37 protein-coding genes (2 of these 37 cut by a window edge) are annotated in these 57,671 nt (G+C 63.5%); 14 read left to right on the top strand and 23 right to left on the bottom strand.

The features are described 5' to 3' along the window. Together FFS30_RS18105 and rluF are read right to left on the bottom strand one after the other, a co-directional pair. Window positions 1-610, bottom strand: the 5' portion of a protein-coding gene (locus FFS30_RS18105) for a DUF2225 domain-containing protein (protein ID WP_171014714.1). 143 nt of this gene lie to the left of the window's left edge; the window shows 610 of its 753 coding nt (coding positions 1-610); it begins with the start codon at window positions 608-610; its stop codon lies beyond the left edge, outside the window. 73 nt (window positions 611-683) lie between these two features. Then, entirely contained in the window at window positions 684-1,442 is a 759-nt protein-coding gene (rluF, locus tag FFS30_RS18100) for a 23S rRNA pseudouridine(2604) synthase RluF (RefSeq protein ID WP_137914602.1), read from the bottom strand. Between the two features lie 114 nt (window positions 1,443-1,556). Between rluF and FFS30_RS18095 the strand changes: the two genes are divergently transcribed. After that, window positions 1,557-2,324: a nuclear transport factor 2 family protein gene (locus tag FFS30_RS18095; RefSeq protein WP_137914601.1), complete on the top strand. Its 768-nt coding sequence runs from the start codon at window positions 1,557-1,559 to the stop codon at window positions 2,322-2,324. Between the two features lie 10 nt (window positions 2,325-2,334). Here the strand turns inward: FFS30_RS18095 and FFS30_RS18090 are convergent, their stop codons facing one another. Then, complete coding sequence (locus FFS30_RS18090; RefSeq protein WP_171014713.1) at window positions 2,335-3,705, bottom strand: alpha-L-fucosidase; 1,371 nt, start codon at window positions 3,703-3,705, stop codon at window positions 2,335-2,337. Further along, a complete protein-coding gene (locus FFS30_RS18085; RefSeq protein ID WP_137914600.1) occupies window positions 3,702-5,183 on the bottom strand; it encodes an alpha-L-fucosidase in 1,482 nt (493 codons plus the stop codon). The genes FFS30_RS18090 and FFS30_RS18085 overlap by 4 nt, the downstream gene beginning before the upstream one ends. Window positions 5,184-5,427: 244 nt before the next feature. Here FFS30_RS18085 and FFS30_RS18080 point away from each other — a divergent pair, with 244 nt between their 5' ends. The 10 genes from FFS30_RS18080 (at window position 5,428) to FFS30_RS18035 (ending at window position 25,143) form a co-directional block, all read left to right on the top strand. Then, entirely contained in the window at window positions 5,428-6,165 is a 738-nt protein-coding gene (locus tag FFS30_RS18080) for a copper homeostasis protein CutC (RefSeq protein ID WP_137914599.1), read from the top strand. Window positions 6,166-6,660: 495 nt separating this feature from the next. Then, window positions 6,661-9,390 (top strand): TonB-dependent receptor, encoded by a 2,730-nt coding sequence (locus FFS30_RS18075; protein WP_171014712.1) that lies wholly within the window; start codon window positions 6,661-6,663, stop codon window positions 9,388-9,390. A 95-nt stretch (window positions 9,391-9,485) separates the two neighbouring features. Next, window positions 9,486-11,915 carry a GH92 family glycosyl hydrolase gene (locus FFS30_RS18070; protein ID WP_137914597.1) on the top strand — a complete coding sequence of 810 codons (2,430 nt, stop codon included), beginning with the start codon at window positions 9,486-9,488 and terminating at the stop codon, window positions 11,913-11,915. Window positions 11,916-12,084: 169 nt separating this feature from the next. Next, a complete protein-coding gene (locus FFS30_RS18065) occupies window positions 12,085-13,128 on the top strand; it encodes a LacI family DNA-binding transcriptional regulator (RefSeq protein WP_137914596.1) in 1,044 nt (347 codons plus the stop codon). A gap of 3 nt (window positions 13,129-13,131) precedes the next feature. Beyond that, window positions 13,132-14,160 carry a carbohydrate kinase gene (locus FFS30_RS18060; RefSeq protein WP_137914595.1) on the top strand — a complete coding sequence of 343 codons (1,029 nt, stop codon included), beginning with the start codon at window positions 13,132-13,134 and terminating at the stop codon, window positions 14,158-14,160. Then, the gene (locus FFS30_RS18055; protein WP_137914594.1) at window positions 14,157-15,395 is read left to right on the top strand and encodes an AGE family epimerase/isomerase; all 1,239 of its coding nucleotides are present in this window, start codon (window positions 14,157-14,159) and stop codon (window positions 15,393-15,395) included. Before FFS30_RS18060 ends, FFS30_RS18055 begins: the two co-directional genes overlap by 4 nt. Before the next feature lie 180 nt (window positions 15,396-15,575). After that, window positions 15,576-18,461, top strand: a complete 2,886-nt coding sequence (locus tag FFS30_RS18050; RefSeq protein ID WP_137914593.1) for a TonB-dependent receptor — start codon at window positions 15,576-15,578, stop codon at window positions 18,459-18,461. Window positions 18,462-18,598: 137 nt separating this feature from the next. Further along, window positions 18,599-20,902, top strand: coding sequence for a family 20 glycosylhydrolase (locus FFS30_RS18045; protein WP_137914592.1), 2,304 nt, complete (start codon window positions 18,599-18,601; stop codon window positions 20,900-20,902). 140 nt (window positions 20,903-21,042) lie between these two features. Further along, entirely contained in the window at window positions 21,043-23,697 is a 2,655-nt protein-coding gene (locus tag FFS30_RS18040; RefSeq protein ID WP_137914591.1) for a glycoside hydrolase family 2 protein, read from the top strand. A 69-nt stretch (window positions 23,698-23,766) separates the two neighbouring features. After that, window positions 23,767-25,143 (top strand): glycoside hydrolase family 47 protein, encoded by a 1,377-nt coding sequence (locus tag FFS30_RS18035; protein ID WP_137914590.1) that lies wholly within the window; start codon window positions 23,767-23,769, stop codon window positions 25,141-25,143. A 30-nt stretch (window positions 25,144-25,173) separates the two neighbouring features. On the opposite strand, the gene FFS30_RS18030 is transcribed toward FFS30_RS18035, so the two are convergent. Then, window positions 25,174-27,108: a glycosyltransferase family 39 protein gene (locus tag FFS30_RS18030; protein ID WP_137914589.1), complete on the bottom strand. Its 1,935-nt coding sequence runs from the start codon at window positions 27,106-27,108 to the stop codon at window positions 25,174-25,176. A 465-nt stretch (window positions 27,109-27,573) separates the two neighbouring features. Beyond that, window positions 27,574-28,326, bottom strand: a complete 753-nt coding sequence (locus FFS30_RS18025; protein ID WP_137914588.1) for an IclR family transcriptional regulator — start codon at window positions 28,324-28,326, stop codon at window positions 27,574-27,576. A 177-nt stretch (window positions 28,327-28,503) separates the two neighbouring features. Between FFS30_RS18025 and fucP the strand changes: the two genes are divergently transcribed. Both fucP and FFS30_RS18015 read left to right on the top strand, forming a co-directional pair. Beyond that, window positions 28,504-29,793: an L-fucose:H+ symporter permease gene (fucP, locus tag FFS30_RS18020; protein ID WP_137914587.1), complete on the top strand. Its 1,290-nt coding sequence runs from the start codon at window positions 28,504-28,506 to the stop codon at window positions 29,791-29,793. Between the two features lie 4 nt (window positions 29,794-29,797). Further along, window positions 29,798-30,163: an L-rhamnose mutarotase gene (locus tag FFS30_RS18015; RefSeq protein ID WP_249352543.1), complete on the top strand. Its 366-nt coding sequence runs from the start codon at window positions 29,798-29,800 to the stop codon at window positions 30,161-30,163. A 60-nt stretch (window positions 30,164-30,223) separates the two neighbouring features. Here the strand turns inward: FFS30_RS18015 and FFS30_RS18010 are convergent, their stop codons facing one another. The 16 genes from FFS30_RS18010 to FFS30_RS17935 form a co-directional block, all read right to left on the bottom strand. Beyond that, window positions 30,224-32,458: an alpha-L-fucosidase gene (locus FFS30_RS18010; protein WP_137914585.1), complete on the bottom strand. Its 2,235-nt coding sequence runs from the start codon at window positions 32,456-32,458 to the stop codon at window positions 30,224-30,226. A 280-nt stretch (window positions 32,459-32,738) separates the two neighbouring features. Further along, window positions 32,739-33,887 (bottom strand): alpha-hydroxy acid oxidase, encoded by a 1,149-nt coding sequence (locus tag FFS30_RS18005; RefSeq protein ID WP_137914584.1) that lies wholly within the window; start codon window positions 33,885-33,887, stop codon window positions 32,739-32,741. Window positions 33,888-34,192: 305 nt separating this feature from the next. Then, window positions 34,193-37,015 carry a TonB-dependent receptor gene (locus FFS30_RS18000; protein ID WP_137914583.1) on the bottom strand — a complete coding sequence of 941 codons (2,823 nt, stop codon included), beginning with the start codon at window positions 37,013-37,015 and terminating at the stop codon, window positions 34,193-34,195. A gap of 493 nt (window positions 37,016-37,508) precedes the next feature. Then, complete coding sequence (locus FFS30_RS17995) at window positions 37,509-39,905, bottom strand: PDZ domain-containing protein (protein WP_137914582.1); 2,397 nt, start codon at window positions 39,903-39,905, stop codon at window positions 37,509-37,511. Between the two features lie 34 nt (window positions 39,906-39,939). Then, window positions 39,940-41,379: an alpha-L-fucosidase gene (locus tag FFS30_RS17990; protein WP_137914581.1), complete on the bottom strand. Its 1,440-nt coding sequence runs from the start codon at window positions 41,377-41,379 to the stop codon at window positions 39,940-39,942. 119 nt (window positions 41,380-41,498) lie between these two features. Then, window positions 41,499-44,417, bottom strand: coding sequence for a TonB-dependent receptor (locus FFS30_RS17985; RefSeq protein WP_137914580.1), 2,919 nt, complete (start codon window positions 44,415-44,417; stop codon window positions 41,499-41,501). Window positions 44,418-44,807: 390 nt separating this feature from the next. Beyond that, entirely contained in the window at window positions 44,808-46,157 is a 1,350-nt protein-coding gene (locus FFS30_RS17980) for an L-fuconate dehydratase (protein ID WP_137914579.1), read from the bottom strand. Continuing rightward, window positions 46,154-47,002 (bottom strand): fumarylacetoacetate hydrolase family protein, encoded by an 849-nt coding sequence (locus FFS30_RS17975; RefSeq protein ID WP_137914578.1) that lies wholly within the window; start codon window positions 47,000-47,002, stop codon window positions 46,154-46,156. The genes FFS30_RS17980 and FFS30_RS17975 overlap by 4 nt, the downstream gene beginning before the upstream one ends. 10 nt (window positions 47,003-47,012) lie before the next feature. Continuing rightward, window positions 47,013-47,759 carry an SDR family oxidoreductase gene (locus FFS30_RS17970; RefSeq protein WP_137914577.1) on the bottom strand — a complete coding sequence of 249 codons (747 nt, stop codon included), beginning with the start codon at window positions 47,757-47,759 and terminating at the stop codon, window positions 47,013-47,015. Continuing rightward, window positions 47,756-48,628, bottom strand: coding sequence for an amidohydrolase family protein (locus FFS30_RS17965; protein ID WP_137914576.1), 873 nt, complete (start codon window positions 48,626-48,628; stop codon window positions 47,756-47,758). Before FFS30_RS17965 ends, FFS30_RS17970 begins: the two co-directional genes overlap by 4 nt. Beyond that, complete coding sequence (locus tag FFS30_RS17960; RefSeq protein WP_137914575.1) at window positions 48,625-49,632, bottom strand: aldo/keto reductase; 1,008 nt, start codon at window positions 49,630-49,632, stop codon at window positions 48,625-48,627. Before FFS30_RS17960 ends, FFS30_RS17965 begins: the two co-directional genes overlap by 4 nt. A 381-nt stretch (window positions 49,633-50,013) precedes the next feature. Then, window positions 50,014-51,162, bottom strand: coding sequence for a hypothetical protein (locus FFS30_RS17955; RefSeq protein ID WP_137914574.1), 1,149 nt, complete (start codon window positions 51,160-51,162; stop codon window positions 50,014-50,016). Further along, entirely contained in the window at window positions 51,150-51,725 is a 576-nt protein-coding gene (locus FFS30_RS17950; RefSeq protein ID WP_171014711.1) for a hypothetical protein, read from the bottom strand. The genes FFS30_RS17955 and FFS30_RS17950 overlap by 13 nt, the downstream gene beginning before the upstream one ends. A gap of 376 nt (window positions 51,726-52,101) precedes the next feature. Then, a complete protein-coding gene (locus tag FFS30_RS17945; RefSeq protein WP_137914572.1) occupies window positions 52,102-53,250 on the bottom strand; it encodes a DUF1521 domain-containing protein in 1,149 nt (382 codons plus the stop codon). 282 nt (window positions 53,251-53,532) lie between these two features. Further along, window positions 53,533-53,970, bottom strand: coding sequence for a hypothetical protein (locus FFS30_RS17940; protein WP_137914571.1), 438 nt, complete (start codon window positions 53,968-53,970; stop codon window positions 53,533-53,535). A gap of 32 nt (window positions 53,971-54,002) precedes the next feature. Continuing rightward, window positions 54,003-55,412, bottom strand: coding sequence for a hypothetical protein (locus FFS30_RS17935; protein WP_137914570.1), 1,410 nt, complete (start codon window positions 55,410-55,412; stop codon window positions 54,003-54,005). 237 nt (window positions 55,413-55,649) lie between these two features. Between FFS30_RS17935 and FFS30_RS17930 the strand changes: the two genes are divergently transcribed. Next, window positions 55,650-56,084 carry a hypothetical protein gene (locus tag FFS30_RS17930; RefSeq protein WP_137914569.1) on the top strand — a complete coding sequence of 145 codons (435 nt, stop codon included), beginning with the start codon at window positions 55,650-55,652 and terminating at the stop codon, window positions 56,082-56,084. Window positions 56,085-56,169: 85 nt separating this feature from the next. Here the strand turns inward: FFS30_RS17930 and FFS30_RS17925 are convergent, their stop codons facing one another. Next, on the bottom strand, window positions 56,170-57,671 hold the 3' portion of the coding sequence (locus FFS30_RS17925; RefSeq protein WP_137914568.1) for a phage tail tip lysozyme. The gene runs 55 nt beyond the window's last position; only the last 1,502 of its 1,557 coding nucleotides appear in the window; its start codon lies beyond the right edge, outside the window; its stop codon occupies window positions 56,170-56,172.

The following is a 57,671-nucleotide window of genomic DNA, read 5'->3' as shown; positions in this document are numbered from 1 at the left end:
TCAGCGCCTCGTCGGACGCCTTATCGTTGCCGAATTTGCGTTCGTAGGCGGCGGACACGAAAAGATATTCGAATCGCTGTTGCTCTCCCGGTTCCGCCGTCAACACCCGACGGATTTCCTCGAGCGCTTTGTGCCGCAGGCGCGTCGCGCCGGCCTGATCGCCATGCTCTTCGTGCAGATAGGCCAGCGCACGCAGGAGAGTGATCTGGAAAGTCTTGTCCTTGGTCCGCAGCGCATATAAGTCTTCCATGCGCTGCAGTTTGTCCATCAGCTCGGGTTCAGCGCCGGGCTTGTGATTCTTCGCCAGGTACGCCGCGATCTTGGCGCGATCCGCGTCCGTCATATCTTTGAAATCGCCGATAAAGGCGACGAATCCCGAAGAAGCGCAGAACCAGATGCCGTGCGTATCGGTCAGCGGCCAAAAGACTTGATCGTATTTGGACGGCCAATTGTAGATGTACGAGCCGTAGCTCGCCGGAACCGAAACCTGACAGACGCCGCCCGGTTTGATCGGATCGGGGACCTGCTGCGGCCCCCACGTCGTCGCCCCCACTGGAGCAGAAAGGATCAGGGCCAATCCGAACAGCTTGCTGCCGATACGCCTATTCACGATGCCGATCTCCGTTCATGCGGCCGCGAGCCGGGCCGCCACCATGGACCGCAGCGGATGGCCCGCGTTCCCTTTACCAGTCCGTGCGCTGCGGCAACAGCCCGCGCAGCTCCTGTTCGGTCAGATTGCGCCACTGGCCGAGCTTGAGCGCGCCGAGTTTGACGTTGACGATGCGCACGCGGCGCAGTTGAGTGACGCGGTAGCCGAACGCTTCGGACATCAGGCGGATCTGCCGGTTGAGGCCCTGGGTCAGCACGATGCGAAAGCCGAACTTGGCGATGCGCGAGGTCTTGCACGGTTTGGTCATCTGCCCGTGCACACGCACGCCGCGCGCCATGCCGGCGAGGAACTCCGGCGTCACCGCCTTGTTCACACCGACCAGGTATTCCTTTTCGTGGTTGTTCTCCGAACGCAGGATTTCGTTGACGATGTCGCCGTTGCTGGTGAGCAGGATCAGCCCCTCGGAATCCTTGTCGAGGCGGCCGATCGGGAAGACGCGCTCCTGATGATCGACGAAGTCGACGATATTACCCTTGACCTCGCGCTCGGTCGTGCAGGTGATACCGACCGGTTTGTTCAGCGCAATGTAGACGTGCTTGCGCCCGCGCGCGTCGGTACGGCGCTGCAGCAGCGGCTGGCCGTCGATCAGCACTTCGTCGCCTTCGCCGACCTGGCTGCCGATGCCGCCCGGGCGGCCGTTGAGGGTGACGCGCCGTTCCGCGATCAGGCGATCCGCCTCACGCCGCGAGCAATAGCCGCTCTCGGCGATGTATTTGTTCAGGCGCTTCGCCTCCGCTGCGGGCGGCGGGGATTGCCGTTCCTCCAAGTTCATACCTCGAATACGTGGTGATACAGATGCGAAGTATAGGCTGCCGCCGCAGCCGGCCGTGCAACCGGCCGCCTGGTGGCCGTGTCCGCTTCGTATCTTCCACTGGAGTTCGTTGCGATGAAATCGATGCTCGTCCTGTTCCTGCTTGCCTGCGCCGCGACGAGCTCGCATGCCGCCGACATATCCAAAGCCGATGCCGAGGCGGCGGTCCGCGCCGGCGACGCGGCGTTCTGGCGTGCGTACAACAGTTGCGACACCGCCTCGATCGGCGACTTCTTCAGCGAGGACGTCGAGTTCTACCATGACAACGGCGGCCTGACGAAAACGCGAGCGAGCCTGGTCGACTCGATCAAAAACAACCTGTGCAGCAAGCCGGACTGGCATCTGCGCCGCGAAGCGGTAGCGGGGTCGGTGAAGTTCTACCCGATGGCGGGCAACCGCGCCCTGCTGATCGGCGACCATCTTTTCTTCATCACCGAGAAGGGCAAGCACGAATACCCTTCCGGCCAGGCCAAGTTCGACCATCTGTGGGAATACACAGACGGCCGCTGGCGCATGACCCGGGTCTACAGCTACGCGCATGGCGCGCCGCCGTACACGCCGCCGGCCGCAATCGCGCTGGCGCCTGCGGATCTGGCGAAATTCGTCGGTCGCTATGCGACGAAAGAGCACGGCGACATCGATATCCGCGTCGAGGACACGCATCTGAAAATGACCGCAAGCTCGCTGGTCCTCGCGATCTATCCGCTCGCGCCGACCCAGTTCTTCGCCAAGGAGCGCGACCTGCGCTTCGAGTTCTCCGAGCTGAAAGGCGCTACGTTCGACCGCGTCGTCGTGCGCGAAACCGGCAACGTGGCCGACGAAGCGCGGCGCAAGGCGGACTAGTGCCGCATCGTCAACCCGCGTAAGCCGAGATACTCAGCGGCAACGGCGGCGCGATTGCATCGGCAACGGTCACGCGCAGCCGGCGCAACGGCTGCGGCGCGATGCGATCGAGCTTGCACGCGCCGATCGTCGAGCCTTGCGCGAGTTCCTGCCACGCGCCGTCGGCAGTGCCGTGCACCACGTAGCGCGCGATGCGCTGGCCCTGTTCGATCTGCTCGGCGAGACGCACGATGCCGACGCGCTCGACCGCGCCGAGATCGATCTCGGCCAGCGCGGAACGCTCACCGGTGCGCTTCCATGACACCGCCTTGCCTGCGGCGAGATCGTGCGCGAACAGCGCCTCGCGTGCGCGTCGCCATTCGCGCAGGCGCGCCACGTCGTTCGCGTGGAACACGCCATCGCGCGTCGGCGGCACGTTGAGCAGCAGCTTGGCGTTGTGTCCGACCGAGGCGAACCAGATTGCGTTGAGCGCCTCGACGCTTTTGACTTTGTCGTCCTCGGCCGCGTGATGGAACCAGCCCGGCCGGATCGACACGTCGGCTTCGGCCGGCCGCCAGACATTGCCGGCCGGATCGCCATGCAGCAACGCGTTCGCGACCGCGGGACTGTCCGCGCCCGGATAAGGCACCTGGGACGGATCGACCTGGCCCCAGTTCGGATAACCCGCCATGCCCTTTTCGTTGCCGCACCAGCGCACGTCGGGCCCGGCGTCGGAAAAGATCACTGCGTTCGGCTGCAGCTTGCGCACGAGGGCGAAGGTGCGCGGCCAGTCGTAGATCTGATGCCTGCCGCCCGGGCCTTCGCCGTTGGCGCCGTCGAACCACATTTCCTGGATGTCGCCGTAACGCGTCAGCAGTTCGCTCAGTTGCGCGAAGTAGAACTCGTTGTAGCGGTCGCTGCCGTAGACCGACGCGTTGCGGTCCCACGGCGAGCAGTACAGGCCGACGCTCAGATTCTCCGCGCGGCAGGCATCGGCGAACTCGCGCACCACGTCGCCCTTGCCGCCGCGCCACGGGCTGCTTTCGACCGAATGCTTGGTCGTCGCGGTCGGAAACAGGCAGAAGCCGTCGTGATGCTTCGCGGTGAGGATCATTGCGCGTGCACCGGCCTCGCGCGCACTGCGCGCCCACTGGCGCGCGTCGAGGTTCGCCGGAGCGAATATCTGCGGATCCTCGTTGCCGAGGCCCCATTCGCGATCGGTGTAGGTGTTGACGCCGAAGTGGACGAAGATCGCGAATTCGTCGCGCTGCCAGAGCAATTGCTGCGGCGTCGGCCGCGGCGGCGAAGCACTCGCAACGGCGTGCGCGTACGTCCACGGCAACATGCCGCCCGCGATGCCCGCGCCGGCAGCGGCAAGGAAATCGCGGCGCGAAACGTTCACGGTGCGGATTCCTTGCCGGCAGCGACCGGCAGCAGTTGCACGGCGTCGAATTTGAGGCCGAGGTCTTCGGCCGGGAATGCAGGCGTCGCCAGGCGGATGCTCAACGGCACCGTCCCCGACGCGGGCAACGCGAAAGGACCGATGCCCGCGGCAAGCGACGGCGCATCCTGCTCGCGCACCTGATCGCCGACCGCGATGCGATAACGCGCGTTCGCCGGCGCAGTCACGCCGTCGAAACGCAGCATGGCCGCGTGCGCCTTCGGCGAGGACACGGCGGCAGACAGCACGATCGTGGTCGGATACTGAGTCTCGTAGCCGTTGCGGAAACCGAAGCTCGTGCCGGCGCTCCATTGATCGCGTGCGATACGCACGGAACCGCCCGCCGCAGCGGCGACGATCTTGACCGGCGGCGCCGATCGGCCGACTTCGAGCGCGGCCGGATGCTCGCGCAGCGATGCGCCGATGCCGCGCAGCACCTCCGCCTCGAACGGTACGATGGAACCGTCGCCCTTCGGGCCGATATTGAGCAGATAATTGCCGCCGCGCGCACGCGCCTCGCTCAGGCCATGCACGAGTTCGCGCACTTTTTCGGCGGCGCCCTCGCGCTTCTGCCAACTGCGATAGCCCCAGGTTTCGTGATAGATCGACGCGGGTACCTCGAACGGCGGCTGCAGGCCCGGCGGTGGAGCCTCGTTGTCGCCGAGCGTGACGAAGTCGCCGACGTTGTTCCAGATGCGGCCGTTGATCGCCGCCTGCGGCTGCAGTTCGCGCACGATCGCGGCGAACTTGCGGCTCTGCGCGGGCGTCGGCGAGGACATGTCGAACCAGACTTCGGTGATCGGCCCGTAGTTGGTCATCAGTTCGCGCAGTTGCTCTTCGATCAGCGGCTCCATCAAAGGCGGAATCGGATTGTTGTTGTTCGGATCGAAGGCATGGCCCGCGTGCCAGTCGACGAGGGAAAAATACACGCCGAAGCCGAGGCCGATCTTGCGGCACGCGGCGGACAGTAGTTTCAGCGGATCCTTGCCGAACGGCGTGCGCTTGACGACGTTGAAGTCGGTCGACTTCGTGTCGAACATGGCGAAGCCGTCGTGATGCTTGCTGGTCACGACGATGTAGCGCGCGCCGGCGTCCTTGGCGAGGCCGCAGATCGCATCGGCATCGAAGTTCTGCGCGCTGAAGCGCTCGGCGACCTTCGCGTAGTCCGCGTGTGCAATCTTCGCCCAGCTCTGGATCTGCTCGGAGTAGCCCTTGGTCACCGGCTTGCCCTGCCAGACGCCGCCGAGTTCCGAATACAGACCCCAATGCACGAACATGCCGAAGCCGAGCTTGCGCCAAGCCTCCAGCTTCGGCGACAACGGCGCGGCGGTGCCGTCGGCAGCGGCCGGCGCGGCTTGTTCCACCGCCGCCGATGCAACAGATCCCGCCGCCAGCAATGCGATGGCGGCGGCCCACATCGTCACGACATACTTGCTCATTTTCTCTGCCCTCTCCCGATTGCACTCTCTGCGCGACTATATGATCATTTTGTTTCATATACAAAAGCAAGATTCATATACTCAAGCAACAAGGGTATCTTTCAATTCGCAGTGAGCGCCTTTCACTGCGCCGTGCGCGGCGCCGCGGCAACGAGTCCGATCGCTCGCGCAGAATGATAGAGTTTGCCGCGCGCCGCCACCGGGCCGCCGAATCTTCCGCCATTTCCACCAAGGTACTTTCCACTTGTCGACCACCCTGCTCGAAATCGCCGCCGCCTCGATCGGTTCCGCCCTTACCGCCCAGGAAGGTGGCGCCGGCCGCATCGAACTCTGCGCCAATCTGCGCGAAGGCGGCACGACGCCGTCGTACGGCACGCTCGTCGAAGCGCGCAAGCGGCTGCACATACCGATCCACGTGCTGGTCCGTCCGCGCGGCGGCGATTTTCTCTACGACGACGCCGAAACCGCGGTCATGCTGCGCGACATCGCCGCCTGCGTGCAGGCCGGCGCCGACGGCGTCGTGATCGGCGCGCTCGATGCCGACGGCGATATCGACAGCGGCGTGTGCCGCCAACTGATCGCGGCAGCCGGTGCGCTCGACGTCACCTTCCATCGTGCGTTCGATGCGGCGCGCGATCGCGAAGCCGCGCTCGAAGCGATCGTCGCCTTGGGCTGCAAGCGCGTACTCACGTCGGGCGGCGCGGCAAACGCGGCGCTCGGCGCCGATGCACTCGCGCAGATAGTGCGTCAGGCGAACGGCCGCATCGCGATCATGGCCGGCGGCGGCGTCAACGCGGCCAACGTGGGCGAGCTCGTCGCGCGCAGCGGCGTCGACGAATGCCACGCCTCGGCCGGCGGCGAGCACCGCTCGCTCATGCGACTGCGCCGCACCGACCTGCCGGGACTCGAACCCGATTTCGTGCAGACCGATGTCGCGCGCGTGCGCGCGCTCGTTGCGGCGCTAAGTTCTGCGAACGCGTAGACCGGATGGTGCAGCGCGGCGTTACATCCGGAAACGAATCGTAGTAAATACGCGCCGGGATAGTTAGATCGATCTAAACCAACGGGGAGTTGGGCTAGCTCGCTGCCGGTACTGCACCGTCGTCTCGACACTCCGTCGAATGACGACGTTTTCCGTAGTCTACAGACCGAGATATGCACGCCGTGGGTTCACGTCGAAATTGGATCGATCTAATTTTGCCGCAAGAATCTCGTGCCGAATGCCGCGTCCGACCGCGCGGATTCGGCTTGTCAATGCGCTGCTCTCTCAAATCAGAGGTGCAAAAAAATGGACCAAGGTAGCTTGTCAATCAAACAGAAGTCGATAGTGAAAGCGATCGGCGTCGGGCTCGGAATGGCGTGCATGGCGCCCATGTATGCGTTCGCCGCGGATGCCGCCTCTCCATCCACGATGCAGACAAGCGAGCCCAAACCGCAGGAAACGGCCAAGGCCAACGCACCCGCAACCGATTCCGCAATGCAAAAGTCCGTCGACAAATCGGCCGAGGAAAAAGCAACCCTCGGCACCATCGAGGTCACCGGCATCGTCGGCAGTCTGGATCGCGCCCTCAACCTCAAGCGCACGAATACGACGATCGTCGATGCGATATCCGCCGAAGACGTGGGCAAATTCCCGGACACCAATCTCGCCGAATCCCTGCAGCGCATCACCGGCGTGCAGATGACGCGCGATTCCAACGGCGAAGGCCAGTACGTCAGCGTGCGCGGCCTGCCCACGGACTTCACCCTGGCCACCTACAACGGCATGACCATGCCCACCGTGGACCTGGCGAACGGCGGCGCGAACGGCGAGCAAAACCGCACCTTCAACTACAACGTCATTTCGCCGGATTTTCTTTCCAGCCTGGAGGTCTACAAGGGCTCGCGCGCCGATCTGGATGAAGGCGGCATCGGCGCCACCGTCGATCTGCGCACGGTGACGCCGTTCGGCATCGGCAAAGAAAAATTTTTGCTCAGCGCGAAAGAGCAAGGCTCGCCAGGCAAAACCGGTAACCGCAATTATCCGGATATCACCGCGCTGTACAGCAACATCTTCGCCGACGGCACCTTCGGCCTGACGGTCGGCTTCGACTGGAACAAGCGCTATTTCGCGAATACCGTCGCCGATGGCGATTACGGAAGTTATGCGACGATCAGTTCGATCGACGGCAAGCAGGGGCCGTTCTACTACATGCAAGCCCCCACGTATGGCAAAAGTTATTCCAAAGTCGACACCAAAACCGGCTTCCTGTCGGCGCAGTGGCGGCCGACCGACTCCACCACGGTGACGCTGGACACTCTGTACACGAAGAAGAAGCTGAACTCGACGACGATAGAAATGGGCGTCGTTCCGTTCCAGCATTGGGACACTCCCGACTATCCGATCAAGAACAGCGACGGCAGCATCACCTCCTCCGGCCCGGTCACGTTCACCGCCGACAAGAACAACGTGATCACTTCGATCAACTCGCCGGACGCCTGGTTCATCTTCATCGAACCGATCACGCGCCAGAGCACGAACAACAAGAACATCAATCTCAATTTCGACACCCAGATCGACAACTGGCAATTCAGCGAGACGATCCAGTTCAACGGCACGCACGACGATTACTTCTGGTGGCGCCCGCAATTGGGAATCTCGTCCAGTCTCTATGCGCCGCCGAATTATCCGAACATGTACGGCGGCTACAGCTTCCACGGCGGCAATCCGGTTCCGAGCATTTCCGCCAGCTCGAATATCAACCTGGCCGACCCGAACGCCTGGGGCAACGACAAGCTGATCAATTACGACCAGTACGGAGCGGACCGCCTGCGCACGTTCAAGGCGGACATCACGCGCAATTTCGACGACGGCTTCATCACCTCGATAAAGTTCGGCGCGAAGATCAGCCAGCAGATACGCCGGCTGAATTCTTATCACTACAACTTCGACAACAACTACGGCGATGCGCAGAACGGCAACAATCTGGGCTATCTTGCGCCGATGCAATCGGCCGTCACGCCGTCGCCGCTGACCAACGGGCTGCCGAGCCCGATGTTCTACATCAACCCGAATTTGTGGCTGAACCAGTATTTCGGCGGTTCGATGGAAGCGATGCGCGCGAGTCCGCTCGGGCAGAATTGGGGCTCCACCATCTGGTCGCAGACGGAACGCACGCGTGACGCCTACGTCATGACGAACTTCAAGTTCGAAAGCCCGCTACCGATCAGCGGCAACATCGGCGTGCGCTACATCAACTATCCGGAAAAATTCACGACCTCGTTCTACGACATCAATTCCATCCAGATCCAGTGCTACACCGACAAGTGTGCGCAGCCGCAATGGACGCATGCGCCGGAAACACAGTTCGGCTTTCGCGGCGGCATGCACCAGTTCCTGCCCAGCCTGAACCTGATCGCTAATCTCACCGACACGATGGACCTGCGCTTTGCCGCCAGCAAGACCATTTCGCTGGCGACCTTGGGCAGCCAGATTCCCGCCCCCAACGTCGATATCACGCAGCTGCATATCACCATGGGCAATCCGAGCCTGAAGCCGTTCACTTCGTACAACTACGACCTGTCGTACGAGTGGTACTTCCTGCCCACCTCGGTGTTTTCGGTCGCGCTCTACGACAAGCAAATACACAACTTCATCCATCAAGGCGATTACCAGAGAGCCATCAACGGCTACACCTGGACCATATACACGCCGTTCAACGTCAATAACGCCTACGTTCGCGGCGTCGAGGCCGACTACAAGCAGTTCTTCAGTTTCCTGCCCTCGTTCTGGTCCGGCTTCGGCGTCGAGATGAACGTAACGTATTCGAAGGGCCAGCAGTCCGCCGCTCCGGAATACGGCGTGCCGTTTGCCACCGATTTCAGCGGCTTGTCGAAGAACACCTACAACGCCTCGGTGTTCTACGAAAAGTATGGCTTCAGCGGCGTGATCACGTTCAACCGCCGCAGCAGATATCTGGTCTCGACGGCGGGCGACATGAACGGCTCGGGCGCGCAGGATACCTATGTGCAGGGGCGCAACCAGGTGGATATGCACCTCGCCTACAAGATCAATCAAAATCTGTCGGTGTTCGCCGATGTGCAGAACTTGGACAATTCATCGATCAATCGAACCATCCAGTTCGTCGCCAATCCCAGCGCGATTTATCCGAGCGCCTACACCCTCAACGAGCGCCGCGTGGCCGTAGGCGGAACCCTGACATTCTGAGATGACGCGTTCGCTCGTTGCGATAGCTATTTCGTGATATCTGTTTGCTCTCTCGCCCGGAAGAGTGTTCCGGGCGTCTTTTTTTCTTCGCCTATATGACTATGCGCATTCGATCCCTCACTTGCGGTCTTGCCCTGCTTGTCGTCACCGGACTTTCCGCCGCGGCAACGGCGAGCGATCCGGTCAACGACGTCAACACCTTCATCGGCACCAAGGACGAAGGCAATACCTTTCCGGGCGCGTCGGCGCCGTTCGGCATGATCCAGGTCGGCCCGATCGGTTCGCACTACGCCGGCTGGCAATACGACGACAAGAAGATCCGCGGCTTCGGCCATTTCTTTCTCTCCGGCGCAGGCTGCTGGGAACAGGGCGGATTGATTTCGATTCTGCCGGTGACCGGCGAGATCGGCGCAGGCAACCGGTTCGCATTCGACACCACCGGCGTGGAGACGTTCGACCAGATGCGCTATGCCTCGGCCTACGATCATCAAGGCGAGATCGGCAAACCGGGCTATTACAAGGTGCGGCTGACCGATTACGGCGGCATCGACGCCGAGACGACCGCAGCAACGCGCGTCGGCGCCGAGCGCTACACCTACGCGGGCAACGCGCAGGCGAACGTGCTCGTCAATCTCGGCCAGGCCAACGCGCGCCACCGCGTGCTGCATTCGAATATCCAGATCATTGACGATCACAGCGTCGAAGGCTCGCTCGAAACCCTGAGCTTCTGCGGCGGCAGCACCTATACGACTTGGTTCCGCCTCGAATTCGACCGCCCGTTCAAGGCCCACGGCACCTGGAGCAAGCTCAGCGCCGCACCCGGTTCGCGCGAGTCGAGCGCGGACGAATCGCCGAACGGCGCGTGGTTCACTTTCGACACCAAGGAATCGCGCAGCGTGACCATCGTCAGCGCGGTCTCGCACGTCGATGCCGACGGCGCGCGCGGCAATCTGCGCAGCGGAGGCTACGCCGACGGCAAGCCGCTCGGCTTCGACCGCATCCGGCAGAACGCACAGGAGGTCTGGCGCAAGCAACTGGGCGGCGTGCGCGTGCGCGGCGGCACGGCGGAAGACCGCGTCGTCTTCTACACCTCGCTCTATCACACCCTGTTGCAGCCGCTGACCGGCAACGACGCCGACGGCCGCTACCGTGGCTGGGACGGCAAGACGCACAAGGCCGAAGGCTGGACCTATTACGAGTTCTTCTCGCTCTGGGACATCTACCGCGCGCAGAACCAGATGATCGCGATGCTGCGCCCCGACCGAGCGCGCGACATCGCGCGCTCGGTCGTGACGATCGCCGAACAGGGCGGCTGGCTGCCGCGCTGGGGCTATGCGAACTACGAGACGAACACGATGACCGGCGATCCGGTCACGCCGTTTCTCGCCGACCTGTGGAAATACGGCGCGCTGCGCGACGACGAAGCACGGCGCGCGTACGCCGCGCTCAAACAAAACGCCGACCATGTGCCGCCCGCGTCGTGGCGCGAGGAAGGCCGCGCCGGCAACCGCAACTACATCGCGAAAGGTTTCGTCGAATACGACAAGGATTATCGACAGAAGAAAACCATGGACGTCGATCAGAACCACGCGGCTTCGGCGACGTTCGAATACGCCCAGGCCGACTGCGCGCTGGCGCTGATGGCACGCGGCCTCGACGAGAACGCCGACGCGCAGCGCTGGGCGGCGCGCAGCGGCAACTGGCGCAACCTCTGGGACGCCTCCGTCGTCGATGCCGAGCACGGCGGCTTCAAGGGCTTCCCGCGACCGAAGACCCTCGACGGCAACTGGTATTCGCCGAAGGACAAACCCTATTCGCCGACCAGCGAGGACGGCTTCCACGAAGGCACCGCGTGGCAGTATCAGTGGCTGCAACAGCAGGACGTGCCCGCGCTGGTCAAGGCGATGGGCGGCGCCGCCGAGACGCAAAAGCGCCTCGACGTCTTCTTCGCCCTCGACAAGCTGCTCGCCGACCCGCTGCACGCCGCGCGCAAGGAATGGGTGATGGGCGCCTACGACTACTACAACCAGTTCCGCTACAACCCGAACAACGAGCCCGACCTGCACAGCCCGTGGATGTACACGCTGACCGGCGCGCCGTGGAAAACCGCCGTGGTCGTGCGCGCGGCGCAGACCTTGTTCACCGACGGCCCGAGCGGCGTCACCGGCAACGACGATCTCGGCACGATGTCGGCGTGGTACCTGTTCAGCGCACTCGGCCTGTATCCGGGCATGCCGGGCACGGGGCATTTGCTGCTGCACACGCCGCGCTTCGAGCATGCCGAGATCGACCTCGCCGACGGCAAGACGCTGACCATCGACGCGCCCGGCGCCGACGGCGCCAAGCTGCAGTACGTCGCCGGCGCACAGATCGACGGCCGCGCCCAATCCCGCGTTTACACCGATTGGGATACTCTGCGTCGAGGCGCGACGATCCGCTATGTGCTGACCGACAAGGCGCCGGACTGGGGCACGCATGCGGCCGATCTGCCGCCGGCGGCCTGCCCGAATCCCGCGGCCAAGTAGTGCGGCAGCCTGTCGAAATTGCACAACGAAATCGGACCGCCTCAACCACGGAGAACACAGAGAAGTGCTGCAACATAGAGGGTTTTCTGCCTGCGCGTTCTCAGTGTTCTACGCGTTCTCCGTGGTTCAATCCTTGGCTTACCCGGTTCGGTAAAAGGAAGAGTTTGGAATGAAGAAGACCGCAGCCTCAGCCAAGAACGAGCGCCACGCACCGACGGTCAGCGACATCGCCGCCGGTGCGGGCGTCTCGCGCGCGACCGTTTCGCTCGTGCTGCGCGAAAGCCCGCTCGTGCATCCGAACACGCGCGCGCGCGTGCAGGCCGAACTCGCCAAGCAGCGCTATGTGTACAACCGCGCCGCGGCGAATCTGCGCCGGCGCACGTCGAGCGCGATCGCCCTCGTGATCAATGACCTGTCCAACCCGTTCTTCGCCGAATTCGCCGCGGGCGTCGACGAGGCGCTCGGCCACAAAGGCTACGTCACCCTGCTCGGCAATACCGGCGAATCGCCCGAACGCCAGCAGGCCGTGCTCGCTTCGCTGATGGAGCACACTCCCGCCGGCCTGATTCTCTCGCCCGCCGAACACAGCGACCCCGCGCAACTGCGCGCGGTGCTCGGCACGCATCTTCCGGTACTCGTGTTCAACCGCAAGCTCGAAGGCGACGACTGGGATTTTCTCGCGCTCGACAACGCGCGCGGCGCCGAGATGGCGACCGCGCATCTGATCGAGCGCGGCCATCGGCGCATCGCCTTCTACGGCGGCCATGCCGACTCGAGCTCGTGCCGCCAGCGCCGCGCCGGCTACGAGCAGGCGATGAGCAACGCCGGCCTGCGCACGCGCGCGGAATGGATGATCGAGACCGCACCGAGCCGCATCGATTCGGCGGCACACACGCCGGCCCTGTTCAAGGGCAGGCAGCGGCCGACCGCGGCGGTCTGCTACAACGACGCGGTCGCGCTCGGCCTGATGCTCGGCCTGGCCGCGCGCGGCATGCAGCCCGGCCGCGACTTCGCCCTGACCGGGTTCGACGATATTCCCGAGGCTGCGCTCGCGACGCCGCCGCTGACCACGATCGCCGCGCAGCCGCGCGCACGCGGACGCCAGGCCGCCGAGCTGCTGCTCGAACAGCTCGGCGAGCAGCGCGGCAAACCGCGCCAGACCACCGCACCCGCACAACTGCAAGTGCGCGACAGCACGCCGCCGCCGGCCTGACGCATGACTAATCGAACCACCCGCATCGCCTGTTTCGGCGAAGCGCTCATCGACTTCCTCGCCAAGCCCGCGCACGACGCCAGCGAGCCGCGCGCGTTCCACCAATTCGCCGGCGGCGCCCCGGCGAACGTCGCGGTCGCGGTCGCGCGCCTCGGCGGCGACGCGCAGTTCGTCGGCATGTTCGGCCAGGACATGTTCGGCGATTTCCTGCTCGACAGCCTGCAGCGCCTCGGCGTCGGCACCGTGCAGACCGCGCGCACCGACGCGGCCAACACCGCACTCGCCTTCGTCGCACTCGACGACGACGGCGAACGGCATTTCAATTTCTACCGGCCGCCTGCAGCCGACCTGCTGTTCCGCCGCGAACACTTCGACGATGCCTGTTTCGACGGCCTCGCGAGTTTTCACGTCTGCTCCAACAGCCTCACCGAAAGCGCAATCGCCGACACGACCGTCTACGGCATGCAGCGTGCGCGCGCCGCCGGCGCGGTCGTCAGCTGCGATCTCAACTGGCGGCCCGCGCTGTGGGATCGCCACACCGATCCGCATCCGCGCCTCTGGGCCGCACTGCACGAAGCCGACCTGATCAAGCTCGCGCGCAGCGAACTCGAATTTCTCGCCCACGGCCTGCGCGGCGAGGCCGCGCAGGCCGACGACGACGATCTTCGCCTCGTGCTCGACCGCGCCTGGCAAGGCCATGCGCAGATCGTGATCGTCACCGACGGCGACGCGCCGGTGCGCTGGTTCACGCGCACGCAGCGCGGCGACGTCGCCAGCTACGCGGTACGCGCGATCGACACGACCGCGGCCGGCGACGCTTTCGTCGGCGGCCTGCTCTACGCGCTCGCCGACCGCGCGGTCGATCGCGGCGGCCTCGCCGATTTTCTGCGCGACGAAGACGCACTCGCTCACGCCCTGCGTTTCGCCGCCGCGGTCGGCGCGCTTGCAGTCACGCGCCACGGCGCGTTCGCGGCGATGCCCGATCTCGCCGAAGTCCAGTCCCTGATCGGCGGCAAAGGAGGCCATCGATGAACGCAAAAACCCTGCCCGATTTTCGCAGCGAAGCCTTCCTGCTCGAACATATCCAGCAGACGATGGCGTTCTACCATCCGCGCTGTATCGACGCCGAAGGCGGGTTCTTCCACTACTTCAAGGACGACGGCACGATCTACGATCGCAGCCATCGCCATCTCGTTTCGAGCACGCGCTTCGTCTTCAACTACGCGATGGCGCTGCGCGAGTTCGGCAATGCCGAGTACCGCGACGCCGCGCTGCACGGGTTGCGCTATCTGCGCGAGGCGCATCGCGATCCGACGACGGGCGGTTACGCCTGGACCTTGCGCGACGGCAAACCCGAGGACCGGACCAACCACTGCTACGGTCTCGCCTTCGTCCTGCTCGCTTACGCGACCGCGTACAAAGCCGGCATCACCGAGACGCGCGCGTGGATGAACGAAACCTGGGACCTGCTCGAAAAATATTTCTGGGACGCGGCCTTCGGCCTCTACCGCGACGAGGCCGACGCGCAATGGCAGTTCTCCGCCTATCGCGGCCAGAACGCTAACATGCACATGTGCGAGGCGATGCTCGCCGCGTTCGAAGCGACGCGCGAGACGCGCTATCTCGACCGCGCGTTCCTGCTCGCCGAACACATGACCTTGCGTCAGGCGCAGCAGGCCGGCGGCCTCGTCTGGGAACACTACGATGCGCAGTGGCGCGTGGACTGGGAATATCACAAGGACGACCCGAAGCATCTGTTCCGCCCGTGGGGCTTCCAGCCTGGACACCAGACCGAGTGGGCGAAGCTGCTGCTGATCCTCGACCGACATCTTGGCGCCGCCTCCGCGCGCCCCGATTCCACTTCGCCCAGCGCCGCCGCCGACTGGCTCGTACCGATCGCTAGGCATCTGTTCGGCAAGGCGCTCGAACACGCTTGGGACGAAGCGCGCGGCGGTATCTGCTACGGCTTCGCGCCCGACTACTCGGTCTGCGACAGCGACAAATATTTCTGGGTCCAGGCCGAATCGCTCGCTACCGCCGCGCTGCTCGCGAGCCGCACGCACGAGGAAAAGTACTGGACGTGGTACGACCGGCTCTGGGCCTATTCGTGGGAGCATATGGTCGATCACCGCTACGGCGCGTGGTATCGCATTCTCGACGCCGACAACCACAAGTACGACGACGAGAAGAGTCCGGCCGGCAAGACCGACTATCACACCATGGGGGCGTGCTACGAAGTCCTGCGCTGGCTGCGAGGCACGCCATGAACGCAGTTTCGATCCTGTAGTTTTGCGCCTGCACATCGCGTCCGCCGCATGGGGCGGCGGTCGCAACATGAGCCTTGCTGCAACGCGCGAATATATGAAACCGAGTTGTTAATTTGAACTAAATTTAGATCGATCCAAGTTTGCCATATTGGAATCGCACAACTCATCGGGGAGGAGAAAATGTATACAAATACAGCGCGTAGAACGCTTGCCGTTGCCTTGACCGTCGCCCTGCTCTCGCCTGCCTTCGCCCGCGCCGAAAACGCGGACGCAAATCCGGCGCCGGCGGACGGCGACGCACAGAAAGAAACCAAGAAAGCCGCCGAGCTGGAGAAAGTCGTCGTCACCGGTTCGCGCATCGCCCGCGCCGAAATCGAAGGGCCGACGCCGGTCACGGTGATCAGCGCGGAGACGCTCAAGGCGCAGGGCTTCACCACGGTCTACGAGGTGATGAACTCGCTGACCCAGTCGTTCCGCGCGGAGACGCCGCCGAGCTGGGGCAGCACGACGGTCAACGCACGCCAGGTCAATCTGCACGGCCTCGGCGCCAACCGCACCCTGCTGCTCATCGACGGCCGCCGCGTCAGCGACTATCCGCAGCCTTCGCAAGGCGGATCGAACAGCTACACGTTCCAGAACGCCAACAATATTCCGGCCGGCATGATCGACCGCGTCGAAATCCTCTACACCGGCGCGTCGGCGATCTACGGTTCCGACGCGGTCGCGGGCGTGATCAATATCATCCTCAAGCACCGCTACGAGGGCGACGAATTTTCGGTGCAGACCGGCCAGGCCGAGCGCGGCGGCCGCCGCTTCGGCGATTTCACCTGGGTCGGCGGCAAGAGCGGCGACGACTGGCACGTCGTCTACAGCTTCGAGAAGCTGCACCGCAGTGCGCTCTGGGGACACGACCGCCCCTACACCGATTCCGACTCCGACGCAGGCTACGGCACCTGGAGCCCGACTGCGCGCAAGTTCGGCTACCAGTCCTATCCCGGCATCCTGCTGCAGGCCGCCGACGGCAGCTACATCACGCCGCCGGCCGGTGCGTGCACACAGGCCGGTTTCGCCGGCGCCTATCGCCTGCAGAACAGCCCAAGCGGCTACTACTGCGCGCAGAACGCGCTGTTCAAGGACTGGGTGCTGACGCCGGGACGTGACGACACGGACGGCTACGTCTACGGCGAATACGATTTCGGCAACGGCATGACCGCCTACGGCGCCGCGTCGATCTATCGCACCACCGGCATCTCGAATACGCAATTGCCGTTCCTCTATTCGATGGGCGGCCTGCCGAACTCGTTCTACGACAAGACCACGGGCCAGCTCATCGGCGGCGGTTCGGACTGGAACGGCGTCGGCTGGAACTATCTGCGCCAGCTCAGCGCACGCGAAATGGGCACGCAGGGCAACACCTACGACCGCGAGCAGAACTGGGACGTCCACGCCGGCATCAAGGGCACGATCTTCAATGACCGGTTCAATTGGGACGCGTCGGTCGGGCGCTCGGTCTACTGGGTGCACGAGTCGTTCACCGGCCTCAACGAACAAGGCATGTTCGATTTCTACTTCGGCCCGCAGCAAGGCACGACGACGATCGGCGGCACCAGCTATCCGGTCTACCAGCTCGACCCGACGCGCTTCTGGAATCCGATCTCGCCGACGCAGTACGCGGGCTTCGGTGTGAGCGGGCGCAACGATGCGATCTCGTGGATGAACCAGGCGCAGTTGACCGTCAGCGGCGATCTGTTCGACCTCTGGGCCGGGCCGCTCGGCGTCGCCGGCGTGCTCGAAGCGAATCACCAGGGTTTCCAGCTCTATCCCGATCCGCGCGGCAACTCGACGACGTACGGCAATCCGTTCCAGAACTACAACACCGGCGGCGGCGAACGCACGCGCTATTCGAGCGCACTGGAGCTGCGCATTCCGCTGCTCTCGCGACTGACCGCGACGCTGGCCGGGCGCCTCGACAAGTACGACGACGCGAGCATCGCCAACATGGCGCGCACCTGGAGCGGCGCGCTCGAATGGCGCCCGGTCGACGGCGTGCTGCTGCGCGGCAGCTACGGCACCAACTTCCACGCGCCGGACATGATCGACATCTACCAGACGGAATCGACCCAGCAGGTCGGCATCTATTCCGACTATTACCAGTGCATCATGAGCCACCAGTCCTCGTGTCCGCAGGTCACCCACAACTCTTATTTCACCCAGTACTCGGGCGGCAACCCCAACCTGCTGCCGGAGAAGGGCCATAGCTGGTCGGCCGGCGTGGTCTGGGACGTGAATTGGATCGACGGCCTCTCGCTCAGCGCCGACTACTGGCACACCGGCATCGACAATGCGATCCAGAATCTCGACCTGACCACCGCGCTCAAAGACGAGGCCGGTTGCCGCACCGGCCTGCAGGTCGGCGGCGCGCCGTACACCGCGCACGCGCAGGGATCGGCCTACTGCCAGATGATCCTCAACGACATCCGCCGCGACGCCAGCGGCAATATCTCGGCCGCGTACATCAGCTCGATCAACGAAGCCCAGTTCTACGTCTCCGGCGTCGACGCGGCGGTCAATTACCGGCTGTCGACCGACAACTGGGGCGATTTCAAGTTCGGCCTCAACTACACGCAGAACATCAAGTATCTGCAGCGCGTGCTGCCGACCGACCCGCTGCTCAACAACGCCTACATGAATCCACGCAGCCGCATGAATGCGACGCTGAACTGGCAGCGCGCGGGCTGGGACGTGACCCTGTTCGGCCAGCGCATCGGCGGCGTGCGCGCGAACGGCTGGGGCGCCTGCGTGACCCTGCCGGACGGCACCCAGCCGAGCGTCGGCGATGCGAACTGCAAATTGTTCTACGCCAATATCGCGCCGTGGATCACCTACAACGTCTCGGTCGGCTACGACCTCAACGACCACGCCAGGCTGACCGTCTTCGTCAACAACATCTTCGACCGCGTCGGCAGCATCCCCGAATACTCGGGCGGCTTCGAGTTCATTTCCACGCTGACCGGTGCCGACTATGTGGGCCGCGAACTGTCGATCAAGCTCAACTACAAATTCTGACTGTGCGGCGATGTTTCCCCTCCAGCCCGGCCTGGCCGGGCTTTTTTTCCGCCGCTGGCTACAATCGTCGCGCCCATCGCCCGCATGCCCGCGCCGCCGCTGCGAAGAGGCGGCGCCTTCGAACATCGAGGTCGCCTATGCTCCGCATCGCCTGTCTTTTCCTCCTGCTCTGCGCCTCCGCTTCGACCTATGCCGACGGCCGCAACGACGCGGCCGCGGTCGTGCCGCAACCGCGCTCGGTGCGACCGAGTACCGGGGCGTTCGCGCTGAACGGCGCGACGCAAATCTACGCCGCCGACGCATCCGCGCGCGCCACGGCGCAGATGTTTGCCGACTGGCTCGGTGAAACGCAGGGTTTGAACTTGCCGATCCGCGACGGCAAGCCGGAGCGCGCGCAACGCAATGTCCTCTGGTTCGAGACGACGAAGGCGCGCCCCGGCATCGCCGCCGAAGCATACCGCCTGGTCGCCGATGCCGACCGCATCCATATCAGCGGTGCCGACGCCGGCCTGTTCTACGGCATGCAGACACTGATGCAACTGCTGCCTGTGACCAAGCAGGCCGCGCCCACGGTTGCCGCGATCGATATCGACGACGCGCCGCGCTTCGCCTGGCGCGGCCTGCATCTCGACGTTGGCCGGCATTTTTTCCCGATCGCCTTCGTCAAGAAATATCTCGACCTGATGGCGCAGTACAAGCTCAACACCTTCCACTGGCATCTGACCGAGGATCAGGGCTGGCGCATCGAGATCAAGAAATATCCGCGACTCACCGAAGTTGGCGCCAAGCGCCGCGAGACCGTGGTCGAGCACAAGGTCGATCCCTATGTCGGCGATGGCATCGCCTACGGTCCGCTGTACTACACGCAGGATCAGGTGCGCGAGATCGTCGCCTACGCCGCCGCGCGGCACATCACGGTGATTCCCGAAATCGAACTGCCGGGCCATGCGCAGGCCGCACTCGCCGCCTATCCGCAGTTCGCCTGCACGCCGGGACCTTTCGAGGTGTGGACGAACTGGGGCGTCAGCGAAAATATCTTCTGCCCGAAAGAAGAAACCTTCGCCTTTCTCGACGACGTGCTCGGCGAGGTCGCCGCGCTGTTCCCCGCGCCGTACATCCATATCGGCGGCGACGAGGCGCCGAAGGACGCATGGAAGAAGAGCGCCTTCGTGCAGGATCTGATCCGGCGCGAGAAACTGAAGAACGAGGACGAGCTGCAAAGCTGGTTTATCCGCCGCGTGGAAAAAATCGCGCATGCCAAAGGCAAGCGCATCATCGGCTGGGACGAGATTCTCGAAGGCGGCCTCGCGCCCGATGCGACCGTGATGTCGTGGCGCGGCGAAAAGGGCGGCTTCGCCGCGGCCAAGCAGGGCCACGACGTGGTGATGTCGCCGACCGGCTACTGCTATCTCGACTACGCGCAAGGGCCGGTGGAAAGCGAGACCTTCGCGTTCAACGGCTATCTGCCGCTGCAGAACGTCTACGCCTACGACCCGCTGCCGCCCGCGCTGTCGGCTCGTGAGCGCAGCCATATCCTCGGCGTGCAGGGCAACGCCTGGAGCGAGCATATGCCGAATGCGGAAACGGCCGAGTACGCGGTGTTCCCGCGCGCACTCGCGATCGCCGAAATCGGCTGGTCCGAACAAAGCTCGCGCGACTATGCCGATTTCGAGCGGCGGCTGGCGAGCCAGTATCCGCGCCTCGACCGTGCCGGTATCCGCTATCGCATTCCCGAACCGCAGGGCTTCGGCGACGTGCTGCAGATCGACCAGCCGCACTACCGCCTGCAGCTTGCCGCGCCGATGCCCGGCGCCGCGATCTACTACACGCTCGACGGCAGCCTGCCCGATCCGCGCTATTCGCCGCGTTACGCCGGCCCGGTCGATGTCGACCTGCCACTCGAACAGAAACGCCAACTGCGCACCCTTGTGGTCGCAACCGACGGCCGCCGCAGCGGTGTATACAATGCCTCTTTGTGGAATCGTGGACTCAAGCCTGCCATTGCCGCGGCCGGCAAGTCAGCGGGCGCGACCTATGCGTACTACGAGGGCCGCTTCCCCACTCTGCTCGAGTTCGAGAACACCGTGACGCAGCGCAAACCGGGCGCGCAGGGCGAAACCCGCGCGTTCGATCTGAAGGAGTTCGCTGGGAAAAAGGAATACGGCCTCGACTTCGACGGCGAATTCACTGCGGCGAGCGACGGTATCTATCGCTTTGTCGTGCGCGCCGACGATGCCGTGTCTCTCGCCATCGACGGCGAAACCGTGGTGCGCAACGAAGACTACGAACAGCCGCGCTCGGTCCTGGTGCCGCTGCAACACGGCGTGCATCGCCTGCGTATCGGTTATGTGCAGCGCGGCGGCGGTGCCGATCTGCATCTGCAATGGGCGCCGCCGGGCGGTGGCTTGCGCGAACTGAAAGCCGAGGAGTTGAAGCACTGATGAAAATGCCGAGCTTCATGTCTTTCGTTGTTTCCGCGGCTCTCGACAGCGGACGGGCTGGTCGAGCGGGGATCCAATTTTTGATCTTGCTTTGTCGCGGGAACATCAAAAGGAAAAGCTGGATTCCTGCGTTCGCAGGAATGACGAGCGATTACCTTGGCGCCGCATTCAAGCGCGCTTCCGCGACGATCTTCTTGGCCGTATCGGCGCTCGTGACGCCGGCGACGATCGCGTATGCCGCGTCGCCGAGTTCGATCGATCTCGGTAAGAGCGAATGGCAGGTGCGTGCCGTTCCGGGGCCGGCAGCGAGCGCACATCCCAAGGCCGCGGCGTGGCAGCATGCGAGCGTGCCGGGCAATGTGCATACCGACCTGCTCGCCAACGGCGCGATCGAAGACCCTTACGTCGGCGCGCATGAAGCAGCGCTGCAGTGGATCGGCCTCGCCGACTGGGAATACCGCACGCGCTTCGATGTCGATTCGGCGACGCTGGCGCACACGCATAACGACCTCGTGTTCGACGGCCTCGACACCTACGCCGATGTCTATCTCAATGGGTGCAAGCTCGCCTCGGCCGACAATATGTTCCGCAACTGGCGTATGCCGGTGCGCGGCGCGCTCAAGGCCGGCGCGAACGAGTTGCGCGTCGTGTTTCACTCACCGATCGCGCACGTCCTCGCCCAAGTGCAGGCGATGCCAGCCAAGCTGCCGGCCAACTACGATTGGGGATTCGGTGACGAACCCAAGGGTGTGCTGACGCAGAATTTCGTGCGCAAGCCGGGCTACCACTATGGCTGGGACTGGGGGCCGCGCTACGTCACCGCGGGTATCTGGAAGCCGGCGCGGCTGGAAAGTTGGGACACGCTGCGCATCGCCGATCTACATATCGCGCAGGAACGCATCGATGGCGACGAAGCACGCGTGACTGCGCAGGTCGAAATCGAAGCCGATCGCGCGGGCAAAGCCGAACTCGAACTGCACTATGGACTCGCCGGATCTTCCGATTTGCAGACCGCGAAACAAACTGCAACGCTGAAACGCGGAACGAACCGCATCGATATTCCGCTGCGCATCGCCCATCCACGCCTCTGGTATCCGGTCGGCTACGGCACGCAGCCTTTGTATACCTTTTCGCTCGACGTCGCCGCAGACGGCACTCGTGCCGAAGCGCAGCGGCGCACCGGCCTGCGCCGCATCGAACTGCGCCACGAGCGCGACGACAAGGGCCGCGGCTTCGCCTTCGCGGTCAACAGCGTGCCGGTTTTCGCCAAGGGCGCAAACCTGATTCCGTTCGACATGTTCCCGACTCGCGTCACGCGCGAGCAGCAACTGCGCGTGCTGCAGTCGGCGCGCGATGCGCATATGAACATGCTGCGTTCCTGGGGCGGCGGTTACTACGAGTCCGACGAATTCTTCGATCTCGCCGACGAGATGGGCATCCTGATCTGGCAGGACTTTATGTTCGGCGGCGGTGCGACTCCGGCCAACGATCCGCGCTTCCGCGCCAATGTGCTCGCCGAGGCGCGCGAACAGGTGCGGCGCCTGCGCGATCATCCCAGCCTCGCGCTTTGGTGCGGCAACAACGAAGTCGAAACCGGCTGGAAGGATTGGGGCTGGAAGAAGAAGCTCGACCAGGAGGCGCCGGCGCTCGCCGCGAAAGCCTGGGCGGGCTATGAGCAGTTGTTCGGCCGCGATCTGCGCGCCGTGGTCGCCGAACTTGGCGCGGGCGTGCCGTACTGGTCGAGCTCGCCGAGCAACGACCTCGACGGCGCAAGCAACGATTCCGACAACGGCGACAAGCATTACTGGGAAGTCTGGGGCGGCCCGGCGAAACCGGCGGCCGCCTATCTCGACGAAACGCCGCGCTTCATGTCCGAGTACGGCCTGCAGGCGTGGCCGGAGATGCGCACGATCGCGACGATTGCCAAGCCCGACGAGATGCAGGTCGATTCGCCGGTGATCCGCGCGCACCAGAAATTTCTCTACGGCGACGGCAATACGCGCCTGCTGAAATACGTGCGCGAGGAATACGGCGAACCCAAGGACTTCGCCGACTTCGTCTACTTGAGCCAGGTCACTCAGGCCGAAGGCATCGAACTCGCCGCCCTGCATCATCGCGCGAGCCGGCCGCGCACGATGGGCACGCTGTACTGGCAGCTCAACGACGTCTGGCCCGGCGCCTCGTGGTCGAGCATCGACTGGTACGGGCGCTGGAAGGCGCTGCAGTTTCACGCGAAGCGCTTCTACGCGCCGGTCGCGGTCGCCGCGCTACGCCGGCATGGCACCACAACCGTCAGTCTGCTCAACGACCGCCAAGAACCCACCGCGGCCACAATGCGTCTGCGCGTCCTCGATCTCGACGGCAAGCTGCTGCGCGAGGAAAGCAAACCGGTGACGCTCGCCGCGGCCGCCGCAACGCGATTCGGCGAATTCGCCGATGCCGATCTGCTGCGCGGCGCCGATCCCAAGCGCACCGTCGTCGCATACGAGCTGCTTGTGAACGGCGCGACACTCGCGCGCGATATCGTCTACTTCGCCGCGGCAAAAGAACTAGCCCTGAGCGATCCCAGTCTGCATGCCGACATCGCCGCCGACGGCGACGGTTATCGGCTGACACTTTCGGCCAAGAAACTTGCGCGTGCCGTATGGATCGACTTCGGCAATCTCGACCTCGAGCTGTCCGACAACGCGCTGACCTTGCTGCCGGGCGAATCGATCACGATGCGCCTGCAGAGCAAGGCAGATTTGGCCGACCTCAAGCGCAGCATAAGTTTGCGCAGCCTCGGCAACCATTGACTCCCGATTCGTCATTTCCGCTGAGTGCGCGGGAGCGACGAACAACAAACTATCGCCACGAGCCTCGACATGACATCGAAGAACCTGCTGCCCTTTCTGTTGCTTCTCGCCTGCTCGACATCGAACGCGAATTCCGCGGCGGATGCACGTGAAGCGACAGCGAACCCATCCGTCGAACTCGCGGCGAAGGTGAAAGCCGAAACCCGGCGCGCTTGGCAGGGCTATATGCAGTACGCCGCCGGCCACGACGAGATCCGCCCGCTGAGCAAGACCGCACACGATTGGTACGCGCAGTCGCTGCTGATGACGCCGGTCGATGCGCTCGACACCTTGATCCTGATGGGCCTCGACGCAGAAGCGAAGCAGGCGCGCGAGTTGATCGAGACCAAGCTATCGTTCGACCAAGACATCTATGTCAAAACGTTCGAGATCACCATCCGCCATCTCGGCGGCCTGCTGTCCGCCTATCAGCTCAGCGGCGACAAGCGCCTGCTCGAACTCGCCGACGATCTCGGCACGCGCCTGTTGCCTGCGTTCGATTCGCCGACCGGTCTGCCCTATGTCGACGTCAATCTGCGCACCGGCAGGACACGCGGCACCGAGAGCGGGCCGGCGGAATCGGGCACCCTGCTGCTCGAATTCGGCACGCTGGCGAAGCTGACCGGCAAGCCGATCTACTACGAGAAAGCTAAGCGCGCACTCGTGGAAACCTACAAGCGCCGCTCGAAGCTCGATCTGGTCGGCGCGACGTTCGACGTCGCCAGCGGCCACTGGACCAGCACGGACAGCTCGGTCGCCGGCGGTATCGATTCGTACTACGAGTATCTGTACAAATGCTGGCGCCTGTTCGGCGACGGCGATTGCAAGGCCATGTGGGAGACGAGCATCAAAGCGCTCAACGCCCGCGTCGCGGACAAGGTGCGCGGCGAACTCTGGTACGGCCACGTCGATATGAACACCGGTGCGAGACGCAAGAGCGAGTTCGGCGCACTCGATGCGTTCTTCCCCGCCCTGCTCGCGGTCTCTGGCGATCTGGAGCGCGCGCGCAAGCTGCAGGCTTCGTCGATGAAGATGTGGCGCCTTCACGGCATCGAACCGGAAGCGCTCGACTACCGCGCGATGAAGGTGACGAGTCCCGGCTATGCGCTGCGCCCGGAGATCGTCGAGTCGGCCTATTACCTGCGCCGGCTTACCCGCGACACGCGCTACCTCGACGAAGGCCGCGAGATGTTCGAGGACTTCGAGCGCTGGTGCCGCACCGACACCGGCTTCGCCGCGCTCGAAAGCGTGGTCGACAAGCGCAAGAAGGACTCGCAGGAAAGCTTCCTCTACGCCGAAACGCTGAAGTACTACTATCTGCTGTTCGCCGCCGACGATGCGCTCGACTTCGACGCGGTCACCTTCAACACCGAAGCGCATCCGTTGCGCAAAACGTGGAAGGATTGAAGTAACCGCCTTCTCTAGATCGCGTCGCCCCTACTCAAGAATCCTCGCACCGAAACGCAACGACGGATCGGGCAGGCCGCGGCTCGCGTAACAGCCGCGGCCGCCGAGGCCGGGCCAGATGCTCTTGCTCGACGGACTCAGCTTCTGCCGGCACAGGTAGCGCGGCACGGCGACGAGTTCGTTGGACGGCGCACTCTGCCGATACTTCACGCGCTGTACCGAATAAGTATCGACCACTTGCCCGGTGCGCTGGTCGCTGACGTCGCCGGAAACGTGGCGCACCGACCAGCGGTCGCCGAGCGAATCGGCCACGTTCGGCGCCGCGCTATAAGAGAGCGACTCCGCTTGCAGATCGGCGTCCTGCGATGCGACCAGCAGCACGTACGCATTCGACGTCCAGCCCCAGCCGACGCCCTTCGGCACCCAGTTGCGCAGTTCCTGAATCTCCACTCGTGCCGACTGAAACGCCGGCTGGCGTGCCAGGTCCATGGCCAGGCGGATTACGTCGGGTTCGACCATATGGGTGCTCCACGCCAGCAAATGGCAGGCGTCGGCGGTCGACGCCTCGCGCGCGCGCTTCACGAGCAGTGGACTCAGTTCGCCCGAGCCTTCGGCGAAGACAAAATCGGTCGCCTCGTAGACGCGCAGACGCTCGCGTTCGCTGAAGTAGTGGCCGTAGAAATACTCGGAGAACAGATTGCGGATGGCCGGAGTCGGCGCCGCGAACGAATACGGGAAGACCGCCGGAACAGGTTCGTTCGCGCAGCCCGGCAAGCCTTCGACGAAGCGCGCGGACTGCCGCCATTCTTCGGTGCGCGGATAGACGCGTCCGCCGAGCCGGACGAGATTGAGGCTGACGAGCACGACGAGCGCCGTCCAGACGAGCAATCCGCGCCCGGCAAGCAGGGTCGCTTCGATCGAATCGTATAGGCAGGCGAACAGCAGCCAGATGAACGGCGCCGCGACGAGCACGTTGCGGTAGGAGAATGACGGCTTGATCGCGATCGACACGCCGATGCCGGCGACAACAATGCCAACCAGCACGGTGATGCACAGTGCTTCCGCCCAGCGACGATCGGGAGTGACGGGCGCCGTCGCCGGCACGGCCGCCGACGCAACCGAGCGTCGCCATCTCCACAACCAGACGATGCCGATCACGACGACCGCGGCCAGCGAGGAAGGACCGAGCGCCTGCTTCAAGAGCTGGCCGAACTGGCGCAGGAAGAAGCCGAGATCGTTGCGGAACCACAGATTATCGAAATCGAGCCGCGTGCTCTTCGTCAGCAGATAGTAATAACCTGCATTGCAGGCGAGCACGAGCGCCCCGCTCGCCACCAAGACCATGCGCAGGCGCAGATTGGGCACGGTGAAAAGCAGGTACAGCAGGACCATGCCGAAAGCGAGCAGCAGATAAGCGTGGGTGAAACTCGCGGCCGCACCGACTACGGTGAACGTCAGCCACCATGCCCACGGAAATCGATCGGCCGGCGCGCGCGAAGGCGACATGGCGATGGCCAGATGCAGGAGCAGCGCCGCGAGCAGCATTGCCAGTCCATAGCTGCGCGTGTACTGTGTCTGCTCGAACCAGAACGGCGACAGACTCGCGAGCGCGCAGGCGAACCAGACCGCTGCGCGATTGGCGACGACGCGCGACGCAGCGAACCAGAACAATGCCAGGGCCGAGACGAAAAACACCGCGGTCGGCAGGCGCAGAATCCATTCCGAATAGCCGACCAGGCGGCTCCACTCGTACAGGAACATGTAGTAGAGCGGCGGATGCACGTCGGTCAGCGCGCGGCGCAGCACCTCGCCGAGTCCATCCGCATGCTGGATGACGTACAGGGTGAACAGCTCATCGGTCCAAAAACTGCTCGCCGACAAACCGACGAAAGCAAAAACGCAGGCCGCCAGCGTAATCAAAACATAAGGCGTGCCGAACCATCTGACGGACTTGGTCGTATCCATGAACCACGAGCGCAGGTAACGAAGAACGTGACCTCAGACGTTCTACGCGTGCGCACCGTCGCAACAAACGTCATTGAATTTTGCAGAGATGCGAATGCGGCCGCTCGATCTGCGCAACTCGGCGCAGAAACTATGCCGACTCCTGTTTCGACGAAGCAGTCGACTCTTGCGTGCGCGAGCATCATCGAGGACGACGTAGTCCACGCTGATGCGTTCAGCTCGAGAACCGGGCTGGTCTTCGACTCAACCTCGGGGCACTATGTTCGGTGCGTTCAGATGGCGCATGCGGCTACCGACCGACCCACGCGGCTTGGCAAGATAGCGGCGGCTGGCTTCAGCCTGTGCCCGACTGCACGGCACTCGCAGCCGTGGCACCAACAGCGTGCGAGTTCGATCCGACTTCCCTGGCAATCGCGCAGCGGATCGAACTGAACAATATCGACTTGGTTTTGAAAACTTTTTCCGTCAGGCCAGCAGTGCCGAGGAAATTTCGTCGGCCGCGTCGCGCAGGTGCTGGATCGCCGATTTGATCGGCACCGAAACCGGATGGCGCTCGACAAACGGAATGGTCAACGTGCCGACCGCATGGCCGCGCTGCAGGATCGGCGCGGACAGATCGATGACCGCGTCGACGGCTTCGCTGCGCAGGTTCGCATAGCCCTGTTCGCGAATCAGCGTGGCGTTGGCGAGGAACTGCTTGCGTTTGAAGCGGTCCTCGCCGGCTTCCATCATGGCGAGCAGGCGCTCCTGCGTTTCTTCGCTCTGGAACGCAAACAACACCAGGCCCGACGTCGAGTGCGCGAACGGACGGCGATGGCCGACGCGCACGACGAAGCCGAGGTCGCTCGGCGCGTCGACGCGGGCGATGACGACGATCTGCTCCTGCGACGGAACGACGAGATGGCACGCGTTCTGGATCTGGTCGGCGAGGCGGTGCATCACCGGCAGCGCCGCCCGCGACAGATCCTTGATCGGCGGCCGCTCCATGCCGAGCAGGAACAGCCGGTTGGTCAGCGTGTACGACGAGTCGTTCTCGTCGCGCGCGAGATAGCCGCGCGTCTCCAGCACCTGCAGCATGCGGAAAATCTCGCTCTTCGAGTAGCCGACGCCCTGGGCGATCTCGGTCATGTTGAGCGAGCCCGAGGTACGCGCGAGCAGCTCGAGGATGTCCAGGCCCTTGTCGAGGGCAGGCGCGCGGTATTTGGTCGCTTTCGTCATTCGGTATTCCTTCTTCGGAGGCGGCAGGTCGCGGACGGCGCCGTCCTGCAGCGGCACGATATCAAAAACCAAGTTTCATATTTGCAACGATTTCGATATTGCTGATAGACTTCAACAAAATTCTATCCGCGCGGCACCGGGTCCACCAAACACCGCGCGCAGAGGGAGGAAACTATCATGCATTACGCCGACAGCGGCACGACGCGGTCCAGCGGGCAGATTGCACGGACGGCATTCGCCGCCTTCGCCCTCATCGTCAGCCTGTTCTTTCTATGGGGCATGGCGAACAACCTCAACGATATCCTGATCAAACAGTTCAAGAAGGCCTTCGAACTGTCCGATTTCCAGGCCGGCCTCGTGCAAAGCGCGTTCTATCTAGGCTATTTCCTGCTCGCTATCCCGGCCGGCATCTGCATGCGCCGCTTCGGTTACAAGGGCGCGCTGCTGATCGGCCTGGCGCTGTACGCCGCGGGCGCGTTCCTGTTCTACCCGGCCGCGGCGCAGCACGCCTACGGCCTGTTCCTCGCCGCGCTCTTCGTGATCGCGAGCGGTCTTGCCTTTCTCGAAACCTCGGCCAATCCCCTGGTCACCGTGCTCGGCCCGGCCGAAAGCGCGACGCGGCGGCTCAACCTGGCCCAGTCGTTCAATCCGCTCGGCTCGATCACCGGCGTCCTCGTCGGCCAGCACTTCATTTTTTCCGGCATCGAGCATACACCGGCCGAGCTTGCCGCGATGACGGCCGATGCGCGCCAGGCCTACTACGCCGCCGAATCGGCCGCGGTGCAGACGCCTTACCTGGTGATCGGGCTCGTCGTCGTGGTCTGGGCGGTGCTGATCGCGCTGACGCAGTTTCCGGCGACGGCGGTGCAGGAATCCGACCGCGCCGGCGGCGCGACGCACCTCGGCAAACTGTTCCGCAACGCGAACTTCCTGCTCGCAGTGATCGCCCAGTTCTTCTATGTCGGCGCCCAGGTCGGCATCTGGAGCTATCTGATCCGCTACGTCCAGGGCACCGTGCCCGGCACGCCCGAGAAAAGCGCGGCCGACTATCTGACTGCGTCGCTGATCGTATTCATGCTCGGCCGCTTCGCCGGCACCGCGGCGATGCGCGCACTCGCACCGGCACGCATCCTCGCCTTGTTCGCTGGGATCAATATCGCGCTGACCGCCTACGCGATCCTTTTCCCGGGCCAGTTCGGCATCTACGCGCTCGTCGCCGCGAGTTTCTTCATGTCGGTGATGTTCCCGACGATCTTCAGTCTCGGCCTCGGCAACCTCGGCGACGACGACCGCAAGCTCGCTTCGTCGTTCCTGGTCATGGCGATCATCGGCGGTGCGGTACTGACCGCGCTGATGGGCGCGGTGTCCGACCGCTTCGGCATCCACAGCGCGATGGCCGTGCCGACGATCTGCTTTGCCGTGATCCTCGGCTATGCCCTGCGCACGCGCAGGCTCGCGGCGGCCTGACGCCGTGCGGCTCTACTACGCGCTCGACCTCAAGGACGATCCTGCGCTGATCGCCGAGTACGAACGCTGGCACCGCGCCGACACGGTCTGGCCGGAGATCGTCGATTCGATCCGCGCGGCCGGGGTGCTCGATCTCGACATCTTCCGCGCCGGCAACCGACTCGTACTCGTGATGGAAGTCGGCGAGAGTTATTCCGCCGAACTCAAGGCCGCGAGCGACGCAGCGGATCCACGCGTGCAGGAATGGGAAGCGCTGATGTGGCAGTTCCAGCAGGCATTGCCGTTCGCCAAGCCCGGCGAGAAATGGCTGCCGATGCGGCAGATCTTTTCGCTGCGCGACGCGCTCGCGCAGCGGTCCGGGAATCGGTGACGGCGGTTTCGCGCCGTCACCGTTGGATCTGCGATGTCTACCGATAGCTGATCACGCGGATCAGTTGTACACGCGGAACGCGTCGATCTGTATGTAAGAGCCGCTTTTCAAGCTCAGTTTGATCGTATGCGCCCCGCCGTTCGCGAAGGTCTGCGAGAAGATGACTTGCTGCGGGTTATATCCTGACGCGGCGTTCTCGCTCACCGTTCTCACAAATACGCCGTCAACGGCGACATCGGCATTTCCTCCGCCGCTGTCGGTCGGCGCCAATACCTCGATCTTGCTGCCTGAAAAGCTCAACGATACCGAGTCGCCCACAGTTCGGGTGTAGTGCACGTCATTGGCGAAATCGCCGGCGTTGCGGTTGCCGCTGTAGGTCCAGCTGCCGGCGTAGGCAATGTTCGAGTTGGTGTCGTTCATCGTTTGCGCGGTGTTGTATACACGGAACGCATCGACCAACATGTAGGTACCGCTCTTCTTCGTCAGCTTGATCGTGTGCGTGGCGGAAGTCGGCCAAGTCTGCGAATACAGCACCTGTTGCGCCAGACGCGTGCCGTTCACAGCATTGACTGTGGTGACGTAGCTGCCGTCGATGGCGACGTCGATCTGTCCTTCGTCCGAATATTTCTCGGTAAGGAAATCGATGCCCTTGCCGAAGAAGGTATAGGTCGCGGAATCGCCGTTCGTCGCCGTGTAGTGCACGTCGTTGGCATAGTCGCCCACGTTGCGGTTGCTGCTCACCGAGAATGAGCCGGAATAGACGATGCCGCTGTCGCCGTCGTTCACTACCGTCGCCGCCGAGCCGCCGTAGATGTTCTGTTTGACCTGCTGCAGCATGGCGAGGTCGGTCGCCGACACGGTACCGTCTTCGTACATCATGAGGTCCGGGCTGATCGGCACGCCGCGCGAGGAGGCGTCCTGAATCCAACTCGTCATCGTACCCGCCGAGGTGTTGTTGCTGACGATCTGCTGGCCCTGCTGGTGCACGCCCCAGTCGTTGTCGAGGGTGAACATGCCATGCTGCAGCAAACCCTTGTTCGGCCCCGACGTATAAAGGCCGTTGCCGCCCGCCGCCGCGCTGCCTGTCGTCGCCTGGCCTTGGCTGCCTTCGCCGAACTGCACGTCCTGGAAGTCGGTGACTGGAATGTCGCCGAACACCGAACCGTTCCACGACACCAGCCGGTTCGGATTGCCCGTGCGCGCCGCGGCCTGGAGCGCCTCGAACGGCGCCGGATAATAGATGCAGCCGTCGTCAAAGAAAAAGCCGTCCAAGCTGCTGCCGTAACGCTGGCCGATTTCCGTAACGACCTTCTTCCAGTTATTGAAAAACGCCGTGCGGTCGCCGGTGCCGTTCGCCGAAAAACTGGTCGGATAAAACTGATACGGCCACCACGCGGAGTCCTCGTCGCCGGTGTGATAGTAGAGCGCGAAGCGAATGCCTTGCGCCTGCAGCGCGGTCGCCACATTGCCGATCAGATCCGTCGATGCAGTCAGATGCGGATTGGCCGGACCACCTGCGGCCGTGACGATGTCGTTCGGCGTCACCAGCGGCGCGTCCATGTGATAGCCCCACCAACTGATCGACCAAATGACGTAGGACGCGCCGGTCGACTTGACCATGTTGACGAAGTCGGCCACGTTGAAATTGGCCGCCTGCTGATCGAGCGGCAGCGCTGCACCGCCGCCGGCCGGGAAACCCCACGAGCCGTACTGGAACATCAGGCCGTACTTGGCCTGGCTGAGCCAGGTTGTGTTCGCGCGTGCAGCGGCGACGCGCGTGGTGTACGCACTCACGTCCGACGCACGCAGCAGCTCCAGCGACTTGATCTGCGCGCTGCCGGACAGCGTGCCCGTGCGCGCAAGTTTGACCACCACACTGCCCGCGGGAAGACTGATATTCGGCGCGACCTGGCGCTGCCAGCCGCCCGTCGCGGTGAACGTCGCCGCGACGCTGCCGTTCACGCTGAGGCTGAACTGCTGACCGCTGCTCGCGCTGAGCATAACCGTCGGCTGATAGCTCGCCGCGGCGGGAAGCAAGATCGTCCAGGCAAGATAGTCGGACGTCGTATTGAAATTCTGGATGTAGAAGTTTTTGCGTCCTTCGCTCGGATTGGCGACCGATGCGCTGCTGTTGCGCTCCGCGAGCGTCGCCAGCAGAACCTGCACATTGTCGGTCGTCGCGGTTTGATCGATCGGTATCGGATTCGGGCCGGCCTGCGCGACAACCGCCGCGACAGCGTCGAGCTGCGCGAAGCCGAGCAAGGCCAGAGACAATGCAACGGTATACTTTTTCATAACTTCTCCTGCGTGGTGGGTTGGAGAGTCGCGAGCGCCGAACGGCCGTGAACAGCCTTGGGTTCGATTCGACGTCTATTCAATTATGAAATTTACTTGCGTATATGAAACATCGGTCATGCGCGCAGATCAAGTTGCGACGCAGCAACGCGTTCGCCGAAAGGCGTGGAAATCGAGTCGCGCGCCGAGAATGCGCGGATCGGATCAGGGGATATGCGCGCGGTGCACGCTGCCGCGCGCATGCCGACGTTCCGCGACCACCGCGGAAAGCCGAAGAGCTTTAGCGGAAGCGCAGATTCGCGCGCGAGAGTTGATCGATCGACGTGCAGCCCATCAGCTTCATGCCGCGTTCGATCTCGATGCGCATCAGTTCCAGCGCGCGTTCGACGCCGGCCTGGCCCGCGGCGGCAAGCGGGAACAGATAGTAGCGGCCGAGGCCGACCGCCTTCGCTCCGAGCGAAAGCGCTTTGAGTACGTGCGTGCCGCGCTGTACGCCGCCGTCCATAAGCACGTCGATGCGGTCGCCGACCGCGTCGACAATCTCGGCGAGCTGATCGAACGCGGAGCGCGATCCGTCGAGCTGCCGCCCGCCATGATTCGACAACACGATGCCGCTACAGCCGATGTCCGCGGCGCGCTTCGCATCGGCCACCGACATGATGCCTTTCAGGCAGAACCGGCCCGACCAGAGCTTGACCATCTCGGCAACGTCGTCCCAATTCATCGACGGATCGAGCATCTCGGTGAAATAACGGCTGATCGACATCGCCCCGCCGCCCATGTCGACGTGCTCGTCGAGCTGCGGCAGCTTGAACGCTTCGTGGGTAACGTAGTCGATGCCCCACGCCGGCTTGCGGGCGAACTGCAGCATGCCGGCCAAGGTCAGCTTGAACGGAATCGAGAATCCCGTGCGCTTGTCGCGCTCGCGATTGCCGCCGGTGATGCTGTCGACCGTGAGCATCATCACTTCGATGCCGGCGGCGCGCGCGCGTTCGAGCATTGCGCGGTTGAGGCCGCGGTCCTTGTGAAAATAAAACTGATAGCACTGCGGACCGCCGCCGCAAAGGCCGCGCGCTTCCTCCAGGCTCACCGTGCCGAGCGAAGACACGCCGAACAGCGTGCCGAATTTTCCGGCCGCGGCGGCGACGGCGCGTTCGCCGCGGTGATGGAACAGGCGCTGCAGCGCCGTCGGTGAGCAGTACACCGGCAGCGCGAGCTTCTGCCCCATCACGTTGGCCGACAGATCGACGTCTTCGACGCCGCGCAGCACGTTCGGTACCAGGTCGCAGCGCTCGAAGCTGGCGGTATTGCGCCGATACGTCACCTCGTCGTCGGCCGCACCGTCAATGTAGTTGAAGATCGGCCCGGGCAGCCGCCGCTGCGCCATTTTGCGGAAGTCGTGGAAGTTGTGGCAGTCGGTCAGGCGCATGGCGTAGTGAAGAAAGCGGATTGTGTCTTCAAGCGGGGCGCGCGTGCAGATAAACCGTCGCAATTGCGCTCAACGGATGCGACAGTCTAGCGTTGTACACGCGAGCCGGTATCCAACCGACTGCAAATCCGGTCCACATGCCTTGCGGAATTGCACTGCGACCTGCAAAAAAAAAACCGGCAGCCCGTCGGAGAGAAGCTGCCGGCTGAGAGGAAGGAGGCACCCTGCACTCCCGTCCATAAACATCCGCGTCGGGTTGACCGCCGCAGCCGAGGGTCGGCTGCGGCGATCGGCCGGACGCACCATCAGAACGAAACCCGCACTCCGAGCGTGTAGCGCGTCCCGTCCAGCTCGTAGTTGCGGCTGATGCCGTACTTGGTGACGTTACGCAGCGGTTCGTTCGTCAGGTTGGAAATCGACGCCGTCGCGCTGACCCACTGATTGAAGTTGTAGTTGGCAGAAACATCGACGGTACCGAAGGACTTGCCGAAGTCGCCGTCACCGAAGTAACTCGACGGATCGGCGACGAAGCCACTGCGATAGTTGTAGAGCACGTGCACGCCGAAAGTCGGGTTTTCGTAGTAGACGCCGACGTTGTAGCTGTTCTTCGACACACCCGACAGCGGCACCGGCGCCTGGCCCTCGGTGACGACGATCGGATCGGCCTTGATGTAGGTGTAGTTCGCCTGTGCGCCGAGGTCTTTGAAGACGCCCGGCAGGAACGTGAACGGCTGTTGGTAGCCGACTTCGATGCCTTTGATCTTGGTGCCGCCGCCGTTCTTCGGCTGGAACACGGAGAACGTGACGGGCCGAGTCGGACTGCCCACTTCACTGACGAAGGTGACCGGATACGTCGCGCTGGAGGTCGAATTCACGACGAAGTTCGACACATCCTTGTAGAACACCGCAGCCGACAACAGACTGCGTTCGTTGAAATACCACTCCAGGGACAGGTCGAACTGATTGGACAGATACGGCTTGAGGTTCGGGTTGCCCCCGCTGATGTTCTGCACGTTCGCATTGACCGAGGTGGTCGGCGCGATCAGGCTGAGGTCGGGACGCTGCATCACTTTTGCCGCGGCGAAGCGCGCGATCAGGTCGTCGCTGATCCGGTAGCTCAGATTGAGGCTCGGCAAGACCTCGTTGTAGTCGTTCCCCACCGTCTGGAACGCATACTTGTTCGCGCCGGTGCGCGCGCCACCCTGATCGAAGGTGATGCCTTCGGAGAATACCGGCCCAAAGCCAGTCGAAGCCTGCTCGGTGCGCACGAAGCGCAGGCCGACATTGCCGTTCCAGCGCTGGTCTTCACTGCCGAAATCCAGCTTCACGTAGGCCGAATATACTTTTTCTTCCGTGGAAGTGATGCTGCCGGAGTCGTGCTTCAGCGGCGACAGCGCAAGTATCTTCGATAAAGGCAGCGACTGCAGGAACAGGAACGGATTCGCCGAAAGCCAGGTCTTCGGGAACGAGGAGCGGCCACCGTAATCGGACATGAAACTCGATCCGCCGTACATCTGCATCCATGGCGCGGCGTTGAAGGCAGGACTGTTATCCGGTGCCGTGAACACCTGGCAGCCGAGCACGCTGCAAATCTGGCTCGGCGAAATCGCGATCTGGTTGCTGCCCGTGGCGAAATTGCGGTCGGTGTAATCGACGCCGAAGCGCAGCTTGGACAACCAGCCCCAGGCGAGATCGCGCGAAAGATCGATCTTGGCGTTGCGGATCTGGTCGCTGGTCGGCGTTTCGAGATCGCCGTTGAAGCCAATCGCGTAAAAGCTGTTCGGATTCATCGGGTCCGGCCGACCTGGTCCGGTGGGATTGAAACCGAGGGTCGGAATGCCGGAAAGATCGGTGCGCATGTTGTAGAAACCGCTCGGCCGCGCCAGCACCTCAAGAGAAAAATCGGTGGACAAGCGCTGTGCACGCGAATACGACACCTCGCCGTCCGCGGTCCACGCCCCGAACGACAATGTGCCGCCGAAGCCGAACGATTTCAGCGTATCGACCTGATAGTTCGAGCGCGCGTTATTGCGCAGATCGACGCCGTCGGCGCTGTAGCCAAGCACGTAATTCGTGGCCGGATCGACGTAGACGCCGGCAGGCACGGCCGGACCGAGCGAATCGACCTGGCGCTGCGCATTTGCCGGCAGATACGTGTCGTTCTTGAACTTCGAATAGAGTGCGTCGAGACGCAGTTCGAGCGATTCGCTGGGCTTGTACTCCAGCTTCGACATAAAGCTGCCGCGCGAACGCGTGCCGATGTTCTGGTCGAGATAGGTCGCGTTCTGCAAGTAGTACGGTTTGCCGCCGTTGAGATCGAGCGGGCTGCCCGCGGCCAGCGTGCCGTCGGCATTGAACTTCGGCGTGAACGGCTGCATGCCGTAGGCGTTGTAGGCCTCCGTGTTCAAGCGACGCTGGCTGTAATCGACGCCGACGACGAGGCCCCACGTCTTGTCGGCCCAGGTGTTGGTATACAACGCCGCCAGATGCGGCTCTGCCGTGCCCTTGGCCTGGTCGTTGTAGTTGCCTTCGGCGATGACCGAGAAGCGCTGCTTGCCATAGGCGATCGGGCTGACCGTGCGGATATTCATCGTACCGCCGAGACCGCCTTCGCTCATATCGGCCGTCGGCGACTTGAACACGTCGACCGCGTTGGCGAAGTCGGCCGACAGGATAGTCATGTCGAACGCACGCGAGCCGGTCGGCGACGGCATCACGCGGCCGTCCAAGGTGACCGCGGTGAACTTCGGATCGAGGCCGCGGATGCTGACCGACTGGCCCTCGCCATTGCTGCGCGTGATCTGCACGCCGGTGATGCGCTGCACGGACTCGGCAATGTTTTCTTCGGGAAACTTGCCGATATCCTCGGCGGAGATCGTGTCGCTGATCACTTCCGCGTTGCGCTTGTCGGAGACCGACTTCGCCAGGCTGCCCGCATAGCCGGACACCTGGACTTCGCCGAGCTGGGTGGCCGCATCGCTTTTCTCGGGCGGCGCGGACTGTGCTTGCGCATCCGCATCGCTGCGCGCGGATTCGCTGCCGGGATCGCCCGCCTTCGCCGCCGCACTCGCGAGCGCCGCCGCAGTCAGGACCACGTAGATGGACGACGACAATAGAGACTTACGCATTTTTCTCCCCTCCAGTTGATGGAATGAAGGCGTGGCTGCGTGGCCCGCCCTTATCGTTATGTTCAAAAGTAAAACACGATTTCATATAACAATCAACATAACGTTTTCTTCTCGGCCGCTTCGAGAACGATTCAACCAACGATTCAACCGAGGCGACTGCCACATGCGGCAATCAAATCGGCGTTCCCAAACGCCGATTTCGCGCCAAGACCTCTCTGCCGCAAAGACGTCCACAGCAGCGCCGCAAGTCGGCCGCACCAGTCATCGCAACCGAATGCGCCGCGCCCCAGCACCGGCAAGACCGGTTTCAGGAACCCATGCGTCCTGGTTCGACTAAAAGCCGCTATGTTCGCGATTTGCGGATGTATGCGGCAGCGGCCCTCGATTCGAGAAGCGCTGCGTCAAAACGACGCCAGCCGGCCTGATACGAGATCGACAATGCGCGCAGCGACCCACAATTTGGGCTGCCGCTTCGATGCGAAGGAAATCGCGGCTACTCGCCGATCCGCAAAGTCAGCGTGTGCCGCTTTTGATCGCGGGCAATGACGACGGCGATTTCACCGCGCCACGCCCGCGCGGTCAGCAGGCGCTGCAGATCGGCAACATTGTCGATCCGTTCGGCCGGATTGCCGAAGGCATCCGCCGAGGCTTCGACAACGACATCGCCGGCGCGCAAGCCTTGGCGCGCAGCCGCACTCTGTGGCGGTACATCGAGCACCAGCACGCCGGCGATTTCGGCCAGTCCCGCGGCCGACTGCTCGCCGAGGGTCGAAACGTTCTTCACTTCGGCGCCGAAGAACGGAAACCGCTGATCCGGCGCTTTCTCCGCCGCCGACGCAAGCTCGGGGAAGACCGGTTGCCGCGCGAGCGCCTTGAGCCTCGCACGCTGCACGCCAAAATCGTTTGTGGCGAAGTTGGTGAAGCCGAGTGCGAGTGCGCGGCTCTTCTCAGCAACTCGGTAGTCGCCGCGCGCAGAATCGAGAAATTGCGGATCGCCGAATGCGGAGTGCGCATCGAGGCCCAGCTTGCGCGCCGCCGCCAATGCGCGTTCGGTCGGGAACAAGTTGTTGTCGATCTTCGCGTCCCAATGCTGCACGAGGATGGGCTGATACGGCGCTATCACGATATTGCGCTCGAACGCGTCGTTCGACTGCGCGAACCACACATGCGGATGGAAGCTGTTATTGACGATAACGTTGTTCCAGGCCTCGCGCGAGAAACCTTCGCGGAACTTGAGGCCGCCGTTGAGCAGCACGTTGTCGTGGATGCGATAGTTCGACGAGCCGTCGTCGAGATCGATGTCCCAACCGTGATCGCAGCGGAAACGGTTGTGGCGCAACGTGATCGGCGTAAGCACGTCGAGCTTCCACAAACCGGGATGCGCGGCGTTGAGCGCGTCCATGGTCTTGCGGTCCGGATGCCAGAAGCGGTCGCGTCCCCAGCTGTTGAAGGCACCGTGGTCACCGGTTTCGAGTACGGTGTCGAACACATCGTTGTACTCGACCACATGGCCGCCCCAGGTGCCGCTGCCGATATTGATGCCGGCGCGCGGCACTTCGTAGATGCTGTTGTGGGCGACGCGGATGTTCATCGCCATGTCGACGTCGACGCCGGCGACCTGCTTCTCGATGCGGCCGATGCGATGGATCAGATTGTCCTCGGCTGCCGAATCGGCCGGATAGTCGTTCGACTTCGGGCCCGGCTTGAGATCGAGCTGCTCGAACGGTACGAAGTCTTCGTAGCGAAAACTCGGCGAGCGCACCGCCGCCGGCATGCCGACGAAATCGATGCCGCCGCCGCCCATGTCGTGGATATGATTGCCGGCGATCGCGACGCGGCGGTTGTAGCCGCTGACGAAGACGGCGTTGCCGCCTGAATCGGCGATCTCGTTGCCCTCGATGCGTATGTCCTCGGTGCGTTCGAGGAACACGGCGCCCTCGCGCGCGATCATCCAGTCGCTGCGCAGCAACGGCTCGGTATTGCGCAGGAACGACGCACCGGCATGCCCGAGCGCGAGTCCGGCGATGCGCAGATGGCATAGCGGCGCGTTGGTTCCGCCGCGCAGGTCGAAGATCCGCGTGGCGCCAGCGACCTCGACCTTCGCACGCTTCAAATCGACGCCCGCAGGCGGCAGGAAATACAGCGTCGAGCGCGCCGCGTCGTAGAACCATTCGCCGGGCGCGTCGAGTTCTTCGAATACGTTCTCGACGTAGCGATAGATCGCATGCGGCGGCGACGGGCGATTGTTGCCGACGGCCGCACCGAAGATCAGGCTGCCGTCGCTTTTCTTGCCGAGGATCGGAATCTGCATGCCGCCCCAGCGGCTGCCGTGCAGAGCCTGCACGATGGCGCCTGCGGGATTTTTCCAACGTGCGACGCGTGCGGGCGACAAGGCATCGGCGGAATAGCCGCCGAGCACCTGCGCGTTCGCATCGAAGTTTGGATAACGCGCGCGCACCTGCGCTTTGCCGTCGAGATAGATTTGATCGAAGGTGGGCGATGCAACCCGCGCCTGCCAGATGCCGTCGCGGTATGGCTTCCACTGCACGTCGAGGCGACGACCCGCGTAGATATGCGGCGGCTTGTCCGCATCGGCGGCGACGATCTCGGTGGGCGCGGCCTGTGTACCGGAGAGTTCAGGTCCGATCCTGAGCGGCGCATCCAGATAGTAATGGCCCGCGGCGATGCGAATACGGATCGGCACGGCGGCATGCTCGCGCCGAAACGCAGCCGCTTCGCGCAGCGTGGCTTGCAGCGTCGCCGCTCCGCTCGTCGCCGTGACGGAAAATTCGCGGTACTTCTGCGCAGGATCGGTGACGCCCTGCGCAACCGACGCGCCGAGCAGCATCGGCGCCGCCGCGAGCGCGAACGCGGCGCAGACGCTACGCAACCGTGCTGCGCCGCTACGTCGGCCAGAACCCACTTCAGGACCCGGTTTCGAGCACGAGCACCGTATCGATCGGATCGAGCGGCTTCTCGGGCAATTTCACTTCGAGCGATTTGCCGTCCTGCTTGAGCGCGAGCGGCGCGTGCTGCGGATCGGCGAGCAGATAGGCCGACTTCGCCTTGACCTTGCCCGTGTCGAGTTTCAGCGTGGTGCCGGGCCACTCGAACAGATGCACGTAGACCTTGCCTTTCTTCGTCGTCGCGCGCCAATCCCACTTCGGCACCCACTTCGGCTTGCCCTCACCGACTGTCTTTTCCGTGGCCGAGTAGCTGCCGTGATCGCCGGCAAACGGGGTCGGCCCGCTTGCATAGATCGACTCACCGTTGACGTCGAGCCACTTGCCGATTTCGCGCAGGCGCTCCGCTTCGGCTGCCGGAATCACGCCGGTCGCGTCGGGGCCGACATTGAGCAGGTAATTTCCGCCCTTGCTCGCGATGTCGACGAGGTTGCGGATCAGCACTTCGGTCGATTTGAAATTCGTGTCGGTCGACTTGTAGCCCCAAGTCTCGTTCATCGTCATGCAGGTTTCCCAGTCTTTGCCGGGGAAGCCCTGCGCGGGGATATGCTGTTCGGGCGTTTCCGTATCGCCCGGATAGCCGCCGCCGAGGCGGTTGTTCCAGATCAGGTTCGGATGCGCATTGGTCAGCGCGACGAACTCGGACGCGAGCTCCGGCGTCATGTCCTTGGTCGGCGTGTCGTACCAGATCACCGCCGGCGCGGGCTGGTAGTTCGTCAGCAGTTCCTTGAGCTGCGGCAGCGCCTTCTTGTGCAGGTACTCGGCGAAGTTGCCGTCCTGCGCCTTGTCCCAATGGAAGGTCGGCGGCGCATGGTTGCCGGTCTTGTACGCGGCGCCGCCCGGTGCAGTCCAATCCTGGTCCTGCGAGTAATAGAAACCGAACTTGAGGCCCTGCTTCTGCGCTTCTGCCGCGAGTTCCTTGAGCGGATCGCGCTTGAACGGCGTCGCCTGCACGATATTGAATGGATCGGCCTTGGAGTCGTACATGGCGAAGCCGTCGTGATGCTTGGACGTGATCACGATGTACTTCATGCCGGCCGCCTTGGCCAGCGCAACCCAGGCGTGCGCATCGAACTGAGTCGGATTGAACTGCGGCGCGAGCTTCTTGTAGTCGGCAACCGGAATCGACGCGTCGTTCATGATCCACTCGCCGACGCCGTCGATCGGCTTGCCGTTCCACACGCCTGCGGGCACCGCGTACAGGCCCCAATGGATGAACATGCCGAAGCGCGCTTCGCGCCACCAGGCCATGCGCGCATCGCGCTGCGCCGGCGTCTCCTTGTCCTGGATCGCCGCGACGGGATGCGCGGCCGTCTGTGCTTCAGCGGCGAACGCGGGCGCAGCGGCCGCCAGCAGCGAGGTCAGAACAGATGTGAACAACAGCGACGGTTTTACTTTCATGACGGGTTCCCAAAATAGTCGTACAAGAAAACGAGGCATACCCACTCGTACCGATTTCAAATGGAACCGTTGCAAACAGGCAGCCGCGGCTGCGCACGCGCCGGCAACGGTCCGCTGCGCTAAAACTTCATATGCACGCCGATCTGCGCGATGCGCCCTTCCTGCCAGTAGGCATGCTGATACTTCTGGCCGCCGATCTGCACATAGTCCTGATAGTCCGGCTTGTTGAGCACGTTCATGACCGAGAAGTTGACCTCGCACCACTCGTTGACTCTGTAGCCGCCCGACAAATCGAGCTGGCCGTAGCCTTTGGTGTATACGGGCGCAACACCCCAGTAGTCGAGCGGACCGCTCGGGCTGCCCGGCCCCATCTGGTAAGCGCCCGGATAACCGCCCTTGTAGTTGTAGGCAAGGCGCACGTTGAAACTCTCTTTTTCGTAGTAGACACTGACGTTGTACGAATTCTTCGAGATGCCCAAGGTCGGCGTGGTCACGCCGGTCGCCTTGTTCGTCACATCGCCGGCGTCGACGTAGGTGTAGTTGGCGACGACGCCGAATCCATCCCACGGCGCCGGCAAGAACGTGAACGGCTGTTGGTAAGACAGCTCCACGCCCTTGATCTTCAAGCCGCCGCCGTTGGCGATCGTCGACACCAGGAACGGAATGTCGCGCGTCGTGCCGTCGACCAGATGGATCGGATAGGTCTTGTGCTCCTGCGCGGAGAACTCCCAGTTCGACACATCCTTGTAGAAGAAGGTGGCCGACGCCATGCCTTCCTTGCTGAAGTACCACTCGATCGAGGCATCGAAGGAATTCGCCAGGTACGGCTCGAGGTGCGGATTGCCCGAACTCGTGTCCGCGAGCGGATAGCCGCCGCCGGTCGGCGTCTGCAAAATTTCGAGATACTGGCTCTGGCTCAGATTGTTCAAGTTCGGCCGGGTCATTTCCTTCGCCGCGGCCAGGCGCAGCAGCCAGTCGTCGTTGATTGAATACTTGAAGGTGAAGGACGGCAGCCACTGCCCCTTGCTCGAACTCGTCTCGGACAACACCGAAGCCTTCATCGTCGGATTGGCCTGGGAGGCGAATTGGTCCGCATTCGGATCGTAGACGATTTTGTCCATCACCACCGAATAGGTGCGCACGCTCGTATCCGTACTCTCGTGGCGGATGCCGAGCGTCGCCGACCAGCGGTCGTCCGCATCGCCGAAGTTCAGGCGCAGATACTCGGCGAGAACCCGCTCGTTGACGTTCGCGCTGGGCGAGTACTGCAGGAACCCGGGAATCGCCGCGACCAGTTGCGCGATCGAATAGCGGCTGAAGAAGCCGTACGGATCGGCGTAAAGAAAATTCTTCGGGAATCTCGAACCGCCGGAATAGCTGTCGAGATAGTTGCCGCCGGTCGGCGCCAGGCGCATGTACGGCGCTGCACTGATGCAATTGCCGCCGACCACGGGGCAGGTCACCACCGGCTGTCCGGCGAGTTGCGCGAGGACCGGGATGTTGTTCGTATAGACGCTGTAGCCGTTCTGCCCGAAATAGTTCGACGACTGATTGGCGCCGAACTGCACCGACTTGAGCCAGCCCAGGTCACTCTGGAACGTGACGTTGATGTGGCCCGAGTGCTGTTCGTTCTTGTTGCGCGTCAGGCTGCCGCGGATGCCGTTGATGTAGTAGTTGTTCGGATCGAGCAGGTTGAAATTCGGATTGCTGAATCCCCACGACGGCAGGCCGCCCATGTCGGTACGCATGTCGTACCACGTGTCCTGGTACGTGTAGGCGAGCAACTGATTGGCGTTGTTCTTTTCCGAAGCCTCACCTTTGGAAGCTCCGGCCTCGATCGTCCATTTTTCGTTCGGCGTCCAGGTGCCGCCCGCGCCGAGCGATTGCAGCAACACCAGATCGCGCCCGGTGAAAGCCGAGGCGAAAATCTGGTTGTTCGCGACGTTCATCGCGATGATGTCGTTGTTGGGGTCGGTCACCGTGTTGGAGAAAGCCCCGGCCGCATTCGTATTGCGAATCTCGACCGCCGCAGGCGTGATGTTGTTGCGCTGCCAGGAGTACAGATAATCGCCGTGGAATTCGAACGACTCGTTCGGATGCCATTGCACCATGCCGGTCAGACTCTTGCGTTCGCGCGTGCCGAATTCTTCGCGATCGTCGGTGTAATGCCAGAGCCGGTACGTGTCGGTGTAGACGCCGTTGTGGTTCGCATCGAAACCGTTCGGGTAGAGCGGGCTCACGCCCGGCCCGACTTCCTGGCGCGGCTCGAAGTACCACGACGAACTCCAGTCCTTGGCGATCGCGCGCTTGCTGTACTGTCCGCCGAAGGCGATGCCGAGCGTGTTGTCGAGAAACTTGTCGCCGAAGAACGCGGAAATCTCGGGATTGCCCTTCTTCGAATTGTAGTCGTAGATGCCGGTCACGTTGACCGAAACCAAGCGCTCCTTCAGGCTCAGCGGCTTGATCGGCTCGATGTTGACGGTGCCGGCGAGGCCGGTCAGCGGCATGTCGGCGGTCGGCGACTTGTAGATCGTCAGCGACTGGATGAAGTCGGTCGGCAGGATCGAATAGTCCACGCTGCGCGAGCCCTGCGGCGACGGCAATTCGCGGCCATTGTAGGTGTTCATCACCATGTCGGGCGGCAGGCCGCGCAGGTTGATCGTGCTGCCTTCGCCGTAGGAACGGTTGACCTGTACGCCGGTAATGCGCTGCAGCGCGTCGGCGATGTTGCGCACCGGGAATTTACCGACGTCTTCGGACGAGATCGAATCGCTGACCGTATCCGCCTCGCGCTTGAGCGACACCGATTCGGCCAGACTCGCGCGCACGCCGGTGACTTGAATCTCACTCATCTCCACCGGCTGCCCGGATGCCGATGTAGTATCTGAAGTTGACGCGCCGGCCTGCGATTTCGACGCGGGCTGCGCATTCGCGGAAGCGGAACTGGGTTGTTGCTGCTCGGCATCGGCAGGTGCCGACGCATGGGCGGTGGCGATCAGAGCGAAGCCGATGGCCGCCGACAGAAAAGATCGTTTCACGAACTCTACCCTCCCTCAAAGGCGTTCCCGTGGGACCGGGAACTTGGAATGTGAATATCTATTTTGTTGCGTATATAAAACTAAATTTCAATCAGAAAGAAAGCTGCGCCGCAACAACTTTCCTCCCCGCGCAGCCCGCACGCGGGACACACCATCGAAACGCCAGCACGCAAACCTCCCGCGCGTCAGCGCATCGCGATCAAACCCGGCTTCCTGCGGCAATTTCGTCTCGTAGCGGCCTTCCCGACACTACGGTTATCCCATCATCCAAACAGCGCAGCAGCGATCCCTGCCGAACGGCTTCCTGCGTCTTCGTAGACTACGCAGAATTTCTTGCGCGGCGTTCGCCGCACCGATTGCGTAAATCTGCCAAACAAATTCCGACGTCGATCACTCCGCCCAGATCGCGCCGTCCGGGAAGCGATGCTCGCGTATCGACTCCTCCTTCATTTGCGCGGAAAACCCCGGCACGGCCGGCGCAAGGTAACGGCCGTCGCGAATCCGCACCGGATCGACAAAGTGTTCGTGCAAGTGATCGACGAACTCGATCGCGCGGTCTTCCATCTTGCCCGTGATCGCGACGAAATCGGCCATCGCCAGATGCTGCACCAGTTCGCACAGGCCGACGCCGCCCGCGTGCGGAAACACGCGCACACCGAACTTCGCCGCGAGCAGCAGGATCGCCAAATTCTCGTTGACCCCGCCGACGCGCGCCGCATCGATCTGAATCAGATCCACCGCTTCAGCCTGCAGCAGTTGCTTGAACATCACGCGATTGTGCGTGTGCTCGCCGGTCGATACCGGCATCGGCGTCACGCCCTTGCGGATTGCGGCATGGCCGAGCACGTCGTCCGGACTCGTCGGTTCTTCGATCCAGGCGATGTCGAATTCGACCAGCCGGCGCAGCCAGTCGATCGCGGGGCCGACGTCCCAGCGCTGGTTCGCGTCGATCGCGATGGCGATGTCCTTGCCGACCGCCGCGCGCGCGAGACCGCAGCGACGCACATCGTCCTCGACGTTCGCGCCGACCTTGAGCTTGATCGTACGGAAGCCGTCGGCAACCGCCTCCTTGGCCAGACGCACGAGCTTCTCGTCGGCGTAGCCGAGCCAGCCCGGCGAGGTCGTGTAGGCCGGATAGCCCTTCTCGATCAGCTCGGCGATGCGTGCGGCCTTGCCGCTTTCGGCACGCTGCAAGATGCCGAGCGCCTCGGCGGGCGTCAGCGCATCGGTGAGATAGCGGAAGTCGATCTGTGCGACGAGCTGTTCCGGGCTCATCTCGGCGATGAAGCGCCACAACGGCTTGTGCGCGCGGCGCGCGGCCATGTCCCAGGCGGCATTGATGACGCCGCCGATCGCCATATGGATGACGCCCTTCTCCGGGCCAAGCCAGCGCAGTTGCGAATCCGCGGTGAGGCTACGCGCAAAGCCGCCGAGATCGTCGAGCACGTCGTCCACCGAGCGACCGACGACAAGATGCGAGAGCGCGGTGATTGCCGCGGTCTGCACGTCGTTGCCGCGCCCGATCGTAAAGACGAGGCCGTAGCCGGCGAGACCGTCCGCGCTGTCGGTACGCAACACGATGTACGCGGCCGAATAATCGGGATCCGGATTCATCGCGTCCGATCCGTCGAGCTGCCGCGAGGTCGGAAAACGCACGTCGAACGCCTCGATCGCGACGATGCTTGCCGCATGTTTCTTTTCCGCAGCGTTGCGCAGGGAAATATCCGTTTCTCGATTCATCGTTGCCATCCAATTACCTGTTGACGTTGCCTGCCCAAACCTTCGATTTCCAGTTCCATCACGTCCCCCGGTTTCAGATAGATCGGCGGCTTCTGGCCGAGACCGACGCCGGGCGGCGTGCCGGTCGAAATCACGTCGCCGGGCATCAGGGTCATGTAGCGGCTGACGTGGCTGACCAGATAGGCCACGTCGAACACCATCGTGCGCGTGCTGCCGTTCTGGTAGCGGTGGCCGTTCACTTCGAGCCACATGGCAAGGTTCTGCGGGTCCGCCACGTCGTCGCGCGTAACCAGATACGGACCGAGCGGGCCGAAGGTATCGCAGCTCTTGCCCTTCACCCACTGCCCGCAGTGTTCGAGCTGGAACTCGCGCTCGGAAATATCGTTGACGACGAGATAGCCGGCGACGTGATCGAGCGCCTGTTCGCGCGACACGTCGCGCGCGACATTGCCGATGACCACGCCGAGTTCGACCTCCCAGTCGGTCTTGACCGAGTCGCGCGGGATGACGACGTTGTCATTCGGCCCGACGATTGCCGTCGTGGCCTTCATAAAGAGAATCGGCAGATCCGGCACCTTCGCGTTGGTTTCCGCCGCATGGTCGGAATAATTGAGGCCGACGCAGATCATCTTGCCGACGCGCCCGACCGCGGCGCCGTAACGCGGGTTGCCGGCGATGCGCGGCAACGCGGCCGGATCGAGCGCGCGCAATGTCGCCAACCCCGCTGCCGTCAGCACGTCGCCCGCGATGTCGTCGACGACCTGCGACAAGTCGCGCGCGACACCGTCCGCATCGAGCATTCCCGGCTTCTCGCTGCCGGCTTCGCCATATCGAAACAATTTCATCGTGCGCTCCTCAGTTCGCCCAGCCGCCGTCGATGACGTGTGTGGTGCCGGTGGTGAACGAAGACTCGTCCGATGCCAGATAGACGACGAGTGCGGCGATCTCGTCCGCTTCGCCGAGGCGCCCCATCGGCTGACGATCGGTGAAACTCTTCCAGACGGCGGCTTCGTCGCCGCCCATCGCCTTCACGCGCTGGCCGAGCGAAGGCGTTTTCACCGTGCCCGGGCAGATCGCATTGCAGCGCACGCCGCGGGCGACGTAGTCCGCGGCGATCGCCTTGGACAAACCGATCACCGCCGCCTTGGTCGCGCCGTAGGCAAAACGGTTCGGCACGCCTTTGATGCTCGACGCGACCGAGGACATATTGATGATGCTGCCGCGGCCGCGTTCGAGCATGCCCGGCAGCACGGCTTTGCAGGTGTAGTACATCGCGTCGACATTGATCGTGAACGAACGCCGCCAAGCGGCCTCGTCGGCGTCGAGGATGCTGCCCGCATGCACATAGCCCGCGCAGTTGAACAGCATGTCGACGACCGGGTTCGCCGCGACGAGCGCGGCGATCTGCGCTGGGTCGGTGACGTCGAGCGTCGCCGTGCGGATCGACGCGTTCTCGCCGGCGAGCGCAGCGAGCGCCGCCGCGTCGACGTCGGTCGCCAGCACACTCGCGCCTTCGCGCGCGCAGGCCAGTGCGCTCGCGCGGCCGATGCCGGCGCCCGCGGCGGTGATCAGGCAGTGTTTTCCTTGCAATCTTCCACTCATAGCGTTCTCGTGAAATCGATTTCTGCGTGTTGCGGGGAATCCAATCGATAGACCGACACGGCCGTGCCGCCGAACACGGCCGCGTCCGCATTCGGCGCGCAGCGCGCGACCAGCGCCCGCGCCATGTCGAGCCAGGCAAAATAGTTCGAGGCGAGATTGACCACGGGCCAGTCGCTGCCCCAGATCACGCGTTCGGCGCCGAAGCAGGCAAAGATGTGATCGACGTACGGGGCGAGATCGTCGATCGTCGCGCCCGGCGCGGCCTCGGTCAGCAGGCCGGACAGCTTGCAGTAGGCCTCGGTCTCCTGCGCCAAGCGCTCCAGATGCAGTGCCCAGAGATCGAAGCCGGCATGCGCGATATCGGGCTTGCCGCCGTGGTCGATCACCGTGCGTAATTTGGGATGACGCTGCAGGCGCTTCTTCAGCGCATTGAAATGCCGCGGCCTGACCAGCGCATCGAACACCAGATCGTGCGCGATCACGGCATCGAACGCGGCATCGAGGTGCGGCTCCTGCACCCAGTCGGGATCGGCGATGTCCTGGATCATCGGGCGCAGGCCCTTGAGCTTGCCCGCGCCGGCATTCTTCAGCTGAGCGATGCGATCGGCGGCATCCGTCGCGGCGAATTCCGTCCAGCCGACCACGCCTTTGACGAAGGCATGTTTGTGCGCCAGCTCGAACAGGTAATGCGTTTCTTCCTCGGTCGCCGCCGCCTGCACGAGCAAGGTGCCGCGTACGTTCGTGTGCGCGAGCAGCGGCGCCAGGTCGGCCGCGGCGAAATCGCGATACAGAGCGCCCGCCGCGGGCGTCAACCAATCGTAGTCGCCGCGATCCACACGCCAGAAATGCTGGTGCGCGTCGATGATCATGAGGCAGGCAAAGCCGCGTCGGAAGGCAGCATACCCGCCGCCTGCAGGCGCCGCCACAGCGTCGCAGGAATCGCCGCATCGCGGCGCGCCGCGGCACTGAGCACTTCCGCGGACGAACGCATCCCGGCCACGACCGTGCCGACCGCCGGATGCGCGAGCGGAAACTGCAGCGCCGCGGCACCGACGTCGACACCTTCCGCGGCGCAGGCATCGTAAATGCTGCGTGCGCGCGCCAGTGTCGCCGCATCGACCGGAGCGTAGTCGTACGTCGCACCGGGAGCGCTCGCCGAGGCGAGCAGCCCGGAGTTGTACGGCCCGGCGACGAGAATTTTCACGTGACGCGCGAGCGCCAGCTGCATGAGTTCGCGCGAGCGGTCCTGTTCGAGCAGGGTGTAACGGCCGGCGAGCATGATGCAGTCGAGATCGAAATGCGGCAGCACGTCGAGGCAGACTTCCTGCTCGTTGACGCCGAGCCCGATCGCGCCGACCAGACCTTCCTCGCGCAATCGCGCCATCGCCGGCAACGCTTCGTCGAGCGCCTGGCGCAGGACCGCCTGGTGTTTCGCTCCGTGGGTCAGGCTGCCGATATCGTGCAGCAACAGGATATCGATGCGCTCCAGGCGCAGGCGCTTGAGACTCGCTTCGAACGAGCGGCGCACGCCGTCGGCGCTGTAGTCGAAAACCGCGCTGCTGCCGCTGACGGCGAATCCGTCGTTGATCTGCGCGCTGCGCGTGGCGTCTTTCTCGATGACGCGCCCGACCTTGGTCGAAACAGCGAACTTCTCGCGCGGCCATGCGGCAAACGCCTCGCCGAGCCGACGCTCGGAAAGACCGTGACCGTAATACGGCGCGGTATCGAAATAGCGGATGCCGTTTTCCCAGGCCGCCGCCAACGCCGCGTGCGCGTCCTCGTCACCGACCTGCGTGTACAGATTGCCGAGCGGCGCGGCGCCGAAGCCCAGCGTACTGAGTGATGCAAGCCTGGCGTTGGAGGCGGAGTGCATGAATGAAAACGCGGCCCAAAGACTCGATCAGGAAGAATTTCGAGTTCAAGATATCATATATGGACAAAAGTTGTATATGCGAAACAACAGAAAATAAAGCGAACTCCATCACACTGCAAGCAGGCTGTAGTGTGCGGCCGTTCCTCACACGCCTGCGAGAAAAGAAGAGTTCGCCATATCCCGCGCCCGAAGCGCGCGTGCAGTCAAGCCGCACGATGATTCGGCGACTCGCGAATTCCAGTTCCGGCAAGGCCGCGAGACGCGTATTCGAAGCACGGACTGCTTCGACAACGGCGGCATCCGCGCCTCTGCCATCGCCGTCGCGGAAGATGCGGGCGACGCATCGATTGCGGCGAGAGGCGTTACCGCCGTTGCGGCACCTCAGAAATAAGTGACATGGCGCGAAGCGCGCACGAGCATGACCTGCCATGTGGACAGATTGGTCGTGCGCGGATCGTCGGGCTGCATCAGATTGGACGGATCGACGTGCCACAAATTGCACGCGTGGCCGCTTTCGTGAGGCAGGATGGTCGACTTTCCGAGAGTCGCATTGTCGGGCAGCCTCGCATCCGGCGCCGCACCCGAGAAGTTCACCAGCACATAGTCGTCCAGCGGGCCGTTGGAACAGCCGTCGCTGGATCCGGAAAAACTCCGTACCGAAAACGCACAGACCGGCGCGCCGTAACCGATCAGGCGGCGCCAGTTGGTCCAGAAACCGGACAGGATCAGGATATTTTGAAAATCCGCGCCTTCGAAACCGAGATCCGACGCGGCGTTCGATCCACCGCAGCTGACGTCGAGGCGCTGCGGCACGCCAGTCTGCGACACCGTAACGACATAGTCGTCCGATGCCGATTGATCGTCCGACGCCGGCGTCCGATAGTTGAACAACTTGACCGGCAGCACGCGGACATTGGCCTCGTCGCGATAGACCTGGATCATGCGTGCGATCGATGCCATCAAGTCGGCCTCGGTGGCGACAGGCTTGCGTTGTTCGTCGAGTTGATTCAGCACGAGCAGCAGCAAGCGCTTCTCCGGCCGGATCCCGATCAGCCATCCGATTGCATCGACCACGCTGGCGATTCCGTAAACAATCGTCGTGACGATATTCCACACCCAACTGAGGAAGCGGCCGAGAATCGGAATCGCAAAAATGAATTGAACGATCAGTGCAATGGCGTTGAGTATCGGCGCGAGCAGGCTTTCGATCGTGACGATGACCGCATTGATGATCGCGGTGACCACGTCCCAGACCAGGCAGACGAACGTCGTGATGACGTTCCAGGCGACACAGACGACATTAGATATCCACGTCCACGCCACGCAGACGATGTTCGATATCCACGTCCACGCGCTGCAGAACCAGCCGGCGATGCAATTCCACGGGCTGTACCAATGGCATTCGTTGTAGTAACTCGACGAGCAATTGTTGTAGCCCTCGTCGGCGGTCTGACTGCATTGGCTGTAGCCGTGATCGGCCGTCTCGCTGCAGGTTTTGGATGTCTTGGTGTAACCGCTCACACAGCCCATGACGCTCTCCTTCGTAAATGGTCTCCGTCGATTCGATCGCCGATCGCGGACAGCACGATGCGCAGCTTTCTTCTTGCGTTCGCGATGCCAACCCATCGGCCGATGCCCGCGGCAACGAACACCGCGAGCAACTCGCCGGTCACGATGCCGACCGGCGACTCGCGCAAAACCGTCCAGCCGACAACGTCGAATACGACGACCGCGGCAACGCATGCCATAAGAACCGTCGCCGAAAGACGACAGCCGCATTCATTCAACAAGGCGTTGATTCGCGCTTGTTCGAGCGCGACAAGGTGCGGATCCGCGCCCGGTATCACCAGCGCGACTCTCGCTCCACGCGGCAGATTCGCCGCGGCTCGCGCGCTCGCGGCATCGAAGATCGGGTAAGGCGCGGCTGTCATGGGCGCCCCGCAGCGCCGTCGCGCTCGCCTCGATGCGTTCCGCACAGGCAGCGTCTGCCGAAACCGGCGATGGCAGTCGCGGCGATAGCCGTGGCGAAGTTTACGAAGGCCGACATGACGACTCTCTCGACGTTGCGGATGATTTCGTTCGTGCATCGGCACGACGAAGACGGCAATGCCGTCTGTCTTGAGCTACGTCATCACGTATCGTCTACTGACATGCGCTTCCGCCTAGGGGAAACGCATTCGGCAACATCGTGCAGGCAGGATTCCCAGCACGTCCGTGCCGGCGAGAGTGGTTGGCGGCGCGCCGCAAAAATCAATCTTTCGGTCGTGCAGCAAAGACCCGCTGCACCTGCGCTCTTCTACGCGCGGCTTATCGAGCTTCGATCTTGGGGTGGAATAGGCGGCGTGCGGGAACGCAAATGCCGATATGTTGAAAGGTCCGCTGCAGATGCTGCGCCACCCGGCGGAAGCAGCACCTCGACATTCCGTGCACGACCCTCGCGAACGGAATGCCGAGGTTCGGTTCGGCGAGTTAAATCGATGCGAGCGCGTCGCTGCTGATGGACTGCAGACTCAGGCCCTGAAGCTCGAACCAGGTGGATGCCCCCTGGCCTGCGGAATTTTCGTACAGCTCGGCACCGTCGGGCGCGAGCAGATCGACCAGACGGCCGCCGACCGGCGACTGCAAGATATTGAGATGATCGTTGGTCTGCTGGTCGAGCCCGGTGACGTCGAGCGCGCGATCGCCGCGCGTGATCACCAGTTGATCGGTGTAAGCCGTGCCGTTGTGGTCGGCACTTGCTTTCGGATACACCGTGATCTTGGTGCCGTCGTCGAGGTTGAGCGTCATCGGTCCCTTGAACGTGCCGATCTGCTGGCCGTTGACGTCGAAGTGCGGATCGCCCCAGATGCGCGTCGCCTGCCCCGTGGCCTTGTTGGTCAGCACAAACGACGAGTCGGACTTGTTCAGATCGAGCGTGTAGCGGCCGAGATCGATGTGCGCCTGATTGCCCGATTGATTCACCGTCCACTGCTTGCCCGTCGCACCCGAAGCGCGATCGAGGAAATCGACCATCGCATTCGCTTCGGCGCGGCTCACGTAACCGTCGGCCGCGGCGTGACCGGCCATCATCAGGAAGGTCGCGCGCTGGCCGCTCGAAAGCTGCGAGAGGTCGGTGCGCTGCAGCGCATTCTCGACTTGATCGATATGCGATTCGTTCTGGCCGCCGAACAGTTGATCGACAAAACCGCGAATGCCCTGGCGGTCGTCGCGGCAGGATTCGAGCAAGCCGGTCGCCGCGTCTTGGGTGATCGCACCGCCGATCACGTCCGCTGCGCGCTGCGCCATGCCGCCGAGCAGGCCACCGAACACCGTGGCCAGCGACGTGGCGGCGTTGAATGCGGGGCTGGAGAAATGATTGGAGCCGGCCGGGTTCGCAAATGCGGAAAGCAGGCCCGCGGTCGCGTAGCCCTCAACCATGCTGGCGAGGCCGTTGGCCGCAAACACGCCGGCGAACGTGGCGAGCACGGCTTTTTCACCGGACGCCAGTTGCGAGTGAGCGGCCGAGAACGATTCGGCGCGAACACCCGCGCCGCCCGAACCGAAATCCGTCTGCGCCAGAGCAGAATCGGCATGAGATTGAAGCGTGACATTTCCGAGCATCGATGACACGGTCGACATGACATTCTCCTTGGTTGGCAACGGCCCGATTCGCAGGCGTTTGCCGGATTCTGCGCATGTCGCAGGCGCCTGCCTATTGGGACGTTTCCTAGCTAGGAATGACCCCAGGTGGTCGAGTTCGAGCAGACTCGTTCGCCCGCAGATAGCGAACGGCGAATGCCACGCTCGCTCAACACTCTTGGTTGAATAGAAGAAGAGCACACTGTGCCGGACGAAGCCGAAGCAACGCCGCGAACCGATCGCAATTCTGGCGGTGCGCCGATTCCGGTCCGCGCGATGCGGCTACTTCGCCGACTGCGCGACGATCAGCACGGCAATGTCGGCGCCCGACGGCGCGACGTAGACCAGCGCGACGACTTTGCGGTCGCGCGTGAACAGCACTCGCGGATTGGTGTTGCTCGGACCGGCAAGACGCGAGTCCTCTTTCCAGCCGTTGCCGAGCTGCGCGCGATAGTGCGCGACGAGCGCGGAGAAATCGAGCGAGCGCGGGACTGTCCAGCGCTGCGTTTCGAGCGTGCCGTAGTCGCGGCGCAAGTCGCCGAGCAGTTCCGTTTCGGCGGCGTCGATCAGAGGATTGAAACTGCGCTCCTCGACATATCGCTGCGTGCCTGCGGGTGGCGCAAGCTCAGGCATGGCCGCAGCCGAACAGGCGACGATCCCGAACAGGATCGTCGCGAACAGCCAGCCTCTTCTCCACGCTGGGAATGCCAATTCGACCACGCCGCATGCCGTCGTCCGAACACCGCGACAGTTTAGCGGTTCTGCTCGACGACCGTGGAGCGCACGGCGAGGAAGGAGGCATCGGAGGCGAGTTCGGCGGTCTTGCCGTTGGCGTCGTGCGGCAGCGATATCTGGAACAGCGCGTCGGCGAGCGTCTTGTTCTTGCTCGTCACGTCGGCGACCACTTCGCGCACCGCTTCCTTGATGCCGCCGTTGACGACCTGCGCGCCGAGCTTGACCGGCGTCGGCACTTTCCAGCCGGTGCCGACGCTGACGGCCGTGTTGAGCACGTTGCCGAGAATATCGCCCTGCGTCTTCTCGTCGCTGCTGATGCTGTTGATCGCCGCCTGAATGCCGCCGGAGAAATAGCCCACTGTTTCCGCGTTGACGAAGGCCTTGCCACCATGACCGTCATCGACGGTCTGGTTGACGTAGTCGAACGGATTCTGGCTCAGATCGTTGCCCTGCTGCAGACGCGCGAGCATCGTGCCGACGGTTTGATTGCCCGCGCTCGGATTGGCCGACACGACTTCCTTGAGATAGCTCGTCAGCGCCTTGCCGCTGAGCTGATCGACCTTGAGCGCATGGGTCACGCCGGTCGTATCGCTGTTGAGAATCTGGGTGAGGCCGTCGGTCACGCGTTTCACGTCGTCCTTGGCGCCGACGTTCGGCGTGAGCAGCTGATCGCTGTCCTTGATGTCGCCGATCGCTTTCGCGCCGGACTCGAACACGCGTGCCTTGACCGCGGGATCGTTGCCGGTCCCCGCGGCGGAAAGAATCTGGTTGGTCAGGCGCGCGTCAGTCGTGTTGCTCGGGCCCGAAGCACCCGTATACGTCGTAGTGCGCTGGCCTTCGGCACCGCGCACGACTGCATTGAGCTGCTGCCCGTTCAATGCGCTGAATGCCTTGTCGACCGCCTGCGGGTTGCCCTTGAGGCTGCTCAGCACTTCGCCGATCGCGATGGCCTCGCGGTCGCCGCCGATCGACGTCTGCGAAAAGAATCCGTTCTGGAACTCGTTCGGCTGGTCGATCGTCTTGCCCGCGAGCTGCTTGACGTATTCGACCTTCGCATCGGCGGTGCCGTACTGCGCCACCGAACGGCCGAGATCGATCACGTCGTCGCGACTCCCGCCGAACGCCGCGGACACGCGCGCCAACTGATCGCCGTCGAGTTTCTGCGCAAAAGTGTTGAACAGATCCTTCTTCTCGCCCGCGGACAGACCCTGCGCGCCGAAAATGCCGCCGCTGTTGACGTCGTCGGCCCAGGCCTTCAAGTCGCCGTCGCTGAGTTTGCCGACGACTTTGTTCGCGTCGCTCGCCGGCAGACCCGCCAGCTCCTTGTCGGCGTCTTTGACGTGGCTGTTGTTGTCCGTGCCGAGGAATCCGGAATCGTGCACATCGTGCTGAATCTTGGCCGTGGCCTGATCCACCGTGTCGGTCATGGCGTTCTCCGAGAGATATCGATAACGACCCTAATGTACGTTTCGGTCGCGCACCGAAGTAACTAGGGCCGACCATAGGTCGTCGCAGCGCGCGGCGGAAAAACCTAGGGTCGTCCCCAGATGGCGTGCCGCGGCGCATCGGCTCCAATGGCAGCGGGTTCACGCGCGTTTAACCCGCCGCACAAGGTGCCGGGGTTAGACTCGTTCGGTCCGCATCATCGAGCACGGGATATCACCGTGAAACGACATTTTCTTTCCGCACTTCCGCTCGCTCTCGCCATGACGATTTCCGTTGCACAAATTCCGGCGCGCGATCTCGCCGCCGACGATCCGGCCCGCGCCGCGATTCTTGCCAGCGCCGCCGCGCCGGCCGAAAGCGAAATGCACCAGCCGCTCACGCTCAAGGTCAAGCAGTTGCGCGTGCTCGGCGAGTGGGCTTTCGTGCACGCCGCGATGCAGGGGCCCGGCGGCAAAGCGCCGAGCTACGACGGCACACGCTACCGCGAGGCTGCCGAACACGGCCACAAGTCCGACAAGTACGCCGCGCTGCTGAAGCGGCAGGGCGACACCTGGCGCGTCGAAGCCTATGTGATCGGCCCGACCGACGTCGCCTGGCAGGATTGGCCGCAGCAATACGGCGCGCCGCAGGCGCTGTTCGACAACGGCAAGTAACCCGCTGAAAAAGCAGAGGGCGGACTCTTCGAGTCCGCCCTCGTTCCCTGCAACCTCCCGCCATTCCGTGGCCGCGAGGAGACGTTTACGGCGGCGCCAGGATGAACGATCCGGAGATGTTCGCCGAGTAGCTGTCGTAGTTGATCTGCTGATTGCCCGGATCTGGATGATTGTTCGATCCGATCAGGGTGACGTGGCCGTGACCGTCGTTGCTCGAAACGATCTCTGTATGCGATTCGCCGTGGGCGCCGTTGCAGATCCACACATCGCCGGGCTTCGCATCGGCGAGACTGACCTGATGCCAGCCTTGACCGCGCAGACGCGTGTTCAGATCGCTGACCAGATTCGTGTGCCAGTTGATCTGGCCCGAGTCCTTGAGCATCGAGGTGACGAAGTTCGCGCACGATTCGCTCGTGTCGACGCCGGCCTGGGTCACGCCCGAGCGCTGCAGATCCGATTCGTAGCGTCCCAGATATTTCTGCGCGATCGATGCCGCGTTGGTGCCCTTGACCGCGCCGGTCGATGCGCTGCCGTCGACGGGAGCCGTCGAGGCCGCGCCGTGGCCGCCCGGAACATGCACCGTCTGCCCCGGATAGATCAGGTTCGGATTGGAGATTTGCGGATTGGCGCCGAGCAGCGAGCCGAGCGAGACGCCGAACTTGTTGGCGATGCCCGACATGGTGTCGCCGCGCTGCACCGCGTAGTCGCTGCCGCCCGAAGCGGCGGCATGACCCGGCAGATGAATCGTCTGGCCCGCGTGGATCAGGTTCGGATTGGAAATCTGCGGATTGGCCGCGATCAGCGCGCCGAGACCGACGTGGAAACGGTTCGCGATCGACGACAAGGTATCGCCGCTGTGCACGGTGTAGCTGCCGCCCGACGGCGCAGGCGCAGGCGCCGGACTCGGCGCGGGTGCCGGAGCGGGCGCGCCGCCGCCGGTGGTCGGATGCGAACGATCGAAAATCTGCTGGGCGAGTTCGCCGCGCGCCGGCTGATTGCGATCGGCCGGGCGCTCGTAGTTGTTGAGCACGCTCATGCCGGCACCGTAGGCGCTGGTCTGCGTGCGCAGGGCGTTGCCCGCGGAAGACTCGCTGTGGGTCAATTCCCACTGCACGAACTGCAGTTCATCGCCGTAGCTCGCATTGTGGATGTCCTTGCCCATGACCTGCTGGAACTGCGCCTGGCGCGGCCCTTCCCATTGCGCAATGCCGTAGCCGGGGCCGCCGCCGTACTGCTGAATATGCGGATCGAGCGTATGCGCGGATTCGACTTCGAGATTCGCGACGATGCCGGCGGCCTGCTCGCGCGACCAGCCCTGGCTCATGAAGTAGCCCATCGCCTGGTCTTCGCGTCCTTGCAACGTGGACGGCGTCGCACCGCTCGGCGCTGCGGCCTGCGATCCGCTCGGACCACTCGTGCCGTTCGCGCCCGAACTCGACTGTCCACCCGGAATCGTGACCTGCTCGCCCGGATAGATCAGGTTCGGATTGCGAATCTGCGGATTCGCGCCTTCCAATTCGCTGAGCGAGACGCCGTGCTGTGCGGCGATCTTCGCCAGCGTATCGCCGTGCTGCACGACGTAACCGT

Origin of the sequence: Rudaea sp. 3F27F6 (assembly GCF_005503555.1) — a bacterium.
Lineage (GTDB): Bacteria > Pseudomonadota > Gammaproteobacteria > Xanthomonadales > Rhodanobacteraceae > Rudaea.
The sequence above is the reverse complement of the archived record's forward strand: the minus strand, read 5'-3'. Positions and strand labels throughout refer to the sequence as shown.

Bases quoted from the DNA above. Each gene is read 5' to 3' on its own strand.
- rluF (WP_137914602.1), bottom strand. From the start codon at position 1,442: ATGAACTTGGAGGAACGGCAATCCCCGCCGCCCGCAGCGGAGGCGAAG.
- FFS30_RS18095 (WP_137914601.1), top strand. From the start codon at position 1,557: ATGAAATCGATGCTCGTCCTGTTCCTGCTTGCCTGCGCCGCGACGAGC.
- FFS30_RS18085 (WP_137914600.1), bottom strand. From the start codon at position 5,183: ATGAGCAAGTATGTCGTGACGATGTGGGCCGCCGCCATCGCATTGCTG.
- FFS30_RS18075 (WP_171014712.1), top strand. From the start codon at position 6,661: ATGCAAAAGTCCGTCGACAAATCGGCCGAGGAAAAAGCAACCCTCGGC.
- FFS30_RS18070 (WP_137914597.1), top strand. From the start codon at position 9,486: ATGACTATGCGCATTCGATCCCTCACTTGCGGTCTTGCCCTGCTTGTC.
- FFS30_RS18065 (WP_137914596.1), top strand. From the start codon at position 12,085: ATGAAGAAGACCGCAGCCTCAGCCAAGAACGAGCGCCACGCACCGACG.
- FFS30_RS18060 (WP_137914595.1), top strand. From the start codon at position 13,132: ATGACTAATCGAACCACCCGCATCGCCTGTTTCGGCGAAGCGCTCATC.
- FFS30_RS18055 (WP_137914594.1), top strand. From the start codon at position 14,157: ATGAACGCAAAAACCCTGCCCGATTTTCGCAGCGAAGCCTTCCTGCTC.
- FFS30_RS18050 (WP_137914593.1), top strand. From the start codon at position 15,576: ATGTATACAAATACAGCGCGTAGAACGCTTGCCGTTGCCTTGACCGTC.
- FFS30_RS18045 (WP_137914592.1), top strand. From the start codon at position 18,599: ATGCTCCGCATCGCCTGTCTTTTCCTCCTGCTCTGCGCCTCCGCTTCG.
- FFS30_RS18040 (WP_137914591.1), top strand. From the start codon at position 21,043: ATGACGAGCGATTACCTTGGCGCCGCATTCAAGCGCGCTTCCGCGACG.
- FFS30_RS18035 (WP_137914590.1), top strand. From the start codon at position 23,767: ATGACATCGAAGAACCTGCTGCCCTTTCTGTTGCTTCTCGCCTGCTCG.
- FFS30_RS18030 (WP_137914589.1), bottom strand. From the start codon at position 27,108: ATGGATACGACCAAGTCCGTCAGATGGTTCGGCACGCCTTATGTTTTG.
- FFS30_RS18025 (WP_137914588.1), bottom strand. From the start codon at position 28,326: ATGACGAAAGCGACCAAATACCGCGCGCCTGCCCTCGACAAGGGCCTG.
- fucP (WP_137914587.1), top strand. From the start codon at position 28,504: ATGCATTACGCCGACAGCGGCACGACGCGGTCCAGCGGGCAGATTGCA.
- FFS30_RS18010 (WP_137914585.1), bottom strand. From the start codon at position 32,458: ATGAAAAAGTATACCGTTGCATTGTCTCTGGCCTTGCTCGGCTTCGCG.
- FFS30_RS18005 (WP_137914584.1), bottom strand. From the start codon at position 33,887: ATGCGCCTGACCGACTGCCACAACTTCCACGACTTCCGCAAAATGGCG.
- FFS30_RS18000 (WP_137914583.1), bottom strand. From the start codon at position 37,015: ATGCGTAAGTCTCTATTGTCGTCGTCCATCTACGTGGTCCTGACTGCG.
- FFS30_RS17990 (WP_137914581.1), bottom strand. From the start codon at position 41,379: ATGAAAGTAAAACCGTCGCTGTTGTTCACATCTGTTCTGACCTCGCTG.
- FFS30_RS17980 (WP_137914579.1), bottom strand. From the start codon at position 46,157: ATGAATCGAGAAACGGATATTTCCCTGCGCAACGCTGCGGAAAAGAAA.
- FFS30_RS17975 (WP_137914578.1), bottom strand. From the start codon at position 47,002: ATGAAATTGTTTCGATATGGCGAAGCCGGCAGCGAGAAGCCGGGAATG.
- FFS30_RS17970 (WP_137914577.1), bottom strand. From the start codon at position 47,759: ATGAGTGGAAGATTGCAAGGAAAACACTGCCTGATCACCGCCGCGGGC.
- FFS30_RS17965 (WP_137914576.1), bottom strand. From the start codon at position 48,628: ATGATCATCGACGCGCACCAGCATTTCTGGCGTGTGGATCGCGGCGAC.
- FFS30_RS17960 (WP_137914575.1), bottom strand. From the start codon at position 49,632: ATGCACTCCGCCTCCAACGCCAGGCTTGCATCACTCAGTACGCTGGGC.
- FFS30_RS17955 (WP_137914574.1), bottom strand. From the start codon at position 51,162: ATGGGCTGTGTGAGCGGTTACACCAAGACATCCAAAACCTGCAGCGAG.
- FFS30_RS17945 (WP_137914572.1), bottom strand. From the start codon at position 53,250: ATGTCGACCGTGTCATCGATGCTCGGAAATGTCACGCTTCAATCTCAT.
- FFS30_RS17935 (WP_137914570.1), bottom strand. From the start codon at position 55,412: ATGACCGACACGGTGGATCAGGCCACGGCCAAGATTCAGCACGATGTG.